Genomic DNA, 56,892 nt, shown 5'->3' with positions numbered 1-56,892 from the left:
CGCAACAGGAAAAAGCCCGGCATCGCCGGGCTTTTTCTTCATGCGCCTGCGGCGGATGCCACGGGGCCCTGCTTGAGCGTCTTCATGAAGTCGCGGAAATGCGGGGCGAAATCGGCGAACAGCGGATGGCCGCGGTGCTCGAGCATGACTTCGCTGAAGAGCTTCAGCCCGACGGCCAGGGCGGTGGCGGCGTCGGGCGCCAGGTCGTTGCGCGCGCGCATGCGTTCGACGATGGCGAACACGTCGTCGTGGTTGCCCGCCTCGAAGCGCAGCGGCGCGTCGTACGCGGACGGTTCGCCCTTCGCATCGGCCAGGTGATCGAGGGTGACGCGGTAGCGATGCTGCTTCATGGCGCGGCCTCCGACGCCGCCTGCACGCGGCTGCCCGTGTCGCGTCCGATCTCCACCGCGGCGCGGTCGATGGCGGCGGCGATGCGGTGCAGCGCCTCGGTATCCGGCGTGCCGTCGGTGAAGCGCAGGCGCAGGGCGGTCTTCAGGTTTTCCATGGCCCGCTCGATCTCGGGCGCACGTCGCGCGAGCGCGTGCCGACGCCCTTCGCGCAGGCGCAGCAGCAACGCATCGAGGTGCTCGCGCCGCGATTGCAGCTGCACGCGCCCTTCCGAGGTGATGCGGTACTGCCGGCGCCCGCCGTCTTCCGCAAGGGCCTCGGCCAGGCCCATGTCTTCGAGCCAGGTGAGGGTCGGGTACACCGTGCCAGGGCTGGGGCTGTAGTCGCCGCCAGCCAGGTCGGCGATCGCGCGGATGACCTCGTAACCGTGGCTCGGTTGTGCGTCGAGCACGTGCAGGACCAGCAGCTTCAGCTGCCCCTGGTCGAACATGCGGCCCCGGCGCCCGCGGCCGGAACCGTCGCCTTCCGCGCCGGGATGACCATGGCCATGGCCGCGGCGTCCGCCGCGATCGTGGGAGGAAGTGAAAGGGGACAGGGGGATTCCTTCGATATCTTCAGACACACTCAAGATATATCTTGATAGTGTCTTTTCCAAGATCACCCCAGGGCTTCATTCAACCGGCAGCCAGCTCCGGCCCGTCGAACAGCCCTGGCTGGGTCGCCCCCTCGTCCCGGTCACGGAAGCCCGCCAGCCCCACGCCCACCAGCCGGTAGCGGGTCGAGCCCGGCAGGTCCACGCGCTCGCGCAGCGCCAGGGCGATATCGATGAACTCCCGGGCCGAGGCCGGCGGCGCTTCCGGCGTGAAGCTGCGGGTGAGCAGGCGGAACTGGGCGGTCTTCAGCTTCAGCACCACGGTGCGGCCCACGCGCTCGGTCTTGCGGCTGGCCTGCCAGGCCTTTTCCGCGATGCGGACGATGTGCGGCTCCAGTTCGGACAACAGCAGGTCGGTGGCGAAGGTGTCTTCGGACGAGATCGACTGCACCGGCTGGTCGGGTTCGACCGGCCGCTCGTCGATGCCGCGCGCGCGGCGGTACAGGCTGCCGCCGAAACTGCCGTAGCGCGCTTCCAGTTCGTGCTGCGCGTGCAGGCGCAGGTCGCCGACGGTGCGGATGCCGTCCGCGTTCAGGCGCCCCTGCATCACCTTGCCGACGCCCGGGATGCGCTCCACCGGCAGCGGCGTCAGGAAAGCCTCGACCTGGTGCGGGCGCAGGACGAACTGGCCATCCGGCTTGCGCCAGTCCGAGGCGATCTTGGCGAGGAACTTGTTCGGCGCGACACCCGCGGAGGCGGTGAGCTGCGTCTCCTCGCGGATCTGCGCGCGGATGGTCTCGGCCACCGCCGTGGCCGTCGGCAGGTCGGATTTCGGCACGGTGACATCGAGGTAGGCCTCGTCCAGCGAGAGCGGCTCGACCAGATCGGTGTGGCGCAGGAAGATCTCGCGCACCTGCCGCGACACCGCCTTGTAGCGGGTGAAATCGGGCGGTACGAACACCGCCTGCGGGCACAGGCGCTCCGCGCGCACCGCCGGCATCGCCGAGCGCACGCCGAAGACGCGCGCTTCGTACGAGGCCGCGCACACCACCGAACGCTCGCCGCGCCATGCCACCACCACCGGCCGTCCACGCAGCGAAGGATCGTCGCGCTGCTCCACCGACGCGTAGAACGCGTCCATGTCGATGTGGATGATCTTGCGCATCACACGATGATATCGGCGGCCGTACGCGATCGCATGGATGCGCGCACGCACGATACGCACGCGTGTGGAGTCGAGGGCGAAAAGCGCGAAACCCTTGCCGCAATTGCACTTCCAAGATGGTACGCCGGCGTATGGAAAAACCCGGTTGATTTGCATCAAGACAAGCGTATGCACATGTGTGCATTATTTGCGCCTTCGCAGAACGGACGATGCAATGAACGCCCCCGCTTCCTTCTCGCGCGAACAGCTGCTGGCCAGCGCGCGCGGTGAACTCTTCGGCCCCGACAGCGGCCGCCTCCCGAACGACCCGATGCTGATGTTCGACCGCATCACCGAGATCCGCCAGGACGGCGGCACGCATGGCAAGGGCATGGTGCGCGCCGAACTCGATATCCACCCGGACCTATGGTTCTTCCAGTGCCACTTCCTCGGCGACCCGGTGATGCCCGGCTGCCTGGGCCTGGATGCGATGTGGCAGCTGACCGGCTTTTTCCTGACGTGGATCGGCGCGCCCGGCCGCGGCCGCGCACTCGGTTCCGGCGAAGTGAAGTTCACCGGCCAGGTGCTGCCGACGGCCAAGCGCGTGAGCTACGAGATCGACATCAGCCGCGTGGTCAACCGCAAGCTGGTGCTGGCGGTGGCCGATGGCCGCATGCTGGTCGACGGCCGCGAGATCTACACCGCGCGCGATCTGCGCGTGGGCCTGTTCACCTCGACGGAGAGCTTCTGACCATGCGCCGTGTCGTCATCACCGGCCTGGGCATCACCTCCTGCCTGGGCAACGACGCGGATACCGTGTCGGCCGCGTTGCGCGCAGGCCGCTCCGGCATCCGCCATATCCCGCAGTACGCCGAACTCGGCTTCCGCAGCCAGGTCGGCGGCGCGCCCGAGATCGACCTCGACGCGCAGATCGACCGCAAGCAGAAGCGCTTCATGGGGGATGCCGCCGCCTATGCGCACATCGCGCTGCGCGATGCGATCGCCGACGCCGGCCTGGACGACACGCTGGTCAGCCAGCCGCGCACGGGCCTGATCGCCGGTTCCGGCGGCGGTTCTGCCGAATGGCAGATCGAAGCCGCCGACCTGCTGCGCGCGCGCGGCATCCGCAAGGTGGGGCCGTACATGGTCCCGCGCACGATGTGCTCGACGGTGTCGGCGACGCTGGCCACCGCGTTCAGGATCAAGGGCGTCAGTTATTCGATCTCCGCGGCCTGCGCGACCTCCGCGCACTGCATCGGCGCGGCGGCGGACCTGATCCGCGCCGGCCGCCAGGACATCGTCTTCGCCGGCGGCGGCGAGGAACTGCACTGGGCGCTGACGATGATGTTCGACGCCATGGGCGCACTGTCGAGCAAGCGCAACGACGACCCGACGCACGCCTCGCGTCCGTACGACGCGGACCGCGACGGCTTCGTCATCGCCGGCGGCGGCGGCATGCTGGTGCTCGAGGACTACGACCACGCGGTCAAGCGCGGCGCGCGCATCCACGCCGAACTGCTCGGCTACGGGGTGACGTCCGATGGCGCCGACATGGTCGCGCCGTCCGGCGAAGGCGCGGTGCGCTGCATGCAGATGGCGCTGGAAGGCGTCACCGCCCCGCTCGATTACCTCAACACGCATGGCACCTCGACGCCGCTCGGCGACGTGATCGAACTCGACGCGATCCGTACCGCGCTGGGCGACAACCTCCCGCCGATCTCTTCGACCAAGGCGTTGTCCGGCCACTCGCTGGGCGCAGCCAGCGTGCACGAGGCGATCTACTGCCTGCTGATGATGCGCGATGGCTTCATCGCGGGCTCGGCCAACATCGAGACGCTGGACGAAGGCGCGACCGGCTTCCCCATCGTCCAGGCCAGCCGCGAGGCGACGCTGGATACGGTGATGTCCAACAGCTTCGGCTTCGGCGGCACCAACGCGAGCCTGGTGTTCGGGCGCGTCTGACCGGTTCTCCGGGCCGGCCCGCGGTCGCCTCCGTGGCGACCGCGGCGCTCAAGCTCAAAGCGTAGTGGCCGATACAGTCTGACGGACGCCCGTCCCCGGCGTCGGCCCCTGCCTCATGTCCGGAACCTACAACGAGGTCCTCGTCCTCTTCTCGCTGCTGGTCGCCATCCTGGCGTCCTACACGGCGCTGGACATGGCCGGCCGCGTCACCACCACCCGCGGCACCGTCGCGGCACGCTGGTGGCTGGCCGGTGGCGCACTGGCGATGGGCTTGGGCATCTGGTCGATGCACTTCGTCGGCATGCTCGCCTTCGACCTGCCGATCCCCCTCGGCTACGACCTCGCCATCACGCTCTATTCGATGCTCGCGGCGCTGGGCGTCTCCGCCTTCGCCCTGTGGCTGGTGTCGCGACCGGACCTGCCCATGCGCCTGCTCTGCCTCGGCGCCGTACTGATGGGCGCGGGCATCGCGCTGATGCACTACATCGGCATGGCCGCGCTGCGCATGCAGCCCGGCATCGACTACGACCCGCTGTGGTTCAGCCTGTCCATCGTCATCGCCGTGGTCGCGTCCGGCGCCGCGCTGTGGATCGCCTTCCACCTGCGACGCGGCCACCGCCGGCACGGGATGCGCCTGACCGCTGCCGTGGTGATGGGGTTCGCCATCGTCGGCATGCACTACACCGGCATGGCGGCCGCCCGCTTCCCGGCCGACAGCTGGTGCGGCGCGGCCCGCGATGGCGGCGTGCCCACCCAGTGGCTGGCGGTGCTGGTGGTGGTGGCCACGGTGGCGATCATGGGCATCGCGCTGATCGTGTCCGTGCTGGACCGGCAGATGCACCTGCGCACGCGCCACCTGGCGATCTCGCTGGCGCGCGCCAACGAAGAACTGGTGCAGGCGGCGCTGCACGACCCGCTCACGCGGCTGCCGAACCGCGTGCTGCTGCAGGACCGCATCGAGCAGGCCATCGAGAAAGCCAAGCGCAAGCAGGAATCCCTGGCCGTGATGTTCCTGGACCTCGACGGCTTCAAGAGCGTCAACGACGCTTACGGCCACCAGACCGGCGACGTCCTGCTGGCCGATGTCGCCACGCGCGTGCGCGGCCTGCTGCGCAGCCAGGACACGCTGTCACGGCTCGGCGGCGATGAATTCGTGCTGGTCGCGCCCTCCACGGATCCGGACGATGCCGCGGTGGTCGCGCAGCGCATCCTCGATGCCGTCGCGCTGCCGATCCAGGTGCAGGGGACCGAGGTACAGGTCACGGCCAGCATCGGCATCGCCATGTATCCCTCCGACGGGACCAGCGAGCGCGACCTGATGGCGCACGCGGACGCCGCGATGTACCACACCAAGGACAACGGCCGGAACGGCTACACGTTCTTCGCGCCGTCGATGAACATCAGCGCGCACCAGCAGCTGAAGCTGCTCAACGACCTGCGTCGCGCGGTGGAGCGCAACGAACTGCTGTTGCACTACCAGCCCAAGTTCGCCGCGCCCGACTACCGCATGGCGGGCGTGGAAGCGCTGCTGCGCTGGCAGCACCCCGAGATGGGCCTGCTGGCGCCGGGCGCCTTCATCGCGGCCGCCGAACGCAGCGGACTGATCCTGAGCCTGGGCGAGTGGGTGCTGGACGACGCCTGCCGGCAGCTGCGCGCCTGGGATGACGCCGGCCACGACGTGCCCACTGTCGCGGTGAACCTGTCGCCGCTGCAGTTCTCCTCGCCCTCGCTGGTGGACACGGTGCGCGACACGCTGGCGCGGCACGCGCTGGACCCGACGCGCCTGACGCTGGAGATCACCGAGACCACCGCCATGCGCGATGCGGACGCCAGCGTCGACATCCTCGACGAACTGACCCGCATGGGCGTGCGGATCTCGATCGACGATTTCGGCACCGGCTATTCCAGCCTGCTCTACCTCAAGCGACTGCCGGCCACCGAACTGAAGATCGACCGCGCCTTCGTCCGCGAACTGGAATCCAACGCGGACGATGCGGCGATCGTCGCCTCCATCGTCGCGCTGGGCCGCACGCTGAACCTCAAGGTCGTCGCCGAAGGCGTGGAAACGCCCGGGCAGCAACAGCAGCTGCGGCAGCTGGGCTGCGACTTCTATCAGGGCTACCTGCTCGGGGAACCGGTGGCAGCGGATCAGCTGGTGCGCACGATGGAACCCCCACTGGCCGCCTGCGGCGTCGGCTGACGTCAGCGGCCGTCCACGGCACGGCGGCCCACGGCAGGATCGTCGGTGAAGAAGCCGCCGATGCCGAGCGCCAGATAGGCGCGGATCTCCTCGATCGCACCGTCGTCATGCCGCATGCGCGGATCGTCGCCGCGACGCAGTGCGCGCGGCAGGAATGCGTTCTCGGGCCGGAACGTGTAAGGCCATACCGGCAGGCCCGCCGCGCGCGCATCGCGCATCAGGTCCGTCGGTGTACCCAGCGTGCCGTCCGCTGCGTGCGGAATCAGACTGCGTGTCCACGGCCCCAGCAGGTCCGCATACGCCGCGATCTCCCGCAGTCCCTCCGGCGTCATCAGGTCCGCATAGCGACGCGCGATGCCCGCAGCAAGCGCGTCGCCTGGCGATGCCTCGGCGGGACCCAGCAGTTGCAGCAGACGGATGTTCGGATGGGTCGCGCCCAGGCGCTCCCGCAGCGCGCGCAGATTGGTCTGTTCGAACGACTGGATCACCACAGGCGCCTGGCGCGTATAGGCATGCGCCGCCAACGTCTGCAGCAGACGCTCCTCCATCGGCAGGCCGATGCGCTGGAAATGGCTGGGATGCTTGATCTCGGGAATCAGGCCGATCGTCCGGTCGCGGAGCGCGGCCTGTTCCGACGCCAGCGCGATGACCTCGTCCAGCGTCGCGACCTCGTAGTGGCCATCGTGTGCGGTGCCACGCAGCTCGGGCAGGCGCTCGCGTGCACGCAACGTCTTCAGCTCGGCCAGGGTGAAGTCTTCGGTGAACCAGCCTTCGAAGGTTTCGCCATCGATCACTTGCCGGCGTTTGCGCGCAGCGAACTCGGGGCGTTGCGCGACGTCGGTGGTGCCGCCGATCTCGTTCTCGTGGCGCGCGACCAGCACGCCATCGCGCGTGGCGACCAGGTCCGGCTCGATGTAGTCCGCGCCATCGGCGATGGCACGCGCATACGCGGCCAGCGTGTGCTCCGGCAGGAGCGCGCTGGCGCCCCGATGGCCGATGACGAGGGGCGTGACCGGCGATTCGCTCGCCAGGACGGGGGACACAGGCATCAGGGCCATGAGCAACGGCAGTACGCAGCGGAACGGCATGCAGGGGGCCTCATTGTGCCGGCACGCGGGGTGCGCGGGATCATGAAAGCACAAAGCCCGGCAGGGGCCGGGCTTTGGAGCAACGCGGGAGGAGAGAGGATCCTCGTTGCGGGACCCATTCTGTGCGTCGCCTGTTACAGCCCGGCGACAGTCGTCAACCGCCGGTCATCGCACCCGCCTTGCAGGCACATCCTGCACCACGCGCCAACCAGCGCTCGGTGATCGACATCGGGACAGTGCGCACCGTCAATGACACGTTGATCCGCACGGCCGAGGAAGTCCGCGGGATCCATCGCGAAGGCGTGGCCAAGCGAAAGCCAGGGCCTGTCGACGGGAATGCGCCACGCCACATAACGTTACCGCCGATCTCCTCGACCCAGGCGCTGTCCGGCCATTCGCTCCGGGCGGCCAGCGTGCTCCCGCCCGGTTAGACTGGTCCGCCGCGCGGATGACCGTGTCGGGATAACAGCGGATCGAAGAGAAGATGAGCGACGACGCCAATGTCACCGCCGGCCAGTCCAGGGGACTGAAGGACTGGGCATGCCGCCCTGACAAGCGGCTTCTGGCGGGAAGCATGGACGGGACGGTCGCCAGCTGATGACGACCACGCTGATCCGCAACGCGGATGTGTACGCACCCGAACCGCTGGGACGCTGCGACCTGCTGCTCGGCGGCGGCAAGGTGCTGTGGATCGGGACCGATGCGCCCGATCTGCCTGCCGCCTTCGGCGCCCAGGTGCTGAACCTGGGCGGCCGCCGGCTGCTGCCGGGCCTGGTCGACGGCCACGTCCACGTCACCGGTGGCGGCGGCGAGGCCGGCTTCGCCAGCCGGGTACCGGCGCCGATGCTGTCGCGCTACACCCGCAGCGGCGTGACCTCGGTGGTCGGCCTGCTGGGCACCGATGATGTCGCCCGCGGCACGCGCGAACTGGTGGCCCAGGTCAACGCGCTGCGCGAGGAAGGGCTGTCGGCCTGGGGATACGCCGGCGGCTACCACCTGCCGCCGGCCACCCTGACCGGCAGCGTCCGCGCGGACCTGGTCTTCATCGACTGTCTGATCGGGGTGGGCGAGCTGGCGATCAGCGACCACCGCTCCAGCCAGCCGACCCTGGACGAATTGCTGCGGATCGCTTCCGAAGCGCACGTGGCCGGGCTGATGACCGGCAAGGCCGGCATCGTCCATCTGCATCTGGGCGACGGCCCGCGCGGCCTGGACCTGGTGCGGCGCGCGCTCGATCAAAGTGAGCTGCCGCCGCGGGTGTTCAACCCGACCCACGTCAACCGGCGCAAGGCGCTGTTCGACGAAGCCATCGAGCTGGCCCGGCGCGGCTGCAGCATCGACATCACCGCCTTCCCGGTGGACGAGGGCGAGGATGCGTGGAGCGCGGCCGATGCGCTGGTCCGCTACCTCGACAGCGGCGCCCCGCGCGACCGGGTCACCATCAGTTCCGACGCCGGTGGCTGCCTGCCCTGTTTCGATGCGCAGGGCCGCGTGTGCAGCATGGATGTCGGCCACTCCGGCGCCCTGCTCGACACCCTGCGCGAGTTGCTGGCCCGCGGTATCGCCCTGCAGGACGCGCTGCCGGCCTTTACGTCCAACGTCGCCGGGCTGCTGCGCCTGCCTGGCAAGGGCCGCATCGCGGTTGGCGCCGACGCCGACCTGGTGGCGCTGGACGCCACCGGCGCGATTAGCGACGTGTTCGCTGGCGGCCGCCCGCACCTGCGCGACGGCGCGGTGCTGCGGCGTGGTACGTTCGAATCGCAAGACATCTGAAATACCGGAGCACTCGATGCCAAGCAAGCCCGTCAACGGGGAGCAACGCGGCTGGATCATCCCGATCGGCGGCGCAGAAGACAAGGAAACCAACCCGCGCATCCTGGCCCGTTTCGTCGAACTGAGCGGTGGCGGCGACGCCGACATCGTGATCATCCCGACCGCGAGTCGGCTGAAGGAATCCGGCGCCCGCTACGAGGCGCTGTTCCGTGGCATGGGTGCGCCGCGGGTCGAGGTGCTGGACTTCGACACCCGCCGCGATTGCCAGGAGGAAGGCCGGCTGGCACGACTGGCGGAGGCCAGCGGCATCTTCTTCACCGGCGGCAACCAGTTGCGCCTGTCCACCATCCTCGGCGGCACCCACGTGGCACGCAGCATCCGCCAGCGCAACGCCCAAGGGGTAACCGTGGCCGGCACCAGCGCCGGTGCCGGGTTCCTGAGCGAGCACATGATCGCGTTCGGTGCCGAGGGCTCGTCGCCGCGCGCCAGCAGCGTGCGCCTGGCGCCCGGGCTGGGCCTGACCAACCGCTTCGTGATCGACCAGCATTTCCGCCAGCGCGACCGCCTCGGCCGCCTGACCGCGGCGCTGGCCTACAACCCGTTCGCGATCGGCATCGGCCTGGACGAGGACACCGCCGCCTTCATCTCGCCCGACGATACGCTCGAAGTCGAGGGCAGCGGCGCGGTCACCGTGGTCGATGCCCACGACCTGCAGTTCTCCTCGATGGCCCAGGCCGACGAGGACGACCCGGTGTGCATCCTGGGGCTGGGCGTTCATGTATTGATCGCAGGCGCCACCTTCAACCTGCATACGCGGCGGGCCTCGGCCGGCCGCCTGGCGACCCGCAAGACCTGATCCGACAAGGGGACATCCTCCATGCGCATCCTCGAACGCTCTGTCTACGTTGGCCCATCGCAGCATGCGCACTTCCCGGTGATCCGGCTCTTGCTGGACCTGGGCGAACTGGAACAGTGGTCCACCGCGCGCCTGGGGCCCGGCTTCGTCGACGGCCTGATGGCCGCCGTGCCAAGCCTGGCCGAGCACGGCTGTTCCTACCGCGAGCCTGGCGGCTTCCTGCGCCGCATGCGCGAGGGCGAAGGCACCTGGCTGGGCCATGTGCTCGAACACGTGGCGATCGAACTCCAGAACATCGCCGGCGAGGACGTCACCTTCGGCAAGACCCGCAGCGTCGATGGCCGCCCGGGCGTCTACACGGTGGTGTACGAGTACGCCCAGCGCGAGGAAGGCATCGCCGCGGGCGAGCTGGCGCTGCGCCTGCTGTGCTCGCTGCTGCCCGAAGGCATCCGCCCCGACGGCAGCGTGCCGGGGGACTGGGACTGGGAACAGGCGCGCGACGACTTCATCCGCTACGCCCAGCGGCGCGCGCTGGGGCCGTCCACCGCCTCACTGGTGCGCGCGGCCGAGGAGCGCGGGATCCCCTGGCTGCGGCTCAACAATCAGTCGCTGGTGCAGTTTGGCCACGGCAAGTACCAGCAGCGCATCCAGGCCACCATCACCGGCAAGACCCCCCACATCTCGGTCGAACTGGCCAGCGACAAGGAGGAGACCAACAAGATCCTCGCCTCGCTCGGCCTGCCCGTGCCCCGCCAGCACCTGGTCACCAGCCAGACCGAAGCGATCAAGGCCGCGCAGCGGCTCGGCGGGCCGGTCGTGCTCAAGCCCTACAACGGCAACCACGGCCGCGGCATCACCATCAACATCAGCGGCGACGACGACATCCGCGCCGCGTTCGATGCCGCGCGCGAGCACTCTCGCTCGGTGATCGTCGAAACCTTCCAGGAGGGCGCCGACCACCGCCTGCTGGTGGTCAATGGCGAACTGATCGCGGCGACACGGCGCACGCCCGGCCACGTGGTCGGCGACGGCAGCAAGACCATCACCGAACTCGTCGAGATCGTGAACCAGGACCCGCGCCGCGGTGTCGGCCACGAGAAGGTGCTGACGCGCCTGGAACTCGACCGCGAGGCGAACCTGATGATGGAACGCGTCGGCTACAGCGCCGACTCGGTGCCGAAGGAAGGCGAGGTGGTGTTCCTGCGTTCCACCGCCAACCTGTCCACCGGCGGTACCGCGACCGACGTCACCGACGTCATCCATCCCGACAACCGCGACATGGCGGTGCGCGCGGTGCGCGCGATCGGCCTCGACGTGGGCGGCGTGGATTTCATCAGCCCCAGCATCGCCGAGAGCTACAAGAACATCGGCGGCGCGATCTGCGAGATCAACGCCGCGCCCGGCTTCCGCATGCATGTCGCGCCCAGCGAAGGCACGCCGCGCGACGCCGCCGGCCCGGTGATCGACATGCTGTTCCCGCCGGGCACGCCTTCGCGGGTGCCGATCGCGGCGATCACCGGCACCAACGGCAAGACCACCACCGCGCGCATGCTCGCCCACATCACCAAGATGGCCGGCTACACGCCGGGCCTGACCACCACCGACGGCGTGTACATCGACGGCCAGCGCACGGTGGAAGGCGACATGACCGGCCCGGTGTCGGCGCGGATGGTGCTGTCCGATCCGCACGTTGACCTGGCGGTACTGGAAACCGCGCGCGGCGGCCTGTTGCGTGCCGGCATGGGCGTACCGGAAGTGGATGTAGGCGCGGTGATCAACATCGCCGCCGACCACCTGGGCCTCAAGGGCATCGATACGCTGGAACAACTGGCGGAGATCAAGCGCATCGTGGTCGAAGTGGCCAAGGACTGCGCGGTGCTCAACGCCGACGACGTCAACGTCCTGAAGATGTCGGGCTACACCGACGCGAAGACGATCTGCTACGTCACCATGAACCCGTCGCACGCGCTGGTGCGCGAGCATATCCGCGCCGGCGGCCGCGCCTGCGCGCTGGAGGCCGGCGTCAACGGCCACATGGTCACCCTGTACGACAAGGGCAGCCACATCCCGCTGATGTGGACCCACCTGATCCCGGCCACGCTGGAAGGCCGCGCGCTGCACAACGTGCAGAACGCGATGTTCGCCGCGGCGATGGCGTTCTCGCTGGGGATCAAGCTCGACGCGATCCGCCATGGCCTGCGCACCTTCGACACCACCTTCTTCCAGGCCCCCGGCCGGATGAACGTGTACGACGAGCATCCGTTCAAGGTCGTGATGGACTACGCGCACAACGCGCACGCGGTGGGGATGATGGCCGACCTGGCCCAGCGCCTGGAGGTGACCGGGCGCCGGATCGTGGTGGTCGCCGCACCCGGCGACCGCCGCGACGAGGACATCCAGGACATCGCCCGTGCGGTGGCCGGTCGCTTCGACCACTACGTGGTCAAGCGCGACGACAGCCTGCGCGGCCGCGATGGCGACGAAGTACCGCGGATCATCGCCCGCGCGCTGCAGGCGGCGGGCGTGGCCGAGGCGGCGATCGAACAGATCCCCGACGAGCAGCAAGCCATCGACGCCGCGCTGCGCATGGGCAGGCACGGGGACCTGTTGCTGGTGTTCGCCGATGCCCTGGCCCGCTCGTGGAAGCAGATCACCAAGTTCACGCCCGAAGGCGCCGAGCCGCGCGGCGCCCGCCAGGCAGAGTTGCCGTCGCTGCAAGCGGCGCCCAGCGCCGACGAGGCGGCGGTGGCGGCGATGGAGGGCGTGATCCGCGAGGAACGCGGGCTGGTGTTCGCGCGCCACGACGAAGGCAGCGACTGAGCGGTGGCGCTCCGCACCCGCCGGATCGCGCGCTCCGGGGACGACCTGCCGCATGAGTGAACCCGCACCCCTGCCGTTCGACGACCTGCGCCGCCTGACCGGGCCGAACCTGTATTTCGCCGGACCGGGCGCGGTGCTGGAAACCATGGTCGGAGCACCGGTTCCGCCCGCACTGATCGAGGACTGGAAGCGGCGCATCGCCCGCGCGCGCGCCGCCCTGGGCTGGCCCGATGGCCCGGTGACGGTACGCGAGCACGCCAGCGGCGCCAGCCTCGCCTTCGCCGCACCCGGCGACATGCTGTACGCCGCCGCCGACGTGGACGAATGGGCGTGGCTGTCTGCCCTGGTCGCGGCCGGGAGGGCCGCCGGCGAACCCGCGCTGCAGCCGGGACATCCCTCATTCGTCGACGAAGACGCGGACCTGCGCCTGCTGCGCGCCGTCGCCGCGGCCGAATGCCTGCCGCGACTGCCCGCCCTGCGAGAGGCCGCGCGTGCACACGGCCTGCCGCTGCTGCTCGACGACGAGCACCTGTCCATCGGCATGGGCAGCGGCAGCCGCACCTGGGACAACCCCGCCCTGCCGACGCCCGATGACGTGCCGTGGCAGGACCTGCACACGATCCCGGTGGCCTTGGTCACCGGCTCCAACGGCAAGACCACGACCGTGCGCTTGCTCACCGCCATCGCCATCGCACACGGCTGGCACACCGCCAACAGCTGCACCGACGGCATCTACCTGGACGGCGGCCTGATCGAGGGCGGCGACTACTCCGGCCCCGGCGGCGCGCGCAGCCTGCTGCGCGATCGCCGGACCCAGGCCGCGATCCTGGAGACCGCGCGCGGCGGCCTGCTGCGCCGCGGCCTGGCGATCGAACGCGCCGACGTGGCCGTGGTCACCAACGTCAGCCCCGACCACTTCGGCGAATACGGCATCCACGACCTCGACGGCCTGGCCGACGTGAAGCTGACCGTGGCCCGCGCCATCGACGCCGACGGCATGCTCGCGCTCAACGCCGACAACGCACTGCTGCGCCGGCATGCCGCCCGTGTCGATGTGCCGCTGGCCTGGTTCTCCACCGACGACGACCATCCGCTGTTGCGGCAGGCGCGCGCCGAGGGTCGCCGCAGCTGTGGCCTGCGCGACGGCCACCTGCGGCTGTTCGACGGCACACGCACCCACGATCTCGGCGCGGTCGCCGACATGCCGCTGACCCTCGGCGGCCTGGCCGCGCACAACGTGCAGAACTGCGCCGCCGCCGCCCTCGCCGCCAACGGGCTGGGGATCGCCCCGGCGACGATCGCCGCCGTGCTCGCCCGCTTCGGCCGCGACAACCGCGACAATCCCGGCCGACTGCAGCGCTGGGTCCTCGGCGGCGGCGTGCAGGTCTACGTGGACTACGCGCACAACCCCGATGGCCTGGCGCAGTTTCTCGATCTGGTCCGCCAGGCGCACCGCGACGGCGGCCGCCTGCACCTGCTGCTCGGCCAGGCCGGCGACCGCAGCGACGACGCCATCGCCGACCTCGCCGCCACTGCCGCGTCGTTCCGCCCCGACCACGTGGTGCTCAAGGACATGGACGGCTACCTGCGCGGACGCGAAAGCGGCGAAGTGGGCCGCTTGCTGCGTGCAGCGCTGCTGCGCCACGGCGTGGCCGACGGCGCGATCGACGAATGCCTGGACGAACTCGAGGCCGTGCGCTCGATCCTGTCCGCCGCCCGCCCCGGCGACAGCCTCGCCCTGCCGGTGCACGGGAGCGCCGCGCGCGAACGGGTCACCGCCCTGCTCGACCACCTGCAGGCGCACGCATGGTCGGCCGGCGATCCCGTCGCCGGCGACTGACTCACTCCACCGTCACCGATTTGGCCAGGTTGCGCGGCTTGTCCACGTCGGTGCCGCGCGCCAGCGCGGTGTGGTACGCCAGCAACTGCACCGGGATGGTGTGCACGATGGGGCTGAGCACGCCGACATGGCGCGGGGTGCGGATCACGTGCACGCCCTCGGATTCGCTGAAATGGCTGTCCTGGTCGGTGAACACGAACAGCTCACCGCCGCGCGCGCGCACCTCCTGCATGTTGGATTTCACCTTTTCCAGCAGGACGTCGTTCGGTGCGATCACCACCACCGGCATGTCCGCATCCACCAGCGCCAACGGCCCGTGCTTCAACTCGCCCGCCGGGTAGGCCTCGGCGTGGATGTAGGAGATTTCCTTCAGCTTGAGCGCGCCTTCCAGCGCGATCGGGTAGTGCAGGCCACGACCGAGGAACAGCGCATCGGACTTCGGTGCGAAACGCTCTGCCCACGCGGCGATCTGCGGCTCCAGGTTCAACGCGTGCTGCACGCTGCCCGGCAGGTGGCGCAGCTGTTCCAGGTAGTCGGCTTCCTGCTCCGGCGTGACCTTGCCGCGCAACTTGCCCAGCACGACGGTCAGCTGGAACAGCGCCGCCAGCTGGGTGGTGAAGGCCTTGGTCGACGCCACGCCGATCTCGGCACCGGCGCGGGTGTAGCAGACCAGCTCGCTGGCGCGCGGGATGGCGCTCTCGGGCACGTTGCAGATCGACAGCGTGTGCTGGTGGCCCAACGACTTGGCGTACTTCAGCGCCTCCATCGTGTCCAGGGTTTCGCCGGACTGCGAAATGGTGACGATCAGGTGCTTGGGGTTCGCGTACGCGGCGCGATAGCGGTATTCGCTGGCGATCTCGACGTTGCACGGCACGCCGGCGATGGCTTCCAGCCAATAGCGCGCGGTCATGCCGGCGTAGTAGCTGGTGCCGCAGGCGAGGATCTGCACGCCCTCGATGTCCTTCAACGCCGCTTCGGCATTGGCGCCGAACAGCGCGGGTGAGAAGCCGCCATCGATGACCGCCTCGATGGTGTCGGCGATCGCGCGCGGCTGCTCGTGGATTTCCTTCTGCATGAAGTGGCGGTACGGGCCCAGCTCCAGCGATGCCAGCGACACGTCGGAGACGTGCACGTCGCGCTCGATGGGTTGGTCGTTCCCGTCGAACACGCGCACCGACTGGCGCGTGACCTCGGCGGTATCGCCTTCTTCGAGGAAGATGACGCGGCGCGTGGCCTGGATGATCGCGGACACGTCCGAGGCGATGAAGTTTTCGCCTTCGCCCAGGCCGATGAGCAGCGGGCAGCCCATGCGCGCGCAGACCATGCGCTCGGGTTCCTTGCGGCTCACCACGGCCAACGCGTAGGCGCCGGTCAGCTCCTTCACCGTGCGCTGCAGCGCGGCCAGCAGGTCGTCGCCACCCTTGAGGTGGTGATGCATGAGGTGCGCGATGACTTCGGTATCGGTCTGCGACTCGAACACGTAGCCCAGGGCGCGCAAGCGCTCGCGCTGCTCCTCGTGGTTCTCGATGATGCCGTTGTGCACCAGCGCCACGCCGTGGCTGATGTGCGGATGCGCATTGGCCTCGGTGACGCCGCCATGCGTGGCCCAGCGCGTATGGCCGATGCCCAGGCTCGCGTTGAAGCCTTCGGCGGCGGCGGCGCCCTCCATCTCGGCGACCCGTCCCGTGCGGCGCACGCGGCGGACATCCTGCTGGTCGACCACCGCGATGCCCGCGGAATCGTAGCCCCGGTATTCCAGCCGCTTCAGTCCTTCGATCAGTACCGGCACTACGTCGCGATCGGCGATCGCGCCCACAATTCCGCACATAGGCCTGCGCCTTCCTTCTGGATGAGTCGTGTGGACATTCTACGTGTCCGCCACTGGACAGGCCCTGTCCGGCGGGTGTCCGCGGACACCCGGACAGCCTGTTGCGCCGGACAACCCCCTTTTGAATCAACCACTTGCGTTTGGCACGCATCCTGCTGATACGAGCAGGTCATTCCAAAGAACGCATGCCACCGATGATTCGGGACACTTCCGCGCAAGACCGCGTACTCAGTTCCACCCAGGCCCGTCCGGCCTGGCGCCGTTGGGTATGGCCTGCGGCAGGCGGCGCCCTGCTGCTGGCCGGCATCGTGTTCGCCGCCCGCGGCTGGCTTTCCGGTACCGCCTCGGTGGATGGCGCCCGCCTGCGCTTCGCCGAAGTCACCCGCGGCGACCTGGTCCGCGACATCGCCGCCGATGGTCGCGTCATCGCCGCCAACAGCCCCACCCTGTACGCGGTGGCCGGTGGCGTGGTGACGTTGAAAGTCGTGGCCGGCGACAAGGTCGCCAAGGGCCAGCCGCTGGCCGAGATCGACAGCCCGGAACTGCGCAGCAAGCTGGCGCAGGAACAGACCACGCTGGCCGGCCTGGAAGCCGAATCCAGCCGCGCCACGCTGGACGCCAGCGTCACCCGCGCCAACGCGCAGAAGGCACTGGACCAGGCGGAGATCGAACGCCAGGCCGCCGAACGCACCCTGCAGCGCTACCAGCGCGGCTTCGAAGGCGGCGCCGTGCCGCAGGTCGATGTGCTGGAAGCCCAGGACAACCTGCGCAAGGCCGAGATCTCCCTCTCCCACGCACGCAAGGACGCCGGCCTGCAGGGCCAGGGCGCGGGCCTGGACGCACGCAACAAGCAGCTGCTGGCCGAGCGCCAGCGCGCGGTGGTGGCCGAAGTGCAGCGCCAGGTCGATGCACTGACCCTGCGCGCGCCGTTCGACGGCCAGGTTGGCCAGGTGCAGGCCGTGCAGCGCTCCAACGTGGCGATCAACGCGCCGGTGCTGAGCGTGGTGGACCTGTCCGTCTTCGAAGTCGAGATCAAGGTGCCGGAGAGCTTCGCGCGCGATCTCGCCATCGGCATGCCGGCCACGCTGACCAGCGCCGGCCAGCCGTACCCGGGCGAGATTTCCGCGGTGTCGCCGGAAGTGGTGAATGGTGAAGTCGTCACCCGCCTGCGCTTCTCCGACAAGCAGCCGCCCGGCCTGCGCCAGAACCAGCGCCTGTCCGCGCGCATCCTGATGGACACCCGCCGCAACGTGCTGATGGTCGAGCGTGGCCCGTTCGTCGAACAGAGTGGCGGCCGCTACGCCTACGTCATGGACGGCAGTTCCGCGGTGCGTCGCCCGGTGCAACTGGGCGTCAGCAGCCTGAGCAACGTCGAAGTGCTCGGCGGCCTGCAGCCCGGCGACAAGGTCGTCGTCTCCGGCAGCGACCTGTTCGGCGATGCCGAGCGCGTCTCGGTCAACTGATCCGCATCACCCGCCTTCCCCACGCGTCCTCCCCCACGTCATCCCCTCCGCACCCGAACCCGAAGAAGGAACCCGCCATGCTTGAGATGCGCCAAGTCGCCAAGGTCTACCGCACCGAACAGGTGGAAACGCATGCGCTGCGTTCGCTCGACCTGCATGTCCGCGAGGGCGAGTTCGTCGCGGTCACCGGCCCGTCGGGTTCCGGCAAGACCACCTTCCTCAACATCGCCGGCCTGCTGGAGACCTTCACCGGCGGGCAGTTCCTGCTCGACGGCCAGGACGTGAGCCACCTGGGCGACGACGCGCGTTCGCGGCTGCGCAACCAGAAGATCGGTTTCATCTTCCAGGGCTTCAACCTGATCCCCGACCTCAACCTGTTCGACAACGTCGACGTGCCGCTGCGCTACCGCGGCATGCCCGCCGCCGAGCGCAAGCAGCGCATCGAAGACGCGCTCGCCCGCGTGGGCCTGGGCTCGCGCATGAAGCACTACCCCGCCGAACTGTCGGGCGGCCAGCAGCAGCGCACGGCGATCGCGCGCGCCCTGGCCGGCAGCCCGCGCCTGCTGCTGGCGGACGAACCCACCGGCAACCTGGACTCGCAGATGGCGCGTGGCGTGATGGAACTGATGGAGGAGATCAACCGCCAGGGCACCACCATCATCATGGTCACGCACGACCCCGAACTCGCCGCGCGCGCGCAGCGCAACGTGCACATCGTGGACGGCATGGCCACCGACCTGTCGGTGGAGCCTGCGCTGATCCGTGCGGCGCACGCCGCTGAAGCCAACGCCTCCGCCTGAGGAGACCTGCCATGTTCGGCTACTACTTCACCCTCGCGCTGCGCAGCTTCAAGCGCAACAAGGCGCTGACCTTCCTGATGGTGCTGGCCATCGCACTCGGCATCGGCGCCAGCATGACCACGCTGACCGTGTTCTACGTGCTGTCGGGCGACCCGATCCCGCAGAAGAGCGACAAGCTGTTCTACCCCCGCATCGACCCGCGTTCGGCGAACGGCTTCACGCCCGGCGAAGAACCGGAGGACCAGTTCACCCGCTACGACGCCGAGCGCCTGCTGCGCGACAAGAAGGGCGACCGACAGGCCTTGATGACGGGCGGCGCTTCGTCGATCGAATCGGAAGACGGCAAGATCGAACCGTTCCGCATCGATGCGCGTTACACCACCGCCGACTTCTTCCCGATGTTCGAGGTGCCGTTCCGCTACGGCAACGGCTGGTCGGCCGCCGACGATGAGGCGCGCGCGCGCGTGGTCGTCATTTCGAAGGCGTTGAACGAGAAGCTGTTCGGCGGCGCGAACAGCGTGGGCCGCGACATCAAGGCCTCCGGCGCCACGTTCCGCGTGATCGGCGTGCTGGACGAATGGCGCCCCGCACCCAAGTTCTACGACATGACGCAGGACCGCTTCACCGAAGTGGAGCAACTGTTCGTGCCGTTCTGGACCTCGCGCACGCTGAAGATGGGCACCCAGGGCAACATGAACTGCTGGGGCGATTCCAGCGCGGAAGAGGAAGGCTCCCAAGGCCCCAACGCCCCGTGTTCCTGGCTGCAGTACTGGGTGGAGCTGGGCACGCCTGCGAAGGTCGAGGCGTACAAGCAATACCTGAAGAACTACTCCGACCAGCAGCGCGCGGCCGGCCGGTTCGAGCGGGCCGCCAACGTGGACCTGCACAACGTGATGCAGTGGCTGGACAAGCAGGGCGCCGTGCCCGGCGACGTTCGCCTGCAGGTGTGGCTGGCGTTCGGTTTCCTGGCGGTCTGCCTGCTCAACACGGTGGGCCTGCTGCTGGCGAAGTTCCTGGGCCGCGCTTCGCAGATCGGCGTGCGGCGCGCACTGGGGGCGACGCGCAAGGCCATCTTCGCGCAGTGCCTGGTGGAAGCGGGCACGGTCGGGCTGGTCGGTGGCGTGCTGGGCCTCGTGCTCGCCTGGTTGGGCCTGCTGGCCGTTCGCCAGCAGCCCGCCGGCTATGCCGACCTCGCGCACATGGACCTGAAGATGCTGCTGGCCACCTTCGCGCTGGCGATCGTCGCCAGCCTGCTCGCCGGCATGCTGCCTGCGTGGCGCGCCATGCAGGTGACGCCCGCCATCCAGCTCAAGAGCCAGTGACCCATCCATTCAAGAGGCACGTCATGGACATCCGCCCCATCCTCTCCACCCTGTCCCGCCACAAGACGGCCGCCGCACTGATCGTGCTGGAAGTGGCGCTGTCGTGCGCCATCATCTGCAACGCCGTCTTCCTCATCACCCAGCGACTGGAGCGCATCGACCGGCCCACCGGCATCGCGAACGAAGAGGTCGTGCGCATCAGCATGGGCAACCTCGGCGAGAACCCCGAAGCCGATGCGCTGGTGAAGCAGGATGTCGCCAGCCTGCGTGCGCTGCCGGGCGTCAAAGCCGCCGGCAGCATCAACCACGTGCCGTTCGACAATTCTTCGTGGAACACCTCGATCCAGTTGACGGCGGATCAGGAGCGCCCGACCGCCCAAGCCAACGTCTATCTGGGCGATGCCGTCATCGACACGCTGGGCCTGCGACTGGCGGAAGGTCGCGACTTCACGGCAGATGAGTACGTCAACTGGACCGAGATCAACAAGCAGAACGCGAAGGTCATGATGCCTGCGGTGATCCTCAGCCGGGAATTGGCGAACAAGCTTTTCCCGGGCGAGAGCGCGATCGGCAAGAACATCATTTCGTGGAATGCCGACAACGTGCCGCACCGTGTGGTCGGCGTGGTCGACCGGCTGATCCGCACCAACGACAACGGCGGGCCCGCGGAAGCCGGCTACACCATGATCCTGCCGGCGAAGGACCTCACCATGGGCACGTTCGTGCTGCGGACCACGCCGGAGCGGCGCACGGAAGTGCTGAAGGCCGCGCTCGCGACGCTGGAGAAGAACAGCGCGCGCCGGCTGGTGCTGCGCGACGGCACCTTCAGCGATATCAAGCGCGACTACTATCGCGGTGACCGCTCGATGGCCTGGCTGCTGATCACCGTGATCATCTCGTTGCTGGTCGTCACCGCCCTGGGCATCGTCGGCCTGGCCAGCTTCTGGGTGCAGCAACGCACCAAGCAGATCGGCATCCGCCGGGCGCTGGGCGCGACCAAGGGCCAGATCCTGCGCTACTTCCAGACGGAGAACTTCCTGCTGGCCACGCTGGGCATCGTCATCGGCATGATCCTGGCCTACGGCATCAACCAACTGCTGATGGGCAAGTACGAACTGCCCCGCCTGCCGCTGCTGTACCTGCCGGTCGGCGCCGTGCTGCTGTGGCTGCTGGGCCAGGTGGCGGTGTACGGTCCTGCGCGCAAGGCGGCATCGGTGCCGCCTGCGGTCGCCACGCGTACCGCCTGATCCATCGATCGACGCCCTGCCGCGCACGCCCCTCCGGCGTGCGCGGCCCGACGGGGTTCCCATGTCTTCTCCCTTCCTGCTGCTGGGACGTCACCACGCGGGCACCTGGTTGATCGCCCTGCAACTGGCGATCGGCGTGGTGCTGTGCCTGCAGGCCTGGCAGGCGGCCACCGGGCTGCAGGCCGCACGCAACGCGCCCGATGGCATCGACGATGCGGGCCTGTTGCTGGTGCCGTGGATACAGGTGGCGCCGGCTGCGGATCCCGGCGTGGGCGACGTGCTGCATCGCTTGCGCGGCGTGCCGGGCGTGCTGTCCGCCACGGCGGCCAACCAGGTGCCCTATGGAAGCAACGCCTGGAGCGTGCATGCCTGGACGCCGGACCGCCCCGCCGAGCAGAACGTGGTGTCGGTGTTCCTCACCGATGAGCAGTTCAGCGCGACGCTCGGTATCGCCATGACCCGCGGACGCGATTTCATGCCTCGCGAATTCCACGACTGGGCCGGCGACCAGGCCGACCTGCATGCGAACCTGGACCCGGCCATCATTTCTTCCGCGCTGGCCACCCGTCTGTACGGCGACGCCAATCCACTCGGCCGTACTTTGCTGACGGCACCAGGCGCGCAGCTGCGGGTGGTCGGCGTGGTCGACCGCGTACCGCCGCCGACGAGCGCGCCCGCCACGCGCGACCTGGCGATGATGCTGCCCGTGCGGATGGTGCATGCAGGCGGCGCGCAGTTCCTGGTGCGCCACACGGGCACGTCCGACGACATGGCGGCGCGCATCCGGACGGCATTGTCGACCGCCTATCCCGCCATCGTCGTCGCCGATCCCGTCGACATGGCGGCGTTGCGTGACGCATCGCTGCATGCGCCGCGCCTGCGCGCACGCTGGTCGGTGGGTGCCTGCATCGCGTGGTGGGTCTCCTCGCTCGGTCTGCTGATGCTCGGCGGCCAACGCTGGGTGCAGGACCACGCGCAGGAATTCAGCCTGCGCCGCGCCGCAGGCGCCACCGGCCGCCAACTCGCGCGCCGGTTGCGGCTCGAGTACCTCGGCCTGGCGTGCGTCGCGGCGCTGTTGGGGCTCGCATGCGGCGGGTGGATCCTGCCACGCATCGCGCCCGGCTGGCGGGTGGCCGCGCCGTCGGCGTGGGCCATGCTCGCCGCCGTCGCGTGGGCGACCCTGGCCGTGCAGCTGGCCGCCGCGTGGCCTGTCCGGCTTGCCCGGCGCATCCCGCCGCACCTCGTCAGTCGCAGCCCTTCGGTTAGGCTATAGCGCATGCCTACCATCCTCGTGATCGACGACAACCTGGCCGTCAGTACGGCGCTGGAAGTCCTGTTTTCCCTGCACGACATCGATACCCTGCACGCCGAATCGCCGGCGGCGGGCCTGACGACGCTGCGCGAGCAGCCGGTGGACCTGGTCATCCAGGACATGAACTTCAGCGAGGACACCACCTCCGGCGCGGAAGGCGAACAGCTGTTCATCGACCTGCGCGCCGAATGGCCCGACATGCCGGTGATCCTGCTCACCGCATGGACGCACCTGGAGGCCGCGGTGAACCTGGTGAAGGCCGGTGCCGCCGACTACGTGGCCAAGCCCTGGGACGACCGCAAGCTGCTGGCCACCGTCAATACGCTGCTCGAACTGACCGAAACGCGTCGCGAACTCGACCGCCGGCGCAGCCGCGAACGACGCAGCCGTCATCAGCTGGAGCAGAAGTACGACCTGCGCAACCTCGTGTTCGAAGACCCCGCCAGCGAACGCGTGATCGCGCTCGCCTGCCAGGTGGCGCGCTCCGACCTGCCGGTGCTGATCACCGGGCCGAACGGTGCCGGCAAGGAGAAGATCGCCGAGATCATCCAGGCGAACTCCAGCGTGAAGCAGGGCCCATTCGTGACCCTCAACTGCGGCGCGTTGCCGTCGGAACTGATCGAGGCCGAACTGTTCGGCGCGGACGCGGGCGCTTACACGGGGGCCAACAAGGCGCGCGAGGGCAAGTTCGAAGCCGCCGACGGCGGCACGCTGTTCCTCGACGAGATCGGCAACCTGCCGCTGACCGGACAGATGAAGTTGCTGCGCGTGCTGGAAACCGGCCGCTTCGAACGCCTGGGCTCCAACCGCGAGCGCAAGGTCACCGTGCGCGTGATCAGCGCCACCAACGCGGACCTGCCCGCGATGATCCGTGACGGCAGCTTCCGCGAAGATCTCTTCTACCGGCTCAACGCCATCGAACTTGCACTGCCGCCGCTGGCAGAACGGCCCGGCGACATCCTGCCGTTGGCCGAGCGCTTCCGTCCCGACGACAAGCCGCTGGGCGAGAGCGCGCGCGCGGCGCTGCTGCGACATGCATGGCCGGGCAACGTGCGCGAGTTGCGCAACGTCATCCAGCGCGCCGGCCTGCTGGCGATGGGTGAGCGCATCGAAGCCGCCGACCTCAACCTCCCACGGGCAGCGCCCGTGCGCACGGCGATCGTCGCCGAGCCGGAGCGCGCCGACATCGAGGCCGCGATCGCGCGTGCCGGCGGCGTGATCGCGCAGGCCGCCACCGACCTCGGCATGAGCCGGCAGGCGCTGTACCGGCGCATGGAACGCTTCGGCATCAAGGCCACATGATCCGCCGCTCACTCGCCGGCCGCGTCTTGTCCTGGCTGCTGCCATTGCTGGTGGTGGCGCTGGTGCTGCCGGTCGCGCTGTCGCACTGGCTGCAGGACGATCTGCTGGCGGTACTGCTGTCCGCGCTCGTCGTGCTGCCGTTGGCGGCGTGGGCGATCCATCGTGGCCTGCGCAGCACGCGGTCGCTGTTCCGCGCATTGTCCGGCAGCGTCAACAGCTACCGCGATGGGGAATACAACTTCGGCATCCACTGGCAGGGCAGCGACGAGCTCGCCGAACTCGTGCGCTCGCACGCCGCGCTGGGCGAGGTCCTGCGCGAGCAGCGGCAGACGCTGGTGCAACGCGAACTGCTGCTCGACACGATGGTGCAGAACACGCCGGTGGCGATGCTGCTGGTCGCCCCCGGCGGCGATGGCGTGCGCCGCGTGGTCTTCGCCAACGTCGCCGCGCGCAAGCTGCTGCACGGCGGATGGAAGCTGGAAGGCCAGGACTACGACACGTTGGTGGCCGCGTCGCCGGTGGAAATGCGTGAAGCGCTCGCGCGCAGCGGCGACAGCCTGTTCGCCATCGGCAGCGAAGAGGACGACGAGGAAGAACAGGTCTACCACCTCGCGCGCCGCAACTTCCGCCTCAACGGGCGTCCGCATGAACTGCTGCTGCTACGCCTGCTGACGAACGAGCTGCGCCGGCAGGAAGTGATGACCTGGAAGAAGGTCATCCGCGTGATCAGCCACGAGCTCAACAATTCGCTGGCGCCGGTCGCCTCGCTGGCGCACTCGGGCGCGGAGCTGGTCCGCCGCGGCAAGCATGAGCGCCTGGAAGAAGTGTTCGGCACCATCGAGGACCGCGCGCGCCACCTGGAAGGTTTCATCCGCGGTTATGCGCGCTTCGCCAAGCTGCCCCAACCGCAGTTGCATACCGTGCACTGGCGCGCCTTCATGGAAGGCCTGCGCCGCCAGATCGGCTTTGAGCTCTCGATGCAGGAAACCGACATCGATGGCCGCATCGACCTGGCGCAGATCGAGCAGGCGCTGCTGAACCTGCTGAAGAACGCGCACGAATCGGGCACCACGGCCGACGGCGTCTCCGTGCGCGTCACCCGCCTGCCGGGCTGGGTGCGCATCGAGGTGATGGATCGCGGCAGCGGCATGAACGACGCCGTCCTGCAGAACGCGCTGGTGCCGTTCTACTCCACCAAGCGCAACGGCACCGGCCTGGGCCTGGCACTGACGCGTGAGATCGTCGAAGCGCACGGCGGCCGCCTGTCGCTGCACAACCGCGATGGCGGCGGGCTGTGCGTGGCGATCCAGTTGCCCGAAAGCTGATCTTTCCGAAAGCAGAGCGGCGGCATCACCGCGTTGCACACGAAGCCGAACCCGCATGGCACCGACTCCCCCTCTCCCTCCGGGAGAGGGCACGGGGTGAGGGCGGGAGGCCGCGATCCCGCTTAAGTCGCCTTTCGCACATGGCGGGATTGAACCCGCCCTACGTCACTTCGGCTGCTTCACCGGCCGCTGCCAACCCTCGACCGTCATCTGCCGCGCGCGCGCCACCGTCAGCTTGTCGGCCGGCGCATTCTTCGAGATCACCGAGCCGGCGCCGATGGTTGCGCCATCCGCCAGCGTCACCGGCGCGACCAGCGAGGAGTTCGAGCCGACGAAGACGCGATCGCCGATCGTCGTGGTGGACTTGTTCACGCCGTCGTAGTTGCAGGTGATGGTGCCGGCGCCGATGTTGGTGCCGGTGCCGATGACGGTGTCGCCCAGGTAGGTCAGGTGGTTGGCCTTGCTGCCCACGCCGATGCGTGCGTTCTTGGTCTCGACGAAGTTGCCGACATGCACGCCATCGGCGAGCACCGTGCCCGGGCGCAGGCGCGCATAGGGGCCGATCAGCGCGGCGCCTTCGCTGGCGACGCCTTCCAGGTCGCAGTGGGCGCGCACCTGCGTGCCGGCCGCGAGCGACACATCCTTCAGCCGCGTGAACGGACCGATGACGACGCCATCGCCCAGTTCGACCTTGCCTTCCAGCACCACGTCCACATCGATCTGCACATCGCGCCCCACCGTCACCGTGCCGCGCTGGTCGAAGCGCGACGGATCGACCAGGCGCGCGCCCTGCACGCACAGCGCGCGCGCGGCGCGCAGCTGGTAGGCGCGCTCGAGCTGCGACAGCTGCCAGGGATCGTTCGCGCCTTCGGCCTCGATGGGCTCGCCGACGAGCACCATTTCGGCCGGGGTGAATTCATCCGCCGCCATCGCGAAGACGTCGGTCAGGTAGTACTCGCCCTGCGCGTTGTCGTTCGACAGGCGTGCGAGCCAGCCCTTCAGCGCGCTGCCGTCGGCGGCGATGATGCCGGTATTGATGATGCGGATGCGGCGTTGCTCTTCGTCCGCGTCCTTGTGCTCGACGATGGCGGCCACGCGGCCCGCTTCATCGCGGACGATGCGGCCATAACCGGTGGGATCGACCGGCTCGGCGACCAGTACCGCCAGCCGACCGGGCGCATCGAGCAGGCGCTGCAGCGTCTCGCTGCGGGTCAACGGCACGTCGCCGTACAGCACCAGCACGCGCGCGCCATCCGGCACCTCCGGGATCGCCTGCGCGACCGCATGGCCGGTGCCCAACTGCTGCGCCTGGTGCGCCCAGTGCAGGTCGGTCTGGTCCGCGAAGGCCGCCTGCACCTGCTCACCGCCATGGCCGTAGACCACGTGCACGCCGGACGGCGACAGCGCGCGCGCCGCCTCGATCACATGCGCCAGCATCGGGCGCCCGGCGATGGGCTGCAGCACCTTGGGCAGCGCGGACTTCATGCGCTTGCCTTCGCCGGCGGCGAGGATGACGACGTGTAGTGGCTTCATGTGGTTTCCCATTACGATGATGTCGGCCTTCGACCCTGTTGCGATGGTACCAACTCCGCCCTTCACGAGGACCCGCCCTTGACGCACAGTGCTCGCGCTTCCGTCCCTCACCATTGGAGGGCCTCCGTCGTCACCGCATTGGTGCTTGTGCTGCTGGCACTCGGTCTCCAAGGGCAGGACTCCAACTGGGACCTGCGCAACTACCATCTCTATACGCCGTCCGCGTTGCTGGACGGCCGCTTCGACGGCGACATTGCGGCGGCCCAACTCCAGACCTGGCACAACCCCACGCTCGATTTCCCTTTCGCCTTGATGGTGAGGGCCGGATTGCCGGGATGGGTTGTCGCGCTCTGGCTGGCACTGCCCGCGTTCATCGCCGTCCTGTTCGCGCTCCGCCTGCTCGACCTTCTCTGGCCGGAGCGACGCAGCGTCACGCGCACGGCACTGGCGGGCCTGACGGCGGTGGCGGGCGCTTCCGTGATGCCCAGCATCGGCACCACCTTCAACGATGCCTTCGTGGCGGCGGGCGTGATGGCGGCGCTCTGGTGGATCGTGGATTCGCAGGGGCGACGCGGCGCATGGGCGACCTGGGTGCCGGCCGGTCTCCTGGCAGGGCTTTGCGCGGGTTTGAAGCTCACGGGCGCGCTCTATTGCGTCGGCTTCATCGGCGCCGCACTGGCATGTGGACCGATGCGCGGCGCTCCCTCACGGATCCTCGCCCTGGCGTTGGGAGGCGTGGCAGGCGCCGCCTTGACGGCGGGACCATGGGCGCTCCATCTCTGGCAGGAGCATGGCAATCCGTTGTTCCCCTACTTCAACGAGTGGTTCCTGTCCCCGGACGCCATGCCCCAAGGGCACAAGGACGAACGCTTCATTCCCCGGGGGCTTGATGCCCTGCTGGTCCCCTTCCATCTCCTGACCGACAGCAGCCGCTTCTCGGAGGGAAAACTCTCGGACCCCAGGCTGCTGCTCGGCCTCGCATCGCTGGTCGTATGGTGGGTGGCCGCCTGGCGCAACCGGAGGCAGGACGCGAACTTTGCGCGCGTCGCCAATGCGCTGCTCGTGTTCGCGCTCCTCAGCCTTGCCGTCTGGGTGAAGCTCTATGGCATCTACCGCTACCTGTTTGCATTGGAAGCCCTGTGCTCCATCGCGATCATCGGCGTCCTGTCGACGTACCTGCCCGTGCGCTGGGGCCGGGCCGCGATGACGGTCGTCGCCGTGCTTCTGGTGGTGGGCGTCAATCGTCCGGGCTGGGGTCGCGACCGCTTCAGCACGCCCATGATCTCGGTGCACATGCCGCCCGTGCCCAGCAACAGCCTGGTGATGCTGGCTGACGACAACCCGATGGCCTATGCCGTTGCATATCTGCCGAAGACCGTCGCCGCGATCTCGATACAGAACAACTTCATGACACCATCGCGCTGCACCGGACTGCAGGCCGCCGCGGAACAGCGCGTGCGGCAGCAGAAGGGACCGATCTACGTGCTCAGGAAGGCGTCGAAGGACCCGGTGCCGGAAGCCCTTCGCGCATACGGCTTGGTCGGCGCCGGCGCGTGCCTGCCAGCGCGGACGAGCCTGGATGAGCTGGAACTGTGCCCGCTTGGGCGCGAGCCTACGGCGCCGATCTGCGTTGCGGCAGCACCTGGTCCGTGATCAGCCGCTGGATCTCGTTCGTACGACGATTGACGGTATCCAGGATGAGGCCCGTGGCCGCGGACACCACGCCCACCAGCGCCAGCGCCACCGCCAGCACCGCCGTCGACGCATGGGTCACCAGGCCCGTGCGGGCGAACTCATGGATGACGATGGCGCCGAACCCGAGGCTCAGCAGGATGCAGAGCGCCGCCAGCGTGCCGAAGAACAACAGGGGGCGCATGTCCTTGAAGAGGAAAAGAATCGTCTTCAACACGCGTACGCCATCGCGATACGTATTGAGCTTGGACTCGCTACCCATCGGGCGCGTGCCGTAGTCGATGGTCCGCTCCGCCAGGACGAAGCCGTTGGCCAACGCGAACACCGTCATCTCCGTCTCGATCTCGAAGCCGCGCGACAGCACCGGCATGGACTTGACGAAACGGCGGGAGAAAACCCGGTAACCCGACAGCACGTCGCGGACCGGATGGCCGAACAACGCGCTGATGCAGCTGCGCACCAGCCGGTTCCCCAGTCCATGGAAGCGCCGGAACGAGGCGTGCCCGTGCGACTCCAGGCGCGTCCCCACGACCATGTCGGCCCGTCCCTGCGCAACGTCCTCGATGAGCGTCCGGACGGCGGACGCGGGGTACGTGTCGTCGCCATCCACCATGACATAGATGTCGGCATCGACGTCACGGAACATCGCCCGCACCACGTTGCCCTTGCCCTTGGCCAGCACGTGCCGCACGTGCGCGCCGCCCTGTGCCGCCAAGCGCGCCGTATCGTCGACGCTTGCGTTGTCGAAGACCCAGACCTCGGCCTCCGGCAGTGCCTGACCGAAATCAGCGACGACCTTCTGCACGGTCAGCGCTTCGTTATGGCAGGGAATCAGGACGGCGATGCGCAAGGGGGATTACCGTGGGCGTGCGGGCGATGCGAATATTACACGGCGCGCCTCCTGCCCCCAGATGCATTGCCCCATGGACCCAGATCGTCGCCAGCGCCTCAAGGACTTCCTGCGCGAAGGCAGCAGCTTCCTCATCGTGGGGCTGGCGCAGCTGCTGCTGGACTGGCTGGTCTTCGTCGGCCTGACCGCGTTCGGCGTGCCGGCCGCACCGGGCAACCTGGCCGGTCGCGTCAGCGGCGCGCTGCTCGGCTTCTGGTTGAACGGGCGCGTGACCTTCGCGCGCGACGGCGCCGCACGCCTGGGCTGGTGGCGGTTCGCCAAGTTCCTGCTGGTGTGGGTACCGCTGACGGTGGTGAGCACGCTGGCGATGGCCTGGGTAGCCACGTCATTGGGCCTGGCGCATGCCTGTCTGGCCAAGCCGCTGGTGGAAGGCGTATTGGCCATCGTGGCCTTCTTCCTCTGGCGGCATGTGGTCTACCGCTAGCGCGAATGAAAACGCCGGCGCGAGGCCGGCGTTTCCGATGAAGCGTTCGCGCGGGGGCCTCAGTGCTTGAGGTTCTTGCGCAGGCGCTCCAGCGCGCTGAGCTGGGCGATGCTCATGGCCAGCTGGGCCTGGGCTTCTTCCACGCTCATCTTCGGATCCTTGTGGGACAGCACGCGCTCGGCTTCTTCCTTCGCCTTGCGGACCTGCGCTTCGTCGATGTCGGTCGCGCGCACGGCGGTGTCCGCCAGCACGGTGACGACCTGTGGCTGCACCTCGAGGATGCCGCCGGAGATGGCGAAGTCCAGCTGCTCGCCACTGACCAGCGTCACCACCACCTTGCCCGGCTTCAGGCGGGTGATCAGCGGCGCGTGCTTCGGCGCGATGCCGAGTTCGCCCAGCTCGCCGGTGGCGACGACCAGGGTGGCTTCACCGTGGAAGATTTCCTGCTCGGCGCTGACGATGTCGCAACGGATGGTGCTCATGGAACTCTCTTTGCCGTGTAGGGCGGACCCGGGTCCGCCACGGATTGCCGCGAAGGCGGGCCGAAGCCCGCCTCAGGTGCTTACGCCTTCTCGGCGAGCTTCTTGGCCTTCTCGACGGCTTCGTCGATGCCGCCGACCATGTAGAACGCCTGCTCCGGCAGGTGGTCGTACTCGCCGTCGCAGATCGCCTTGAAGCCGCGGATCGTGTCCTTCAGCGAGACGTACTTGCCCGGCGAGCCGGTGAACACTTCGGCCACGTGGAACGGCTGGCTGAAGAAACGCTCGATCTTGCGGGCGCGCGACACGGCCTGCTTGTCTTCTTCGGACAGCTCGTCCATGCCGAGGATGGCGATGATGTCCTTCAGTTCCTTGTACTTCTGCAGCGTCGACTGCACGCGGCGCGCGGTGTCGTAGTGCTCGTGGCCGATGACGTTCGGGTCCAGCTGGCGGCTGGTCGAGTCCAGCGGATCCACGGCCGGGTAGATACCCAGCGAGGCGATGTTGCGGCTCAGCACGACGGTCGCGTCCAAGTGGGCGAACGTGGTGGCCGGCGACGGGTCGGTCAGGTCGTCCGCGGGCACGTACACGGCCTGGATCGAGGTGATCGAACCGGTCTTGGTCGAGGTGATGCGCTCCTGCAGCACGCCCATTTCCTCGGCCAGCGTCGGCTGGTAACCCACGGCCGACGGCATGCGGCCGAGCAGCGCCGACACTTCGGTACCGGCCAGCGTGTAGCGGTAGATGTTGTCGACGAACAGCAGCACGTCCTTGCCCTTGCCGGACGCGTCCTTCTCGTCGCGGAAGTACTCGGCCATGGTCAGGCCGGTCAGCGCGACGCGCAGGCGGTTGCCCGGCGGCTCGTTCATCTGGCCGTACACCATCGCCACCTTGTCGAGGACGTTGGAGTCCTTCATCTCGTGGTAGAAGTCGTTGCCCTCGCGGGTACGCTCGCCCACGCCGGCGAACACGGACAGACCCGAGTGCGCCTTGGCGATGTTGTTGATCAGTTCCATCATGTTGACGGTCTTGCCGACGCCGGCGCCGCCGAACAGGCCGACCTTGCCGCCCTTGGCGAACGGGCACATCAGGTCGATGACCTTGATGCCGGTTTCCAGCAGGTCGTTGGCCGAGGACTGGTCCTCGTACGACGGGGCCGAACGGTGGATTTCCCAATGGTCCGACGCCTGCACCGGGCCGGCTTCGTCGATCGGGTTGCCCAGCACGTCCATGATGCGGCCCAGCGTGCCCGCGCCGACCGGCACCGAGATGGCCTTGTCGGTGTTCACGGCGATCAGGTTGCGCTTCAGCCCGTCGGTGGAACCGAGGGCGATGGTGCGCACGACGCCGTCGCCGAGCTGCTGCTGCACTTCGAGCGTGATGGCGGTGTTTTCCACCTTCAGCGCGTCGTACACCTTCGGCACTTCGTTGCGCGCGAATTCGACGTCAACCACCGCGCCGATGATCTGAACGATCTTGCCCTGACTCATTGCTGCATTCCTCTAGATGAATTCTTGTGACTACGCGCGTCAGACTGCCGCCGCGCCGCCGACGATTTCGGAGATTTCCTGGGTGATCGCCGCCTGGCGAGCCTTGTTGTAGACCAGCTGCAGGGTACCGATGAGCTTGTTGGCGTTGTCGCTGGCGGCCTTCATGGCCACCATGCGCGCCGCATGCTCGGACGCGATGTTCTCCAGCACGGCCTGGTACACCAGCGACTCGATGTAGCGCGTGATCACGTGGTCGAGCACGGTCGCGGCATCGGGTTCGTAGATGTAGTCCCAGTCGTGGTGCGCGACCTGCGTTTCCGCCGCAGGCAGCGGCAGCAGCTGGTCGAACGCGGCGCGCTGGGTCATCGTGTTGACGAAGTCGTTGTAGACGACGAACACGCGGTCCAGCGAGCCTTCGGTGTAGGCGTCCAGCATCACCTTGATCACGCCGATCAGCTGGTCCAGCTTGGGCGAATCGCCCAGGTGGGACACGCTGGCCAGCATGTTGACCTTGACCCGGCGGAAGTACACCGAGGCCTTCTGGCCGATGGTGACCACGTCGACCTCGACGCCCTTCTCGTTCCACTGGCGGATCTCGCCGAGCATCTTGCGGAACAGGTTGTTGTTCAGGCCGCCGGCCAGGCCGCGGTCGGACGAAACGATGATGAAGCCGACGCGCTTGACGTCCTTGCGCTCCACCATGAAGGGGTGCTGGTAGTCGGTGTTGGCCTGGGCCAGGTGGCCGATCACCTGCTTCATCGCGCGCGCGTACGGGCGCGAGGTCTTCATGCGGTCCTGCGCCTTGCGGATCTTGGAGGCCGAGACCATCTCGAGCGCGCGCGTCACCTTGCGGGTGTTCTGCACGCTCTTGATCTTGGTTTTGATTTCTCTTCCGCCTGCCATGTCTCGCTCGCTTTGCTCGCTTTAGGGAACGGGGATCGGGGATCGGGGAATGAGGGTGTGCAGCGAACTGCCATTCCCCGGTCCCCGTTCCCGGGCTCCCGCTCTTACCAGGTGCCGGTCTGCTTGAACTCGGAGATGCCCTTCTTGAAGGCGCCTTCGATCTCGTCGTTCCAGTTGCCGGTGCTGTTGACCGTGTCGACCAGCGCACCCTGGGTGTTGGTGAAGTGCGCGTGCAGCGCGTCTTCGAACGCCAGGATCTTGTTGACCGGCACGTCGTCCAGGTAGCCCTCGTTGACGGCGTAGATGGACAGCGCCTGCAGGGCGATGGACATCGGCGCGTACTGCTTCTGCTTCATCAGCTCGGTGACGCGCTGGCCGCGCTCGAGCTGCTTGCGGGTGGCTTCGTCCAGGTCCGAGGCGAACTGCGCGAACGCGGCCAGCTCACGGTACTGGGCGAGCGAGATGCGGATGCCGCCCGACAGCTTCTTGATGATCTTGGTCTGGGCGGCGCCACCGACGCGCGACACCGAGATACCGGCGTTCACGGCCGGGCGGATGCCGGCGTTGAACAGGTCGGTTTCCAGGAAGATCTGGCCGTCGGTGATCGAGATCACGTTGGTCGGCACGAACGCGGACACGTCGCCGGCCTGCGTTTCGATGATCGGCAGCGCGGTCAGCGAACCGGTCTTGCCGGTGACCTTGCCTTCGGTGAACTTCTCGACGTACTCCTCGGACACGCGGGCGGCGCGCTCGAGCAGGCGGGAGTGCAGGTAGAACACGTCGCCCGGGTAGGCTTCGCGGCCCGGCGGACGCTTCAGCAGCAGCGAGATCTGGCGGTAGGCCACGGCCTGCTTGGACAGGTCGTCGTACACGATCAGGGCGTCCTGGCCGCGGTCCATGAAGTACTCGCCCATGGTGCAGCCGGAGTAGGCGCTGATGTACTGCATCGCGGCCGACTCGGAGGCGGTGGCGGCGACGACCACGGTGTGGGCGAGCGCGCCGTTCTCTTCCAGCTTGCGCACGATGTTGGCCACGGTCGAGGCCTTCTGGCCGATCGCGACGTACACGCACTTGATGCCGGTGCCCTTCTGGTTGATCACGGCGTCGATGGCCATCGCGGTCTTGCCGGTCTGGCGGTCGCCGATGATCAGCTCGCGCTGGCCGCGGCCGATCGGGATCATCGCGTCGACCGACTTGTAACCGGTCTGCACCGGCTGGTCGACCGACTTGCGCCAGATCACGCCCGGGGCCACGCGCTCCACCGGCGCGGTCAGCGAGGTGCCCAGCGGGCCCTTGCCGTCGATCGGCTCGCCCAGCGCGTTCACGACGCGGCCGAGCATTTCCGGACCGACCGGCACTTCCAGGATGCGGCCGGTGGTTTTGGCCACGTCGCCTTCGCGCAGGTGCTCATAGTCGCCCAGGACCACGGCGCCGACCGAATCGCGCTCGAGGTTCAGCGCCAGCGCGTAGGTGTCGTTCGGCAGCTCGATCATCTCGCCCTGCATGACGTCGGCCAGGCCGAAGATGCGCACGATGCCGTCGGACACGCTGGTGACGGTGCCTTCGTTGCGCGACTCCGCGGCCAGCTTGACCTTCTCGATACGGGTCTTGATCAGGTCGCTGATTTCAGAGGGGTTGAGCGTGGTAGCCATGGGTAAGTCCTGTGTGCCGGCTTGCGCGCGGCGGTTCAATGGGAATTCAGTGCGTCAGCGCCGACTGCAGGCGCGCCAGCTTGCCTTTCAGCGAGCCGTCGATCACCACGCTGCCGGCATCGATCACGGCGCCGCCGATCAGCGACGCGTCGACCGCCGTCTCCACCTCGACCTCGCGGCCGAAGCGCTTCTTCAGCGCGGCCTTGATCACGTCGAGTTCGCCGGCGGGCAGGGCCGTGGCGGAGGTGACCTTCGCCTTCACGACATGCTCGGCCTCGGCGCGCAGCTCTTCGAACAGGCCGGCGATTTCCGGCAGCTGCGGCAGGCGGCGCGCATCGGCGAGGACGCCCAGGAAGCGGGTGAACGCCTCGCTGGCGCCATCGGGCGCCAACAGCGACACCGCCACCTCGGGCAGCAGCTGCGGATTCGGCAGCAGCGCGGCCACGCGCGGGTCCGCCGCGGCATGCGCAGCGAAACCCAGCGCCTGCGACCAGGCGGCGAAGTTGCCTTCGTCGCGCGCCGTCGCGAAGGCGGCGCGGGCGTAGGGGCGGGCGACAGTCAGGGCCTGGCTCATCGATCAGATCGTCCGGATCAGATTTCGGCGGCGAGTTCGTCGAGCAGCGCCTTGTGGGCGTTGGCGTCGATTTCGCGCTTCAACAGCTTCTCGGCACCGCTGACGGCCAGCGCGGACACCTGCTTGCGCAGATCTTCGCGGGCACGCGTGGCGGCGGCATCGATCTCGGCCTGCGCCAGTTCTTTCTGGCGGTTGGCTTCGGCGATCGCTTCGTTCTTGGCCGCATCGACGATCTGGTTCGCACGCGCGTGGGCCTGATCGATGATCTCGTTGGCCTTGACGCGGGCTTCCTTCAACGCCTCGTTGACCTGGTCCCCGGCCTGCTCCAGGTCGCGCTTGGCGCGGTCTGCAGCGGCGAGGCCGTCAGCGATCTTCTGCTGGCGCTCTTCGATGGCGGCCAGCAGCGGCGGCCAGATTTTGGTCGCAATGATCCAGATCAGGCCAGCGAAGGCCAGCGCCTGGGCGAACAGAGTGAGATTGATATTCATCGTAAACCTGCCGGTGAGGAAGGGCCCGCGCACAACGCGCGCGCCCAGCGACGCCTGATGGCCGACCGCGGGGGCGAACCGCCGCGGTCAGGCTTCACGCGGCTTCTCAGCCGCCAGCCAGCTTGGCCAGCTGCTCGGTGAAGATCGTGATGAACGGGCTGGCGAAGGCGAACAGCAGGCCCACGGCGACCGAGATGATGAACGCGGCGTCGATCAGGCCGGCGGTGATGAACATGCGGACCTGCAGGACCGGGATCAGCTCCGGCTGGCGGGCAGCCGATTCCAGGAACTTGCCGGCCATGATGGCCAGACCCAGACCGGCGCCCAGCGCGGCCAGGCCGATCATGATGCCGATGGCGAGGGCGGTCGAAGCCTGGACCTGGGCGAGGTTGGTGAGGATGCTTTCCATGGTGATCTCCGGAACTTAAGTGCTTGAAAGGTGGATGGTAAAAGGCGAAACGGTGAAGCGGAAACGTTAGTGGCTGTCTTCCGACAAGCTGAGGTAGACGATCGACAGCATCATGAAGATGAACGCCTGCAGCGGGATGACGAGCAGGTGGAACAGCATCCAGCCCAGGCCGAATACCGCGCCGCCGAACATGCCGACGATGCCCGCGCCGCCCAGCACCCAGATCAGCAGGAACACGATCTCGCCGCCGAACATGTTGCCGAACAGTCGCATCGCCAGGGAGATGGGCTTGCTGACCCATTCGACGATGTTGAGGATCAGGTTGAACGGCATCATCCACTTGCCGAACGGTGCCGTCAGGAACTCCTTGGCGAAGCCGCCGAAGCCCTTCGAGCGGAAGGCGAAGACGATCATCAGGAAGAACACGCTGATCGACATGCCCAGGGTGGCATTGACGTCGGCGGTGGGGACCGGCTTCCAGTAGCCCACGCCCAGCAGTTCGAGCGGCTTGGCGATGAAGTCTGCCGGGATCATCTTCAGCAGGTTCATCATCAGGATCCAGAAGAAGATGGTGATCGCGATGGGCGTCACCAGCTTGCTGGTCCCGTGGTAGGTGTCGCGGGCCTGCTTGTCGACGAACTCGAGCATGATCTCGACGAAGGCCTGCCACTTGCCCGGCACGCCGGCGGTCGCCTTGCGGGTAGCCAGCCAGAACGCGAACACGATCAGCAGCCCCATCAGCACGGCCGTCACGAACGTGTCGACGTTGATCGTCCAGAAGGGACCATCACCGCCCACCTGGGCCGTGAGGTTCTTCAGGTGGTGCTGGATGTAGGTGGTGGGAGTTAGAGCCTCGCCCGCCATGTGTCGGAAACCTTTCGTCTAGATTGGGTTTATCGCTGCTTGCCAACCGCAGCCAGCATCTGTGCCACCAGTCCGGCGACCACGCCTGCCATCAGGGGCAGCGGGGGCAGCTTGTACAGCCCCGCGCCCATCACCAGCACGCCGATCACCACGACCCACTTCACCACCATCCCCGCGACCAGCCTCAGCACCGCCGAAACGGCGCCGAGTACGCCACCGCCGAAGGCCATCCAGGCCGCCAGCAGTGCGCCAGCCACGATCGCCAACCCTCCGACGGCCGCCGCGACTGCGTGGGGCACGCCCCAGAGCAGGAACAGCAGCGCGACCAGCAGTACCGCGACCGTCTGCCAGACGGCGGCGCGCAACACTAGCCGCCGGCCCGCAGCGACGGAATTCAGCACACGAAAGCCCTACGGAATTGGCGGGGTACAAGGCGGTAAAGCGCCTCGCCGAGCCGCAAAAGTATAGCAGCGGGACAATTTCCGGGACAACCGCCAAAGGTCGAAAGCGCTGGCGACGGCGCGTTTGCCCGCCAGCCCTTGGCCTGTCTGGATGTAACCGTTTCCCCTATTCAGAATTTTCCTGCGGATTCTCCGGAACTTTGGCGAAAACCGCGTGTCAGTCCCTCCAAGGCCTGCTGCTCAACTTCCTCGTCCGATGCTCCGTCGCAGGCCTCCCGAAGCCCCGGCTGCCCCCGGGGCTTCGCCTTTTCGGGGGAAAAGGCACCGATAGCCAGACGCTATCAATCCAACTCGATCAATCCATTGGACTTGCCAATGGGCAGCCCCACAATGAGATCAATTCTCATCTTCGAGCGTCTGGTGCGGCCATGAACAAGACCCTGAGCTTCGCGATCCTGCATTTCTCGGTGGCCTTCACCCTGGGCTACCTGTTCACCGGCCGCCTGCTGGTGGGCGGCATGCTGGCGCTGATCGAGCCGGCGACCAATACGGTGGTGTTCCACTTCCACGAGAAGGTATGGAAGCGGATCGAGGCGCGGCGTGCCGCGAGGGCGATGCCCCTGCCCGCCTGACGCATTCGCCGAAAAGAGAAAGGCCGCGCATTAGCGCGGCCTTTTTCGTTGCTGCGATGCCTGGGGACGGCTTACTTCTTCTTCGGGATATACAGGTCGGTGATGGTGCCTTCGTAGACCTCGGCGGCCATCGCCACAGATTCGCTGAGCGTCGGGTGCGGATGGATGGTTGCGCCGATGTCGCCGGCTTCCGCGCCCATCTCGATCGCCAGCGCCAGTTCGCTGATCAGATCGCCCGCATGCACGCCGACGATGCCGGCACCGATGATGCGGTGGGTGTGCTCGTCGAAGATGAGCTTGGTCGAGCCTTCACCACGACCGATGCCGACGGCGCGCGCCGACGCCACCCACGGGAACTTGCCCACGCCGATCTTCAGGCCCTTGGCCTTGGCTTCGGTCTCGGTCACGCCGACCCAGGCGATTTCCGGATCGGTGTAGGCCACCGACGGGATCACCCGCGCCACCCACTCCTTCTTCTCGCCGGCGGCCACTTCCGCCGCCAGCTTGCCCTCGTGCGTCGCCTTGTGCGCCAGCATCGGCTGGCCGACCAGGTCGCCGATGGCGAAGATGTGCGGCACGTTGGTACGCATCTGCGCATCGACCGGGATGAAACCGCGGTCGGTGACCGTCACGCCGGCCTTGCCGGCATCCAGCTTGCCGCCGTTGGGCGAGCGGCCGACAGCCACCAGCACGCGGTCCCACGTGCCCGTTTCCAGGTCCGGCTTCTGGCCTTCGGTGGCGCTTTCGAAGTGCACGGTGATGCCCTTCTTCGACGCCTCGACCTTGGCGGCCTTGGTCTTCAGGTGCACGACCGCGCCCTGCTTCTTCAGGCGATCGGCCAGCGGCTTCACCAGGTCCTTGTCGGCGCCCGGCATCAGCTGGTCCATGAACTCGACCACGGTCACCTCCGCGCCCAGCGCGCGGTACACCGTCGCCATTTCCAGGCCGATGATGCCGCCACCGACCACGAGCAGCTTCTTCGGCACGTCGGCCAGCTGCAGCGCATCGGTGGAATCCATCACGCGAGGATCGTCCCACGGGAAGTTCGGCAGCTTCACCGCCTGCGAGCCGGCGGCGATGATGCATTGCTCGAAGCGCAGCAGCTGCGTCTTGCCATCGCTGCCGACGATCTCGAGCTCGTTCGGCGAGACGAACTTCGCCACGCCGGTGACGGTGCGCACCTTGCGCTGCTTGGCCATGCCGGCCAGGCCCTTGGTGAACTGGCCGACCACCTTGTCCTGCTTGAAGCCGCGCAGCTTGTCGATATCGATCTTCGGCTTGCCGAAGCTGATGCCGATGTCTTCGGAGTGCGAGGCTTCTTCGATCAGCGCCGCCGCATGCAGCAAGGCCTTCGACGGGATGCAGCCCACGTTGAGGCAGACGCCGCCGAGGGTTTCGTAACGCTCGATCAGCACGGTGTCGAGGCCGAGGTCCGCGGCGCGGAACGCGGCGGTGTAACCACCCGGGCCCGACCCGATCACGACGATGCGGCATTCGATGTCGGCGGTCTTGCCGGTGCCCAGGGCCGGCTTCGGCGCCGAGGTCGCCGGTGCAGCGGGCGCTGCCGGGGACGGCGCCACCGGGGCGGCCTTGGCGGGCGCCGCCGTGGCGCCCTCGCCTTCCAGGATCGCGACCAGGCTGCCTTCGGCCAGCGAATCGCCCAGCTTGACCTTGATTTCCTTGATGACGCCGGCAGCGGGCGACGGCACTTCCATCGTCGCCTTGTCCGACTCCAGCGTGACCAGGCCCTGGTCCTTCTTCACCGTGTCGCCGACGGCGACCAGGATCTCGATGACCGGTACGCCGTCGTAGTCGCCGATATCAGGCACCTTCGCTTCGATCAGCCCACCACCACCGGGCGCGGCGGGCGATGCGGCCGGGACAACGGGCGCAGGGGCGGCAGCCGGCGTCGGGGCCGGCGTTGCAGGTGCCGGAGGTGCGGCCGGCGCGGGCGCGGAGACGGCGGCGCCTTCGGCTTCCAGCACCGCCACGACGCTGCCTTCGGACAGCGCGTCGCCGAGCTTGACCTTGATTTCCTTCACCACGCCGGCGGCCGAGGACGGCACTTCCAGCGTGGCCTTGTCCGATTCCAGCGTGACCAGGCCCTGGTCCTTCTTCACCGCGTCGCCGACGGCAACCAGGATTTCGATGACCGGCACATCGCTGTAATCGCCGATGTCGGGGACTTTGACTTCGATCGTGTTCGCCATGGTCTCGGTCTCCTTACAGCAGCACGCGGCGCATGTCGCCCAGCAACTGGGCGAGGTAGGCGGTGAAGCGCGCCGCGGCGGCGCCGTCGATCACGCGGTGGTCGTAGCTCAGCGACAGCGGCAGCATCAGGCGCGGCTGGAACTGCTTGCCGTCCCACACCGGCTGGATCGACGACTTGGACACGCCGAGGATCGCGACTTCCGGCGCATTGACGATCGGAGTGAACGCCACGCCGCCGATGCCGCCCAGCGAGGAGATCGAGAAGCAGCCGCCGGACATCTCGGCCGGGCCGAGCTTGCCGTCGCGCGCCTTCTTGGCCAGCTCGCCGCTTTCCTGCGCGATCTCGTTGACGCCCTTCTTGTCGACGTCGCGGATCACCGGCACGACCAGGCCGTTCGGCGTGTCGGCGGCGAAACCGACGTGGAAATACTTCTTCAGCGTGAGGTTCTCGCCGCTGGCATCGAGCGAGGCGTTGAAGTCGGGGAACTTCTTCAGCGCCGAGACGCTGGCCTTCATCAGGAAGGCGAGCATGGTCAGCTTGATGCCCGCCTTCTCGTTTTCCTTGTTCAGCGCCACGCGCAGCGCTTCCAGGTCGGTGATGTCGGCGTGGTCGTGCTGGGTGACGTGCGGGATCATCGCCCAGTTGCGCGCCAGGTTGGCGCCGGAAATCTTCTTGATGCGCGACAGCGCGACGACTTCGGTCTCGCCGAACTTGCTGAAGTCGACCTTCGGCCACGGCAGCAGGTTCAGCCCGCCACCGGCCGCGGCCGGTGCGCCTGCTGCGGCGGGTGCGGACACGCCGCCGGCCAGCGCGCCCTTGACGTACTTCTGCACGTCTTCCTTGCTGATGCGGCCACCGCGCTCGCTGCCGCTGACCTGATTGAGGTCCACGCCGAGCTCGCGCGCGAACAGGCGCACGGCGGGGCTGGCGTAGGCCACCTTCTCGGGGAGCACGCGGTCGGCATTGAACTCGACCGGCGGGGTACGCGGCGGCGAGGCTTCCGGATCGATGCCCGGCTTGTCGTCCAGCACGCGCGAGGCGGCGGGCGCCACGGCGGGTGCGGCGCGCTCCTGCGCGATCTCGCGCTGGGCGATCTTGTCCGGCGTCGGCGAAACGGCGACGGGTTCGACCTTGGTACCGGTCTCGGCGGCGGGCGTGGGGGCCGGCGCGGCGGCCGGCTTGGCCTCGGCGGCGCCTTCGCTGGTTTCGATCAGCGCGACGACGGCGCCTTCGGCGATCTCGTCGCCCAGCTTGACCTTGATCTCCTTCACCACGCCGGCGAACGGCGACGGCACTTCCATCGTCGCCTTGTCCGATTCCAGCGTGACCAGGCCCTGGTCCTTCTTCACCGTGTCGCCCACGGCGACCAGGATCTCGATCACCGGTACGCCGTCGTAGTCACCGATATCGGGGACTTTGGCTTCCTTGATGTCGGACATGGCGTTACTCCGGTGCGGGCGTGAAGAGGGGAACCCCTATTGTGTCCGCAGTGGCGCGATGCGCCAACCATCCCTTGGTGTTAATTGCTGTCCCCGCCGGGACAATGCATGCCGTGATGGCCTTGCCAACGCGCACGCGACGCCATTGGTATCGCTTTGGTTCGCCGCGATGCACGCGCACGATACGCCGCCGCATTGTCAGGCAGGACGCCGCAGAAACGGGGTGATCGCGCCCCAGGCCTCCAACAAAGCGGGCAATCCCATCGCCGCGTGCGCGGGACTGGTCGAGGGCAATGCGAGCAGGGCCGGCAGTGGATCGGCCAGCGTCGGCCGGACATGCCGGCGGAACGCGTCAGCCGCCTTGCCGCCATTGAGCGCGATCGCGACGACCTCGGGATGCGCCCCAAGCCAGTCGCCGATGGCATTGGGGACTTCGCTGCCGCGCACGATGGCCGCGTCCAGGCTGCCCGGGCGCTCGCAGCGACCGATGACATCCCACACGCCGACACCGGCACGCCTCAATGCGTCGAAGCGCGCTTCGTAAGGCGCCTCCGGATCGAATCCGCACAGCGCGCCCATCACCGGCCAGAACCGATTGCGCGGATGCGCGTAGTACTGCGCGCCGCGCAATGATGCGTCGCCCGGCATGGAGCCAAGCACCAGCACGCGGCAACGCGCATCCGCGCGCGGCGGCAGGCCGACCAGCACCTCGCCCATCGCTCAGCCGCCCGTGGCCTGCCAGGGTCGGACCACCAGGGTCGCGCCGGCCACCACCAGCAGCAGGCCCACCACGCGCAGCGTGTCCACCGGCTGGCGCGCGTGCAGCACGCCGAAGTGGTCGAGCAGCACCGACCCGACCAGCTGGCCCGCGACGACCAGGCAGATCAGCGACGCCGCTCCCAGCCGCGGCACCAGCAGCGTGGCGGATGCGACGAAGACCGCACCGATCACGCCGCCGGTCCAGGCCCACCACGGCACCTTGGCCAGTGCGGCAGGCACGAACACCGGCCGCGTCAGCAACCACCACACCAGCAATACACCGGTGCCGACCATGAAAGAGGCCAGCGAGGCGAACACCGGGCCGAACGACTGCCGGCCCAGCGACGCGTTGATCAGCGCCTGGAGCGGCAGCAGCATGCCGATGAAGAGGGCCAAGGCCACGCCGGTCGCGTTCATGTCGGGTCCCGTACGAAAGGTGGCGACACGATACGCCAAGCCCCGCGGTGCGCGGGTGCGAGCGCCCTCAGGCGGGCGCCGTCGCCCGGTCGCGACGCGACACGGCGCGGTGCAGCAGCGCCATCGACACCAGCAGCATCGCCATCGGCGCCAGCAGCAGATAGAACGCGCGCGACCCGTCGAAATGCGCGAACAACTGCCCGGTGATGTACGACCCGGTGGTGCCGCCGAGTGCCGAGAACACCACGATCAAACCCGTCATCGCCGCATGCCGCGCCTTCGGCAGCGCACTCAGCACCACCGAATTGATGGCCGGGTAGATCGGCGCCATCAACAGGCCGATCAACGGGAACACGTACGCGGCCAGCGGCGCGTTCCACCACGTCATGCCCTCGCGCGGCTGCACGTTGGCGGCCAGCGGCAGCGCCACCAGCACCAGCGCCGCCATCGCGACCACGCAACCGCTCAGCAGCCAGAACCAGGGCACGCGCCGCAGCAGCACGCCGCCGCCCAGCCGGCCCAGCGCCAGCGAACCGGCGAAGATGCCGGCCGCCTGCACGCTGAGCGTGGTGGGCAGGTGCAGGATTTCGCGATTGAAGGTCGGCAGCCAGGTGTTGATCGCCTGCTCCATCAGCACGTAGAGGAAGGCCGACACCAGGAACACCGCCACCAGTGGCAGCGCCAGCAGGCGGAACATATCGACGAAGGACTCGCCCGCCGCATGGCCATCCTGCGCGGCGCGCTCATCCAGCGTGCAGGTCGCCAGCAGGACGACCACCGCCACGCACAACGCGGCGAGTACCCAGTAGACGTCCAGCCAGACCGGATCGCCCGGCACCTCGGCATTGATGAAGGCGGCGAACAGCCACGCGCTGCCCAGGATGCCGACCATGAACCAGCCCTCGACCGTGCTGGTCAATGCGGCATGCCCTTTCGCATCCTCGGTCAGCAGGCCGATGCTGGAATACACCGACACCTTCACCAGCGCGAACGACACGCCGACCGCGGTGAACAGCAGCTTCGTCGCCCAGAACGCATGCAGCAGCGGCATCGCGGCGCAGGCGAGCGCGACCAGCGACAAGCCGAGCATCATCGCGCGACGGTAGCCCAGCCTCGGCAGGAACGAGGCCACCAGGAACGACGTGACCGCGATCGGCAGGTCCTTGAACGCCTCCAGCAGGCTCGCATCGGCCTTGCTGATGCCGAAGCCCTGGATGGACTGCAGGATCACCGTGCCCACGGAGTTCAACAGCATGGCGAAGATCATGTAGGTCAGGATCATCGCCAGGATCATGCGGGTGCGCGTCATGGGCGGTACCGGTCGGTTCGGACGCATCCTAGCCGCATCGGCTGGCGTGCGCGGGAACGGCCACGCCTCGCGGCGCAGCGCGTGAGAGAGAGAACCACCGCCGCGCCGGGGAGAGACGGCACGGCGGCGGAAGACGGCCCGCGGGAACGCGGGCCGCGCTACGTCACCAGCGGTAGGCGACGGAGGCCTGGTACGACGTGCCTTCCAGCGGACGGCCCATGAACACGCCACCGCTGGTCGCATTGCCCAGCACGCGGGCGTTGCCTTCGGTCAGCGCGATCTCGTCGGTCACGTTGCGGCCCGAGAAGGTGAACTCCCAGTGGTCGCCCAGGTGCGCGCTGGCGCCGACATCCCAGGTGTCGTACTTCGGCAGCACCTGGCCATTGGCGGGATCCGAATAGCGATCGCCCACGTGGGTGTAGGTGGTGAACACCTTCAGGTCGCCCCACGGCAGCGACCAGTAGTAGCTCGGCGTCAGCCGCGCGCGGAACTTCGGCTGGCGCACCACCTGGTTGCCGTCGTAGGTGGCGAAGTCGCCGTACTTGGCGCGCAGCCAGGTCGCGTTCCAGGCCAGCTCGAACCCACCGACCGGCCGCCACGCACCCTCGAATTCCAGGCCACGCGCCTTCGAGTCGCCGATGATCACGACGTTGTTGCCGTTGTTGTCGAACGCCTGGTACCGCAGGCCGGTGAAGTCGTTGTAGAACGCGGTGAGGTACATCTCGTACGTCTCGCCGCCGGCCTTCAGGCCCAACTCGTACTGATCGATCTCGGTCTTGTTGTTGGCGCCGTCGCGCAGGTTGTCGAACTGCGGGAAGGTGAAGCCGGAGTTGACGCGGCCGAACAGGCTGACGCTGTCGTTGAGCGTGTAGTTCAGGCCCGCCGTCCAGGACACGTCGCTGTCGTTCTGGTCGATGCTGCGCGGCGTGGTCGAGACCGAGGTGTTGTTGTCGTACAGCGTGTTCGGGTTGCCATCCAGGTCGACCGTGACCGGATCCCACACCGTACCGTTGACCTCCTGCCGCTCGTAGCGCACGCCGGCATCCAGGCGGATGCGGTCGTTGACGGTCCATTCGTCGGCGATGAAGAAGGCGGTGTTCTGGCCGTCGTAGTCGCCGCGGATGTTGTAGAACGCGGTGCCCACGAAGCCATCGCGCGTGGCGACCTGCCCGTTGGACAGCGCCAGGTTCACGCGGCGCGCGTTGTCCTGCGCGGTGAGCAGCATGTTGTTGCCCAGCCACCAGCGGTCCTTGGACGAGTAGTCCGCGTAGTACACACCGAAGGTCAGCGCATTCCGCTCGGTCAGGTCGATGCTGAAGCGCAGGTCGTTCGTGAACGAGCTGATCTCCTTCTCCACCACCCAGAAGCCCGCCGTCAGCACCTGCTGGTTCGGGTCCACCGTGCCGCCGCCGTTGACGAAGGTGCCGGTGCCGGTCACGCCCGCGCCATAGGTATCGGTGATGTACGACGACAGCGTCTGCGGATTCGCGCCGGTGAACAACGCGTAGGTCGGCGCATCGCCTTTCAGGTAGTTGAACTTGTCGCTGATCGTCCAGTTGCCGACATACCAGTCCAGCGAACCGCCGAACACATCGATGTCCACGCCACGGCCATCGGCCAGGTCGCGCGTCATCGTCTGGTTGCCGACGCCGGTCGGCAGCGTCACCCGGCGGAAGTCGTCGCCGACCAGCGTGCCCGTGGTGGGATCCAGCCCCGGGAAGCCGGAGATGTCCTCGCCGTTGTTGCGCGAGACCAGCGGCACCGCAGTGTAGAAGGTGTTCTTGTCGTCGGTGTGGCGCGCGTAGAGGTTGAACTCGCCCTCGGCCCAGCGCTTGGTCAGCGTGGCGCTCAACTGGCCACCCTTCTCCACCGGGAAGCCGGTCTGGCGCACGCCGTCGGTCTCGCGGTAGAAGCCGCCCACGCTGTAGTACCAGCCGGTGTTCTCGCCCAGCGGGCCACCGCTGTAGAAGTCGAGGCGACGCAGGTCGTCGGTGCCCACGGTCAACCGCACCAGGCCCTCGGGGATGTCTTCGCCCTTCTTCTGGATGAAGTTGACGGTGACGCCGGGCTGGCCGTTCGAGTAGATGGGGCTAGGGCCGCCGCGCAGGCCTTCGACGCGCGCGATGGTGTCGTCGATGCGGAACAGCGTGGTGTTCTCGAGGAACGACAACGTCGGCGGCGGGAAGATCGGCGAGCCGTCCAGCTGCAGGGTGAAGAACGGTGCATCGCCTTCGGACGGCATGCCGCGCACGAAGACATTGGCGCCGGTACCGCCGCCGCTGGCCTCGGCCCAGACGCCCGGCACGATCTTCAGCAGGTCGGCGGTGCTGGTGGGCGCGGTTTCCTGGATCTGCTCGGGCGTGGCGGTGCTGATCGAGAAGCTGGCGTCGCGCTTGCGCAGGCCCTTGAACTTGGCCGTGCCGCTGACGACCACCGCGTCCAGCGTCTTGGCCTCCTGTTCGGCCGGCGCCGCGGGTGCGGCTTCCTGCGCGCTCGCCAGCGCCGGCGATAGCGCCAGCGCGATGGCGGCCGACAGGGCGTAGCGCATCGGGTGCTTGGTGTGTTGCATGGTCCCTCCCTCCACTTGCATTGTTGTCGTGTTGTTGGCTGGCTGCCCACCGCGGCTTCTCTGGCCACGTGCGGTCAAGGCGATACGAACGTCCTCAGGTCAAACGCGTTGATGTGCGGGATGACGGCGTCGGCATGGCGCAACGCACGCGCATCGCCGATGCCGATCGCGGCCATGCCCGCCGCATGGATGGCCTCGATACCGGCGGCGGCGTCTTCCACGCCGATGCAGCGGTGCGCCGGCACGCCGAGCGCGGCGGCGACGTCGAGGAAGATGGCCGGGTCGGGCTTGGCGCGGACGATGCGGCCGGCATCGGCGACGTAGTCGAAGCGGTCGGCGATGCCCAGCTTCTGCAGCAGCGCCGGCGCATTCCGGCTGGCCGAGGCGAGGCCCAGCTTCAGGCCCGCGGCGCGCGCGGCAGCGAGTACGTCGTGCACGCCGTCGAACAGGTCCTGCGGCCCGACACTGGCGATCTCCTGCACGTAGTAACCGTTCTTGGTGTCGGCCAGCGCGCGCTTCTCGTCGGCCGAGTAGGTACGTGTGGCGCGCTCGAGGATGATCTCCAGCGACGCCATCCGGTCCACACCCTTCAGGCGCTCGTTGACCTGCAGGTCGAACGGCACGCCGATTTCGTCGGCCAATCGCTTCCACGCCCGGTAGTGCGTGTGCGCGGTGTCGGTCAGCACGCCGTCGAGATCGAAGATCAGCGCATCGCAGGCGCGGGGCAGCGGCATCTTCGGTGGCGACGGCACGGCGAGCGGCAGCACGACTTCGCGACCTGCCTTCAGCACCACGTCGCTGCCGGCGTGACCGAAGGCCAGCGCGTCGCCCTCGTCGAGGCGATAGCGGGCGCCGCGCGCGTCCACGTCCACGCGCAGGGCGCAGCCGCGCCAGCGGAGGTTGAAGCCGTATCCCTTCCAGGCGTGCGGCAATGTGGGAGCGAACTGCAGGCGACCCGCGACGATGCGCAGTCCGCCGAAGCCCTGCACCAGCCCCAGCCAGCTGCCGGCCATCGCCGCCATGTGCACGCCGTGGTCGGTGTTGCCGTGCAGGTCGTCCAGGTCCACGCGCAGGCTGGCGTCGAAATAGTCCCAGGCCTTGTCGTCCTGGCCGACCTCGCTGGCCAGGATGCCGTACACGGGCGCCGACAGCGTGGAGTCGTGGGTGGTGACGGCGTCGTAGTAATCGAAGTCGCGGCGCTTGGTGCCCTGGTCGATGCCATCGCCGGCCAGCACCATCGCCATCACCACGTCGGCCTGCTTGCAGACCTGGTGCCGGTACAGGGTGAGCGGGTGGTAATCGAGCAACAGGGGGCGATGCGGCCCTTCGCGCTTCGGGAACGGCCAGCGCGGCTTGGCGAGGAAGTCGTCGTCCTGCGGGTGGATGCCGAGCGCGTCATCGATCGGCAGGTGCATCGCGTCGGCGGCACGCTGCCACAGCGCGACTTCGCCGACCCCGAGCCCGATGCGCGTCGCGAGGGCGCGCAGCGCGTCGGGACGATCGGCGGACAGGCGCTTCCAGGCTTCGACCGCGCGCTGCAGGTGCCGCTGCGCCATCCGGTTGGTGTACCAGTTGTTGTTGACCAGCGTGGTGTATTCGTCCGGCCCCGTGACCTCGTGGATGCAGAACGCCCCGTCGAGCCGCGGATTGAAATGGCCGGCCTGCGGCCAGATGCGCGCGGTCTCGAAAAGAATCTCGGCGCCAGCCTCGCTGAGGAAGTCGAGATCATCGCTGGCGTCGAGATAAAGCCCGATCCCGTAGGCGATGGCGGCATTGATGTGGTACGCCGCCGAGCCGCTGGGATAGTGCGCGGAACATTCGCGGCCGGCGATGGTGCGCCAGGGATACAGCGCACCGCTGGGATGGTTCATCGCACGCGCAGTGTCGCGTGCGCCGTCCAGCGTGCGGAAGCGGTACATCAGCATCGCGCGCGCCACGTCCGGCGCGGTGAACGCCATCACCGGCAGCACGAAGGCTTCGGTATCCCAGAAGCAGTGGCCTTCGTAGCCCTCGCCCGTGATGCCCTTGGCCGCCGTGCCGTTGATACCGTCGCGACCGGCCGATTGCAGCAGGTGGAACAGGTTGAAGCGCAGCGCCAGCTCCGCCGCCGGGTCGCCGTCCACCGACAGGCCGGCGCGCTGCCAGAACGCGCGCATCGCGTCGGCCTGCGTGGTGGCGATGCCGTCGAAACCCTCGCGCTGCGCGCGCGCCAGCACGGCCTCCACGCCGTCCCGCGCGTCGCCATTGCCATCGTCGTAGGCCACGTACTTTTCGACCACCACGGACGCGCCCGGCGACAGCACGGCATCGAAGCGCTGCTCCACCCGTCCTTCGTTCGCCTGCGCGCCGGCGAACACCAGGCCCGGCGACAGCCGGTGCCGTTGCGCGCACACCAGGGCGACGCCGCTGTGATGGGTCCGCTGGGTAAGTTGCGCGCCCTCGGCATCGGCGTGCTCGTCGGCGACCTGCAGGCCCTTGCCGCCATGCACGCCGATGCGCGGGTCATCGCCCTGCTCCACGGCCTGGCGTCCGGTCTCGATCGACGAGCACAGCGTCAATGGGCCCGCGTAATCGACGGACGCGACTTCGAACCGGATGGCGAGCAGCGCGCGCTCGGCCAGCGGCACCACGCGACGCGCGCGGATCTCGAGGGTATGGCCTTGCGCGGTCTTCAGGCGCAGGCGGCGGTCCAGCGCACCGGCGGCGAGATCCAGCGTGCGCTCGAAGTCCAGCCACTCGGCCTCCTGCAGGCGCAGCGGCGTGTCGCCGAGCTGCAGCCGGAGGTGCTTGCCCTCGGCCACCGGCACCCGCGTGTCGGTGCTGCGGGTGAAGCCGGGGAAGCGCTCGTGGTAGTGGATGGGGTTCTGTTCGAACACGCTCGACAGGAACGTGCCGTCGCTGGGGCTGTCGTCTTCCTCCAGCGCACCGCGTACGCCCAGCGTGCCGTTGGCGAGGGCGAACAGGGTTTCATCGCGCGCCGCGCGCTCGGCGTCGAACGCCCGCTGGGTGAGTCGCCAGGGGTCGGACCGGCCTTCGCCCGGTGCCGTGTCCCCACCCGATGTGTGCGCCTGCTTCTGTTCCACCGACATCCTCGTGCTCACCTGTTACCGGCCGTGGCGGGACCACGGGCGGGGGCACGCTAGAAGTCGTTGTTATCGATGTCAAGTTATCGATGTCAAAGAAGCCTCGCATGCGCCGAAGCACCTCGGCCGCCACGGCTTCGGCGTGGATCAAGGCCTTTCAATTCAATGAATTAGCCGGATTCCGGCGCAGGTGAGCACGACCGGATGTCCACCGGGTGGACGCTGCGATGCAGCAGCGCGCTGCGCTCAGGTCGTGCGGACGACCAGATGGGTCGGCAGGGTCTCGGAACCCGCCTGGTCGCCTTCGATCAGGGCACGCACCTTGCGGGCCAGCAGCACACCGGCATCGATGAAGTTCTGGTGCACCGAGGTCAGTGGCGGCACGTAGGTCGCGCCCAGCGGGGAGTCGTCGTAGCCGATCACCGAGACGTCCTCGGGCACCCGCCGGCCACGCTCGATCAGCGCGCGGATCGCCCCGATGGCCAACAGATCGCTGGCAGCGAACAGGGCGTCCACCTGCGGGTGCGCCTGCAGCAGCGCATGCACCGCATCCGCGCCCGCCCCAACGGTGAAGCTGGTGACGGTCGGCGCGATCGGCGTGATGCCATGCCGCGCCAGCGCGGCACCGAAGCCTTCCAGGCGCTCGGCGAACTCGCCGTGGGCAGGATCGCCGAGGAAGGCGGGACGGCTGCGGCCCAGCGCGATGAAGCGCTCGGCGGCCAAAGCACCGCCGCGGCGATTGTCGCTGCCGACCACCACCTGCGATTCGTGCCGGCTGACCGCGCCCCACACCACCATCGGCCGGCCCCAGCGCTGCACCTCGTGCATCGCATCCTCATGCGCGCCCTGGCCGAGCAGGATCACGCCGTCGGCGGCCTGCACGTTCGGCAGCGAGCCCCCCTGCAGCGAGGTCAGCAGCACGCTGTAGCCGCTGGAGGTCAGTTCCTGGGTGATGCCGCCCAGCAAGTCGAGCGGGTACGGCCCGGACATCTGCCGTTCGACGGTGGGCTTCATTTCCACCACCACCGCCACCGTCATGCTGCGGCGGAGCTTGAGGTTGCGTGCGCTGACGTTGAACGCATAGCCGTACTGCTGCGCCACCTCGCGCACGCGGGCCCGCGTCTCGGCGTTCACCAGCGGGCTGTCGCGCAACGCCCGCGACACGGTGATCGCCGATACCCCGGCCACCTTCGCCAGGTCCGCCATCGTCAGGTGGTCGCCAGGCGACGGCAGCGCCGTCGTGGCGGTGCCGGTGCGGCGCTTGCGTTTTGCAGGGGGCATGCGGGTCACGTCCGTGCGCGGCTGGCTTCGTATTGTGCAATAAGCGTGTCCACCGGCGTCGAGGCGATCACGCCGCCGATCACCCCGGGCAGCAGATCGGCCGGCTTCTTGAAGCGCAGGCAGCTCTTGCCCATGTCCAGCTTCATGCCGGCGTCCGCATAGGCGTTGCGCAGCACCACGTCCTGCGCGGAGTTCGCGTAGCACACGGTCAGGTAAAGCGCGTAGTACTGCTTCTGCGCCGCGAGCGCGACATACGGCAGCGGCTGCTTGTTGTAGGTGGTCGGATAGCGCGACAACGGCACCTCCCACGCGATCATGCCCCAGTTCATCGCCTCGACGTAGCCATCGGGGATGTGCCGATTGACCAGGTCGCGGACCGATGCGATCACCGTGCGGTGATCCTCGGGCAGTTCCGCGAGGTATTGCTCCACCGTCTTCGCCTTGCTGCTGACCATGCGCGCCTCCTCTTCGGCGCGACATTAGCGCAGCCGTGTCGCCGCGTCATGCGGTATCCGCATACGCGCAGACACCTCGCGGATGTGCCGCCATGTCGAGACACGGTGAAAAACCGATGAACCTGCGCTGCATATCGCCGATGTTGCATTCGGTTCACGTCGGAGGGCGGACGACGTTCATGCGCGGCTGGTTACGGTGCCCACGCCTTCGATGCCGCACGTGCTCCGCGTCGCGTCATCGGAGGCGATAAGAACACTACAGGAGATCCCCGCATGACTTCGATCCGCACTCTCACGATCGCCCTTGCTTCGCTGATGGCCGTTCCGGCCGCCTTCGCCCAGGACACGTCCGCCGATACCGCATCGTCCGCTTCGACCAGCGGCAAGCGCTTCGCCGTGGTCGGCGGCGCCGCCATCCTGAAGCCCGACAATGACCCGGCCCCGGGCCTGAAGGTCGACGGCGATGTCGCGCCGGTCATCAGCGCCAGCTGGTACGCCACCGACAACATCGCGGTGGAGTTGTGGGGCGCGGCCGACAAGTTCAACCATCGCGTGAAGGCCGACGGCGCCGGCAAGCTCGGCACCGTCGACCAGCAGCCGATCGCGCTGAGCGGCCAGTACCACTTCGGCACGCCGGACAAGGTGATGCGCCCGTTCGTGGGCCTGGGCTATTACGAGTCCAACTTCAGCAACGAGAGCATCGGCACCGAGGATGCGCACGTCGGCCTGGAGACCGCCAAGGGCGCCATCGCGACCGCTGGCGTGGACTTCAACATCAACCAGACCTGGTTCGCGCGTGCGGATGCGCGTTACCTGAAGGGCGACGCCGGTGTACGCGTCGCCGGCCAGGGCACCGGCGAAGAACTGACGATCGACCCGTGGGTCGTGGGTGTGGGTATCGGCGCGCGCTTCTGATCCATCGCTCCATCGCGTCGATACGGCGGCGGGCTTCCGGGCCCGCCGTCTTCTTGTTTCAGCGGCCGCCACGCCCCTGCAGGCGACGCAGGCGCGCCACGCGCCCTTTCACGCCCCACGCGTAGACCAGATAGTGGCCCAGCAGCACGCCGGCCACTGCGAGCAGGCTGCCATGGCCGCTCAACAACGCATGCGTGGGCGCCACGGCACCGGCCTGCCAGTACTGCCACATCTGCACGACACCCAGCACGATGCGACCGGCCACGATGGCCACCAGCAGCAGGGACAGCCATGCATTGGGCTGATAGAACACGCCCTGCGGTGCGACTTCCCAGCGCGTGAGCCACAGGCCGACCAGGCCGAGCAGTGCGCCCACCGCGAGCCCGACGCCCGCGCCGACCAGACTGTCCGGCCACCAGAACAGCCCCAGCGCACTCACCGCGACGAAGATCGCCACCGACACCAGCAGGCTCCACGCATTGAGCGCGAGCAACCAGTCGCGCGCCATCCGGCGCGCACGGCCGTAGCGATAGCGCTGCCACAGGGTCAGCGGCAAGGCCACCACCCACAGCGCCAGCAGCAGGAACAGGACGAGCAGGGCGAGCACGATCGGCATGGCCGCATCATGCCCGAAAAGCGCACGGCGTCAGGGATGCTCGGCTTCCACGTGCACCTTCTCGCGACGCAACAGATACAGCCCGCTGGCCACGATGATGCCCGCACCGATCCAGGTCACGCCGTCCGGCAGCACCGACCACAACGTGACATCGAGGATCACGCCCCAGACCAGCGCCGTGTATTCGAGCGGCGCGATCAACGAGGCTTCACCGCGGCGGAAGGCCTCGGTCAGCGCGACCTGTGCGAGTGAGCCCGAGACACCCACGCCGACGATGATCCAGGCATGCGCGGGCTGAAGCGGCTTCCACGCGGGCCAGGCGAGCAACGAGGCGCCGAGCGACAGCAACACGACGAACCAGAACACCAGCGCCTGCGTGCTGTCCCGTTGCGCGAGCATGCGCACGGTCACCGCGCCCAGTGCATAGCAGATCGCCGCCACCAGGATGGCCAGTCCGCCGGCGGTCAGCATGCCTTCGCCGGTCGGCCGCAGGATCACCAGCACGCCGACCAGGCCGATGACGATCGCGGTCCAGCGCCCCGCCCCCACCCGCTCCTTCAACAACGGCCCTGCCATTGCGGTGATCAGCAGCGGCGCCACGAACGTGATGGCATACGCCGTCGACAGCGGCATGGTGCGCAGGCCGTACACGAACCCGGCCATCATCGCGATGCCCAGCGCACCGCGCAGCAAGTGCAGCGGCCAGTGCACCCGCAACAGCGAGGCGGCCGGCACCGTCGCCAACACCCAGATCGCAACCAGTGGCAATGACGACAGCCCGCGCAGCGCAGCGACCTGCAGCGGCGGGTAATGCGCGGACAGCAGCTTCAGCCCCGCATCCATCAGCGCGAACAACAGCACCGCAGCCAGCATCAGCAGGATGGCGGAGGTGAGCGAGGGACGTGGGTTGACCATGCCTCATTATCGCCTTCCCTGGTCGTGTCCCGTAGCCCGTGCGCTACCCTGCGCGCACCCACCCGCGCAGGCAGGCCGATGACAGGGATCACGCCACACCGCAGCGCCCCGCCCCGCTCGCGGCGCGCCCTTCGCCTGGCCTGGGCCGGCCTGTGGTTGCTGCTCGGGATCGCCAGCATCGAGTTCCTGCTTGCCGCCTACGGCAAATACCGGCATCTCGATTCGGCCGCCTATGGCATGTTCATGACGCGGCGGGGCTGGCTGTGGATGCACTTGGCCGGCGGCCTCACCACCGTGCTGCTCGGGCCCGTGCAATTCCTGACCCAGTGGCGCCGCCGTCATCCGCGCCTGCATCGCGTCACTGGCCGCATCCACCTGTCCGGCATGCTGGTCGCCGCGACCGGCGCCATCGGCCTGATCGCCACGTCGCCCGCACCGTTCGCCATCCGTCTCGCGTTCTCCGCGACCGCCCTGGCCTGGCTGACCACCGGACTGACCGGCCTGATCGCCATCCGTCACGGCCTCGTGGACCGGCACCGCCGCTGGATGGTCCGCAACTACGCGGTGACGCTGGCGCCGATCGTCTTCCGCCTGTCGCTGCCCGTCGCGATCGCGGGCGGACTCATGCCCTCGCCGGGCCTGATCGCGACCCTGCTCTGGTGCAGCTGGACCGTTCCCCTGCTGCTATGCGAAACGGCCCGCCGTCTTGCGGGGCTGTGGCGTCCCGCAGGCGCGCCGCCACCGACGGACGCGATCCCGCTTCCCGGCGCACGGTAGAATTCCGCGCCCGGTAACAGGATTCCCCCATGCCTTCCTTCGACGTCGTCTCCGAAGTCAACGTCCACGAGCTCACCAACGCCGTGGACCAGGCCAACCGCGAACTGTCCACCCGCTTCGATTTCAAGGGCGTGGACGCCAAGTTCGTGCTGGAAGAGAAACTGATCACCCAGTCCGCGCCCAGCGATTTCCAACTCAAGCAGATGACCGACATCCTGCGTGCGCGCCTGATCGCCCGCCAGATCGACGCCCGCTGCCTGGACTTCGGCGACGTGGAAACCAACCTCGCCGGCGCGCGCCAGAAGATCACGGTCCAGCAGGGCATCGAACAGAAGCTGGCGAAGAAGATCGTCTCCACCATCAAGGACGCCAAGCTGAAGGTGGAAGCGCAGATCAACGGCGACAAGCTGCGCGTCACCGGCAAGAAGCGCGACGACCTGCAGGATGTCATCGCGCTGCTGAAGAAGACGGAGTTCGAGCTGCCGTTGCAGTTCGACAACTTCCGTGACTGAGTCGCCTGCCATTCCCGACGACGCAACCGACCCCATCGACGCCACGCGTCGCTGGGTGGAGCGCGCGGTGATCGGGCTGAACCTGTGCCCGTTCGCCAAGGCGGTGTACGTGAAACAGCAGGTGCGCTTCGTGCTGAGCGACGCCAGCACGCCGGAAGCCCTGCTGGAGGAACTGGCGGAAGAACTGGTGCTGTTGCGCGACACCGATCCCGAGCAGGTCGACACCACGCTGATCGTGCACCCGGACGTGCTGACGGACTTCCTGGACTACAACGACTTCCTCGAGAACGCCGATGCGGCCGTCGAAGCGCTCGACCTGCAGGGCGTCATCCAGGTCGCCAGCTTCCATCCGGATTACCAGTTCGCCGGCACGATGCCGGACGACATCAGCAACTACACCAACCGTTCGCCCTACCCCACCCTGCACCTGCTGCGCGAAGCCAGCATCGACCGCGCCGTGGAAGCCTTCCCGGACCCGGACGTCATCGTCGAGCGCAACGTGAAGACACTGGATGCGCTGGGGCATGCGGGATGGGCGAAGCTGTTTGGGGAGTGATCGGGCGGCGCCGGCCGGCATGGCGTGATGGTGTGGGAGCGACGTAAGTCGCGAAAGCTCTTAGTCACAGCCAGACGGCATCCCACCATGGATAGCCCCCGACACTTCGCGCCAGCCCCGCACGCAGCGGATTTGCGACGATGTATCGCGCTGTCGCCAGCATGGTGGAACCGTTGCGGAGTGCGTGATCGTGGAATCCCCTCTCCCAGACGCGCGCTGTCTCGGGATGCCGCGAGCGGACGACCCTGGCGCTGTTGGTCTTCAAGCGCTGCACCATGGCTGAAAGGCCATCCAACTCGCCCAGTTCGATCACGCCGTGCCAGTGGTCCGGCATCAGCACCCAGCACAACAACCTGGACCGATACCACAACCGCGACGAGGTCATGGCCTGGCAGGCGTCCATGGCACGCTCAGGATGTGCAAAAAGAGGGCGGCGATCTGCAGTCGTGAATGTCACCAGATAGGTTCGACCCGGCTGGGAGAAGCGTCCTTTCCTCAGATCCGAGTATCCCGACATGCGAGTGCTCCTGACAAAGAAGCGAGCATGGGCGGGTGTTGCGGGGAGCGCCGTAGGTGGAGCACCTGGCGGTACCTAGGGGTTTCGCTGAACAGCTTCGCGACTTACGTCGCTCCCACATCAGACATCCGGCTGCGTCGCCAGCTTCTGCTCCAGCAATCGACGCGCATCATCCAGCGACGGCAGGATGGTGTGGCCGAGCGAGCGCACGGCGTCGTCGGGTTCCAGCAGGTCGGGGATCTGGATGGGGTGCATGCCCGCGGCCAGCGCGGCGCGCACGCCGGTTGGCGAATCCTCCAGCACCAGGCAGTGCGCGGGATCCACGCCCAGCGAGCGCGCCGCGAGCAGGTAGACATCGGGCGCGGGCTTGGGATGTTCGACATCGCTGCTGGTGCAGACGGCGTCGAAGCGCGACAGCAGGCCGGCCGCTTCCAGCTTGCGTAGCGCCAGGGGGCGCCGGGTGGAGGTGGCGACGGCATGCGGGATGCCACGGGCGTCGAGGAAATCCAGCATCGCCAGGATCCCGGGACGGTGCGGCACGCCGGCGGCGACGACCGCGTCGTACAGCACGTGCGAGCGCTGCAGGATCCGATCGCGCTCCGCTTCGCCGACCGCTTCGTCCAGCAGGTGACGGCAGACCGACTCACTGTGGCCCACCATCGACAGCCATAGCAGCTCGGGCAGGTGATGGCCGCGCTCGCGTGCCGCCTCGGCCAGGCACCCGATGATGGCGCGCTCGCTGTCCAGCATCAGCCCGTCCATGTCGAAGATCACCGCAGCCGGCACGAAGGGCAGCGAAGGATCGCTCACGCGCCGGCCTCGAAGAGATGGCGCAGATCATCTTCGTCGAGCACGCGCCACTGTCCGGGCGCAAGATCGTCCAGCGT

General features: G+C 68.1%; 52 protein-coding genes (1 of these 52 only partly in view). 22 read left to right on the top strand and 30 right to left on the bottom strand.

Annotated features, from left to right (window positions below):
* Positions 1–38: 38 nt before the first annotated feature.
* The 3 genes from ASD72_RS15280 to dinB all read right to left on the bottom strand — a co-directional run bounded on the left by ASD72_RS15280 (position 39) and on the right by dinB (position 2,105).
* Positions 39–350 (bottom strand): DUF3861 domain-containing protein, encoded by a 312-nt coding sequence (locus ASD72_RS15280; RefSeq protein WP_056880818.1) that lies wholly within the window; start codon positions 348–350, stop codon positions 39–41.
* On the bottom strand, positions 347–838 hold the full coding sequence (locus ASD72_RS15275; protein ID WP_056880817.1) for a PadR family transcriptional regulator: 492 nt from the start codon (positions 836–838) through the stop codon (positions 347–349). The genes ASD72_RS15280 and ASD72_RS15275 overlap by 4 nt, the downstream gene beginning before the upstream one ends.
* A gap of 184 nt (positions 839–1,022) precedes the next feature.
* Complete coding sequence (gene dinB / locus ASD72_RS15270; RefSeq protein ID WP_056881066.1) at positions 1,023–2,105, bottom strand: DNA polymerase IV; 1,083 nt, start codon at positions 2,103–2,105, stop codon at positions 1,023–1,025.
* A 214-nt stretch (positions 2,106–2,319) separates the two neighbouring features.
* On the opposite strand from dinB, the gene fabA reads away from it, so the two are divergent.
* The 3 genes from fabA (at position 2,320) to ASD72_RS15255 (ending at position 6,246) form a co-directional block, all read left to right on the top strand.
* Complete coding sequence (fabA, locus tag ASD72_RS15265) at positions 2,320–2,835, top strand: 3-hydroxyacyl-[acyl-carrier-protein] dehydratase FabA (RefSeq protein WP_056880816.1); 516 nt, start codon at positions 2,320–2,322, stop codon at positions 2,833–2,835.
* A gap of 2 nt (positions 2,836–2,837) precedes the next feature.
* Positions 2,838–4,046 carry a beta-ketoacyl-ACP synthase I gene (gene fabB / locus ASD72_RS15260; RefSeq protein WP_056880815.1) on the top strand — a complete coding sequence of 403 codons (1,209 nt, stop codon included), beginning with the start codon at positions 2,838–2,840 and terminating at the stop codon, positions 4,044–4,046.
* Positions 4,047–4,161: 115 nt separating this feature from the next.
* A complete protein-coding gene (locus ASD72_RS15255) occupies positions 4,162–6,246 on the top strand; it encodes a bifunctional diguanylate cyclase/phosphodiesterase (RefSeq protein WP_056880814.1) in 2,085 nt (694 codons plus the stop codon).
* A 2-nt stretch (positions 6,247–6,248) separates the two neighbouring features.
* Here ASD72_RS15255 and ASD72_RS15250 read toward each other — a convergent pair whose 3' ends face one another.
* A complete protein-coding gene (locus ASD72_RS15250) occupies positions 6,249–7,295 on the bottom strand; it encodes a glycerophosphodiester phosphodiesterase (protein ID WP_056881065.1) in 1,047 nt (348 codons plus the stop codon).
* 161 nt (positions 7,296–7,456) lie between these two features.
* Here ASD72_RS15250 and ASD72_RS21010 point away from each other — a divergent pair, with 161 nt between their 5' ends.
* The 5 genes from ASD72_RS21010 (at position 7,457) to ASD72_RS15230 (ending at position 14,623) form a co-directional block, all read left to right on the top strand.
* Positions 7,457–7,765 (top strand): hypothetical protein, encoded by a 309-nt coding sequence (locus tag ASD72_RS21010; RefSeq protein ID WP_155944677.1) that lies wholly within the window; start codon positions 7,457–7,459, stop codon positions 7,763–7,765.
* Positions 7,766–7,931: 166 nt separating this feature from the next.
* Positions 7,932–9,107: a beta-aspartyl-peptidase gene (gene iadA / locus ASD72_RS15245; RefSeq protein ID WP_056880813.1), complete on the top strand. Its 1,176-nt coding sequence runs from the start codon at positions 7,932–7,934 to the stop codon at positions 9,105–9,107.
* A 16-nt stretch (positions 9,108–9,123) separates the two neighbouring features.
* On the top strand, positions 9,124–9,963 hold the full coding sequence (locus ASD72_RS15240) for a cyanophycinase (RefSeq protein ID WP_056880812.1): 840 nt from the start codon (positions 9,124–9,126) through the stop codon (positions 9,961–9,963).
* A gap of 21 nt (positions 9,964–9,984) precedes the next feature.
* Entirely contained in the window at positions 9,985–12,783 is a 2,799-nt protein-coding gene (cphA, locus tag ASD72_RS15235) for a cyanophycin synthetase (protein ID WP_056880811.1), read from the top strand.
* A gap of 52 nt (positions 12,784–12,835) precedes the next feature.
* Complete coding sequence (locus ASD72_RS15230; RefSeq protein WP_056880810.1) at positions 12,836–14,623, top strand: Mur ligase family protein; 1,788 nt, start codon at positions 12,836–12,838, stop codon at positions 14,621–14,623.
* 1 nt (position 14,624) lies between these two features.
* On the opposite strand, the gene glmS is transcribed toward ASD72_RS15230, so the two are convergent.
* Complete coding sequence (gene glmS, locus ASD72_RS15225) at positions 14,625–16,451, bottom strand: glutamine--fructose-6-phosphate transaminase (isomerizing) (RefSeq protein ID WP_056880809.1); 1,827 nt, start codon at positions 16,449–16,451, stop codon at positions 14,625–14,627.
* A 194-nt stretch (positions 16,452–16,645) separates the two neighbouring features.
* Here glmS and ASD72_RS15220 point away from each other — a divergent pair, with 194 nt between their 5' ends.
* The 7 genes from ASD72_RS15220 to ASD72_RS15190 all read left to right on the top strand — a co-directional run bounded on the left by ASD72_RS15220 (position 16,646) and on the right by ASD72_RS15190 (position 25,222).
* Complete coding sequence (locus ASD72_RS15220) at positions 16,646–17,914, top strand: efflux RND transporter periplasmic adaptor subunit (RefSeq protein WP_056880808.1); 1,269 nt, start codon at positions 16,646–16,648, stop codon at positions 17,912–17,914.
* 77 nt (positions 17,915–17,991) lie between these two features.
* Positions 17,992–18,714, top strand: a complete 723-nt coding sequence (locus ASD72_RS15215) for an ABC transporter ATP-binding protein (protein ID WP_056880807.1) — start codon at positions 17,992–17,994, stop codon at positions 18,712–18,714.
* Positions 18,715–18,725: 11 nt separating this feature from the next.
* Positions 18,726–20,036: an ABC transporter permease gene (locus tag ASD72_RS15210; protein ID WP_056880806.1), complete on the top strand. Its 1,311-nt coding sequence runs from the start codon at positions 18,726–18,728 to the stop codon at positions 20,034–20,036.
* Positions 20,037–20,059: 23 nt separating this feature from the next.
* Positions 20,060–21,283, top strand: a complete 1,224-nt coding sequence (locus tag ASD72_RS15205; RefSeq protein ID WP_056880805.1) for an FtsX-like permease family protein — start codon at positions 20,060–20,062, stop codon at positions 21,281–21,283.
* A 61-nt stretch (positions 21,284–21,344) separates the two neighbouring features.
* Positions 21,345–22,556 carry an ABC transporter permease gene (locus tag ASD72_RS15200; protein WP_056880804.1) on the top strand — a complete coding sequence of 404 codons (1,212 nt, stop codon included), beginning with the start codon at positions 21,345–21,347 and terminating at the stop codon, positions 22,554–22,556.
* A gap of 3 nt (positions 22,557–22,559) precedes the next feature.
* A complete protein-coding gene (locus ASD72_RS15195; protein ID WP_056880803.1) occupies positions 22,560–23,897 on the top strand; it encodes a sigma-54 dependent transcriptional regulator in 1,338 nt (445 codons plus the stop codon).
* Positions 23,894–25,222, top strand: a complete 1,329-nt coding sequence (locus ASD72_RS15190; RefSeq protein ID WP_056880802.1) for a HAMP domain-containing sensor histidine kinase — start codon at positions 23,894–23,896, stop codon at positions 25,220–25,222. Before ASD72_RS15195 ends, ASD72_RS15190 begins: the two co-directional genes overlap by 4 nt.
* Before the next feature lie 165 nt (positions 25,223–25,387).
* On the opposite strand, the gene glmU is transcribed toward ASD72_RS15190, so the two are convergent.
* On the bottom strand, positions 25,388–26,755 hold the full coding sequence (gene glmU, locus ASD72_RS15185) for a bifunctional UDP-N-acetylglucosamine diphosphorylase/glucosamine-1-phosphate N-acetyltransferase GlmU (RefSeq protein WP_056880801.1): 1,368 nt from the start codon (positions 26,753–26,755) through the stop codon (positions 25,388–25,390).
* Between the two features lie 141 nt (positions 26,756–26,896).
* Here glmU and ASD72_RS15180 point away from each other — a divergent pair, with 141 nt between their 5' ends.
* The gene (locus tag ASD72_RS15180) at positions 26,897–28,408 is read left to right on the top strand and encodes a glycosyltransferase family 87 protein (protein ID WP_235578027.1); all 1,512 of its coding nucleotides are present in this window, start codon (positions 26,897–26,899) and stop codon (positions 28,406–28,408) included.
* Here ASD72_RS15180 and ASD72_RS15175 read toward each other — a convergent pair.
* On the bottom strand, positions 28,368–29,297 hold the full coding sequence (locus tag ASD72_RS15175) for a glycosyltransferase family 2 protein (protein WP_056880799.1): 930 nt from the start codon (positions 29,295–29,297) through the stop codon (positions 28,368–28,370). The two genes, ASD72_RS15180 and ASD72_RS15175, sit on opposite strands and share 41 nt — an antisense overlap.
* A gap of 73 nt (positions 29,298–29,370) precedes the next feature.
* Here ASD72_RS15175 and ASD72_RS15170 point away from each other — a divergent pair, with 73 nt between their 5' ends.
* Entirely contained in the window at positions 29,371–29,781 is a 411-nt protein-coding gene (locus ASD72_RS15170) for a GtrA family protein (protein WP_056880798.1), read from the top strand.
* Between the two features lie 59 nt (positions 29,782–29,840).
* On the opposite strand, the gene ASD72_RS15165 is transcribed toward ASD72_RS15170, so the two are convergent.
* From ASD72_RS15165 to ASD72_RS15125, 9 genes are all read right to left on the bottom strand, one after another.
* On the bottom strand, positions 29,841–30,263 hold the full coding sequence (locus ASD72_RS15165) for a F0F1 ATP synthase subunit epsilon (RefSeq protein ID WP_056880797.1): 423 nt from the start codon (positions 30,261–30,263) through the stop codon (positions 29,841–29,843).
* A gap of 80 nt (positions 30,264–30,343) precedes the next feature.
* The gene (atpD, locus tag ASD72_RS15160; RefSeq protein ID WP_056880796.1) at positions 30,344–31,750 is read right to left on the bottom strand and encodes a F0F1 ATP synthase subunit beta; all 1,407 of its coding nucleotides are present in this window, start codon (positions 31,748–31,750) and stop codon (positions 30,344–30,346) included.
* Between the two features lie 39 nt (positions 31,751–31,789).
* On the bottom strand, positions 31,790–32,653 hold the full coding sequence (gene atpG / locus ASD72_RS15155; RefSeq protein WP_056880795.1) for a F0F1 ATP synthase subunit gamma: 864 nt from the start codon (positions 32,651–32,653) through the stop codon (positions 31,790–31,792).
* A 104-nt stretch (positions 32,654–32,757) separates the two neighbouring features.
* Positions 32,758–34,305 carry a F0F1 ATP synthase subunit alpha gene (gene atpA, locus ASD72_RS15150; protein WP_056880794.1) on the bottom strand — a complete coding sequence of 516 codons (1,548 nt, stop codon included), beginning with the start codon at positions 34,303–34,305 and terminating at the stop codon, positions 32,758–32,760.
* Positions 34,306–34,351: 46 nt separating this feature from the next.
* A complete protein-coding gene (locus ASD72_RS15145) occupies positions 34,352–34,879 on the bottom strand; it encodes a F0F1 ATP synthase subunit delta (RefSeq protein ID WP_056880793.1) in 528 nt (175 codons plus the stop codon).
* Between the two features lie 17 nt (positions 34,880–34,896).
* On the bottom strand, positions 34,897–35,367 hold the full coding sequence (locus ASD72_RS15140) for a F0F1 ATP synthase subunit B (RefSeq protein ID WP_056880792.1): 471 nt from the start codon (positions 35,365–35,367) through the stop codon (positions 34,897–34,899).
* A gap of 106 nt (positions 35,368–35,473) precedes the next feature.
* Positions 35,474–35,776: a F0F1 ATP synthase subunit C gene (gene atpE, locus ASD72_RS15135; RefSeq protein WP_056880791.1), complete on the bottom strand. Its 303-nt coding sequence runs from the start codon at positions 35,774–35,776 to the stop codon at positions 35,474–35,476.
* A gap of 66 nt (positions 35,777–35,842) precedes the next feature.
* Positions 35,843–36,640: a F0F1 ATP synthase subunit A gene (gene atpB / locus ASD72_RS15130; RefSeq protein WP_056880790.1), complete on the bottom strand. Its 798-nt coding sequence runs from the start codon at positions 36,638–36,640 to the stop codon at positions 35,843–35,845.
* A gap of 29 nt (positions 36,641–36,669) precedes the next feature.
* The gene (locus ASD72_RS15125) at positions 36,670–37,008 is read right to left on the bottom strand and encodes a hypothetical protein (RefSeq protein ID WP_155944710.1); all 339 of its coding nucleotides are present in this window, start codon (positions 37,006–37,008) and stop codon (positions 36,670–36,672) included.
* 461 nt (positions 37,009–37,469) lie between these two features.
* Between ASD72_RS15125 and ASD72_RS15120 the strand changes: the two genes are divergently transcribed.
* Positions 37,470–37,673 (top strand): DUF2061 domain-containing protein, encoded by a 204-nt coding sequence (locus ASD72_RS15120; RefSeq protein ID WP_056880788.1) that lies wholly within the window; start codon positions 37,470–37,472, stop codon positions 37,671–37,673.
* A gap of 71 nt (positions 37,674–37,744) precedes the next feature.
* On the opposite strand, the gene lpdA is transcribed toward ASD72_RS15120, so the two are convergent.
* The 9 genes from lpdA to ASD72_RS15075 form a co-directional block, all read right to left on the bottom strand.
* Positions 37,745–39,883, bottom strand: coding sequence for a dihydrolipoyl dehydrogenase (gene lpdA / locus ASD72_RS15115; protein ID WP_081420371.1), 2,139 nt, complete (start codon positions 39,881–39,883; stop codon positions 37,745–37,747).
* A gap of 13 nt (positions 39,884–39,896) precedes the next feature.
* The gene (locus tag ASD72_RS15110) at positions 39,897–41,324 is read right to left on the bottom strand and encodes a dihydrolipoyllysine-residue acetyltransferase (RefSeq protein WP_081420370.1); all 1,428 of its coding nucleotides are present in this window, start codon (positions 41,322–41,324) and stop codon (positions 39,897–39,899) included.
* A gap of 198 nt (positions 41,325–41,522) precedes the next feature.
* Positions 41,523–42,041, bottom strand: coding sequence for a DNA-deoxyinosine glycosylase (locus ASD72_RS15105; RefSeq protein WP_056880787.1), 519 nt, complete (start codon positions 42,039–42,041; stop codon positions 41,523–41,525).
* Between the two features lie 3 nt (positions 42,042–42,044).
* Positions 42,045–42,500, bottom strand: a complete 456-nt coding sequence (locus ASD72_RS15100; protein ID WP_056880786.1) for a DMT family transporter — start codon at positions 42,498–42,500, stop codon at positions 42,045–42,047.
* A gap of 67 nt (positions 42,501–42,567) precedes the next feature.
* Positions 42,568–43,809, bottom strand: a complete 1,242-nt coding sequence (locus tag ASD72_RS15095; protein WP_056880785.1) for an MFS transporter — start codon at positions 43,807–43,809, stop codon at positions 42,568–42,570.
* 163 nt (positions 43,810–43,972) lie between these two features.
* Positions 43,973–46,378: a TonB-dependent receptor gene (locus tag ASD72_RS15090; protein ID WP_056880784.1), complete on the bottom strand. Its 2,406-nt coding sequence runs from the start codon at positions 46,376–46,378 to the stop codon at positions 43,973–43,975.
* Positions 46,379–46,452: 74 nt separating this feature from the next.
* On the bottom strand, positions 46,453–49,467 hold the full coding sequence (gene pgmB / locus ASD72_RS15085; protein ID WP_081420369.1) for a beta-phosphoglucomutase: 3,015 nt from the start codon (positions 49,465–49,467) through the stop codon (positions 46,453–46,455).
* Positions 49,468–49,707: 240 nt separating this feature from the next.
* Positions 49,708–50,742, bottom strand: coding sequence for a LacI family DNA-binding transcriptional regulator (locus ASD72_RS15080; protein ID WP_343123686.1), 1,035 nt, complete (start codon positions 50,740–50,742; stop codon positions 49,708–49,710).
* Between the two features lie 5 nt (positions 50,743–50,747).
* Entirely contained in the window at positions 50,748–51,197 is a 450-nt protein-coding gene (locus tag ASD72_RS15075) for a DUF1801 domain-containing protein (protein WP_056880783.1), read from the bottom strand.
* Positions 51,198–51,470: 273 nt separating this feature from the next.
* Here ASD72_RS15075 and ASD72_RS15070 point away from each other — a divergent pair, with 273 nt between their 5' ends.
* Positions 51,471–52,112 (top strand): OmpW family outer membrane protein, encoded by a 642-nt coding sequence (locus ASD72_RS15070; protein ID WP_056880782.1) that lies wholly within the window; start codon positions 51,471–51,473, stop codon positions 52,110–52,112.
* 58 nt (positions 52,113–52,170) lie between these two features.
* Here the strand turns inward: ASD72_RS15070 and ASD72_RS15065 are convergent, their stop codons facing one another.
* Both ASD72_RS15065 and ASD72_RS15060 read right to left on the bottom strand, forming a co-directional pair.
* Complete coding sequence (locus tag ASD72_RS15065; RefSeq protein WP_056880781.1) at positions 52,171–52,728, bottom strand: CcdC protein domain-containing protein; 558 nt, start codon at positions 52,726–52,728, stop codon at positions 52,171–52,173.
* A gap of 30 nt (positions 52,729–52,758) precedes the next feature.
* A complete protein-coding gene (locus ASD72_RS15060; protein ID WP_056880780.1) occupies positions 52,759–53,643 on the bottom strand; it encodes a DMT family transporter in 885 nt (294 codons plus the stop codon).
* A gap of 78 nt (positions 53,644–53,721) precedes the next feature.
* Between ASD72_RS15060 and ASD72_RS15055 the strand changes: the two genes are divergently transcribed.
* Genes ASD72_RS15055 through ASD72_RS15045 form a run of 3 tightly spaced genes read left to right on the top strand, consistent with a single transcriptional unit; the run spans position 53,722 to position 55,488 of the window.
* Positions 53,722–54,420, top strand: a complete 699-nt coding sequence (locus tag ASD72_RS15055) for a DUF2306 domain-containing protein (protein WP_056880779.1) — start codon at positions 53,722–53,724, stop codon at positions 54,418–54,420.
* 29 nt (positions 54,421–54,449) lie between these two features.
* Positions 54,450–54,932 (top strand): YajQ family cyclic di-GMP-binding protein, encoded by a 483-nt coding sequence (locus tag ASD72_RS15050; RefSeq protein ID WP_056880778.1) that lies wholly within the window; start codon positions 54,450–54,452, stop codon positions 54,930–54,932.
* Positions 54,925–55,488, top strand: coding sequence for a DUF1415 domain-containing protein (locus ASD72_RS15045; protein ID WP_056880777.1), 564 nt, complete (start codon positions 54,925–54,927; stop codon positions 55,486–55,488). Before ASD72_RS15050 ends, ASD72_RS15045 begins: the two co-directional genes overlap by 8 nt.
* A gap of 64 nt (positions 55,489–55,552) precedes the next feature.
* Here the strand turns inward: ASD72_RS15045 and ASD72_RS15040 are convergent, their stop codons facing one another.
* The 3 genes from ASD72_RS15040 to ASD72_RS15030 form a co-directional block, all read right to left on the bottom strand.
* The gene (locus tag ASD72_RS15040) at positions 55,553–56,005 is read right to left on the bottom strand and encodes a transposase (protein WP_056880776.1); all 453 of its coding nucleotides are present in this window, start codon (positions 56,003–56,005) and stop codon (positions 55,553–55,555) included.
* A 120-nt stretch (positions 56,006–56,125) separates the two neighbouring features.
* Positions 56,126–56,815, bottom strand: coding sequence for an HAD family phosphatase (locus tag ASD72_RS15035; protein WP_255357659.1), 690 nt, complete (start codon positions 56,813–56,815; stop codon positions 56,126–56,128).
* Positions 56,812–56,892: the end of a pseudouridine synthase gene (locus tag ASD72_RS15030; protein ID WP_056880775.1), read on the bottom strand. The gene runs 627 nt beyond the window's last position; only the last 81 of its 708 coding nucleotides appear in the window; its start codon lies off the right edge, out of view; it ends in the stop codon at positions 56,812–56,814. The genes ASD72_RS15035 and ASD72_RS15030 overlap by 4 nt, the downstream gene beginning before the upstream one ends.

The sequence above is a fragment of the Pseudoxanthomonas sp. Root630 genome (genome assembly GCF_001427585.1).
GTDB lineage: Bacteria > Pseudomonadota > Gammaproteobacteria > Xanthomonadales > Xanthomonadaceae > Pseudoxanthomonas_A.
The sequence above is the reverse complement of the archived record's forward strand: the minus strand, read 5'-3'. Positions and strand labels throughout refer to the sequence as shown.

Bases quoted from the DNA above. Each gene is read 5' to 3' on its own strand.
- ASD72_RS15280 (WP_056880818.1), bottom strand. From the start codon at position 350: ATGAAGCAGCATCGCTACCGCGTCACCCTCGATCACCTGGCCGATGCG.
- ASD72_RS15275 (WP_056880817.1), bottom strand. From the start codon at position 838: ATGTTCGACCAGGGGCAGCTGAAGCTGCTGGTCCTGCACGTGCTCGAC.
- dinB (WP_056881066.1), bottom strand. From the start codon at position 2,105: ATGCGCAAGATCATCCACATCGACATGGACGCGTTCTACGCGTCGGTG.
- fabA (WP_056880816.1), top strand. From the start codon at position 2,320: ATGAACGCCCCCGCTTCCTTCTCGCGCGAACAGCTGCTGGCCAGCGCG.
- fabB (WP_056880815.1), top strand. From the start codon at position 2,838: ATGCGCCGTGTCGTCATCACCGGCCTGGGCATCACCTCCTGCCTGGGC.
- ASD72_RS15255 (WP_056880814.1), top strand. From the start codon at position 4,162: ATGTCCGGAACCTACAACGAGGTCCTCGTCCTCTTCTCGCTGCTGGTC.
- ASD72_RS15250 (WP_056881065.1), bottom strand. From the start codon at position 7,295: ATGCCTGTGTCCCCCGTCCTGGCGAGCGAATCGCCGGTCACGCCCCTC.
- iadA (WP_056880813.1), top strand. From the start codon at position 7,932: ATGACGACCACGCTGATCCGCAACGCGGATGTGTACGCACCCGAACCG.
- ASD72_RS15240 (WP_056880812.1), top strand. From the start codon at position 9,124: ATGCCAAGCAAGCCCGTCAACGGGGAGCAACGCGGCTGGATCATCCCG.
- cphA (WP_056880811.1), top strand. From the start codon at position 9,985: ATGCGCATCCTCGAACGCTCTGTCTACGTTGGCCCATCGCAGCATGCG.
- ASD72_RS15230 (WP_056880810.1), top strand. From the start codon at position 12,836: ATGAGTGAACCCGCACCCCTGCCGTTCGACGACCTGCGCCGCCTGACC.
- glmS (WP_056880809.1), bottom strand. From the start codon at position 16,451: ATGTGCGGAATTGTGGGCGCGATCGCCGATCGCGACGTAGTGCCGGTA.
- ASD72_RS15220 (WP_056880808.1), top strand. From the start codon at position 16,646: ATGATTCGGGACACTTCCGCGCAAGACCGCGTACTCAGTTCCACCCAG.
- ASD72_RS15215 (WP_056880807.1), top strand. From the start codon at position 17,992: ATGCTTGAGATGCGCCAAGTCGCCAAGGTCTACCGCACCGAACAGGTG.
- ASD72_RS15210 (WP_056880806.1), top strand. From the start codon at position 18,726: ATGTTCGGCTACTACTTCACCCTCGCGCTGCGCAGCTTCAAGCGCAAC.
- ASD72_RS15205 (WP_056880805.1), top strand. From the start codon at position 20,060: ATGGACATCCGCCCCATCCTCTCCACCCTGTCCCGCCACAAGACGGCC.
- ASD72_RS15200 (WP_056880804.1), top strand. From the start codon at position 21,345: ATGTCTTCTCCCTTCCTGCTGCTGGGACGTCACCACGCGGGCACCTGG.
- ASD72_RS15195 (WP_056880803.1), top strand. From the start codon at position 22,560: ATGCCTACCATCCTCGTGATCGACGACAACCTGGCCGTCAGTACGGCG.
- ASD72_RS15190 (WP_056880802.1), top strand. From the start codon at position 23,894: ATGATCCGCCGCTCACTCGCCGGCCGCGTCTTGTCCTGGCTGCTGCCA.
- glmU (WP_056880801.1), bottom strand. From the start codon at position 26,755: ATGAAGCCACTACACGTCGTCATCCTCGCCGCCGGCGAAGGCAAGCGC.
- ASD72_RS15170 (WP_056880798.1), top strand. From the start codon at position 29,371: ATGGACCCAGATCGTCGCCAGCGCCTCAAGGACTTCCTGCGCGAAGGC.
- ASD72_RS15165 (WP_056880797.1), bottom strand. From the start codon at position 30,263: ATGAGCACCATCCGTTGCGACATCGTCAGCGCCGAGCAGGAAATCTTC.
- atpD (WP_056880796.1), bottom strand. From the start codon at position 31,750: ATGAGTCAGGGCAAGATCGTTCAGATCATCGGCGCGGTGGTTGACGTC.
- atpG (WP_056880795.1), bottom strand. From the start codon at position 32,653: ATGGCAGGCGGAAGAGAAATCAAAACCAAGATCAAGAGCGTGCAGAAC.
- atpA (WP_056880794.1), bottom strand. From the start codon at position 34,305: ATGGCTACCACGCTCAACCCCTCTGAAATCAGCGACCTGATCAAGACC.
- ASD72_RS15145 (WP_056880793.1), bottom strand. From the start codon at position 34,879: ATGAGCCAGGCCCTGACTGTCGCCCGCCCCTACGCCCGCGCCGCCTTC.
- ASD72_RS15140 (WP_056880792.1), bottom strand. From the start codon at position 35,367: ATGAATATCAATCTCACTCTGTTCGCCCAGGCGCTGGCCTTCGCTGGC.
- atpE (WP_056880791.1), bottom strand. From the start codon at position 35,776: ATGGAAAGCATCCTCACCAACCTCGCCCAGGTCCAGGCTTCGACCGCC.
- atpB (WP_056880790.1), bottom strand. From the start codon at position 36,640: ATGGCGGGCGAGGCTCTAACTCCCACCACCTACATCCAGCACCACCTG.
- ASD72_RS15120 (WP_056880788.1), top strand. From the start codon at position 37,470: ATGAACAAGACCCTGAGCTTCGCGATCCTGCATTTCTCGGTGGCCTTC.
- lpdA (WP_081420371.1), bottom strand. From the start codon at position 39,883: ATGGCGAACACGATCGAAGTCAAAGTCCCCGACATCGGCGATTACAGC.
- ASD72_RS15110 (WP_081420370.1), bottom strand. From the start codon at position 41,324: ATGTCCGACATCAAGGAAGCCAAAGTCCCCGATATCGGTGACTACGAC.
- ASD72_RS15105 (WP_056880787.1), bottom strand. From the start codon at position 42,041: ATGGGCGAGGTGCTGGTCGGCCTGCCGCCGCGCGCGGATGCGCGTTGC.
- ASD72_RS15100 (WP_056880786.1), bottom strand. From the start codon at position 42,500: ATGAACGCGACCGGCGTGGCCTTGGCCCTCTTCATCGGCATGCTGCTG.
- ASD72_RS15095 (WP_056880785.1), bottom strand. From the start codon at position 43,809: ATGACGCGCACCCGCATGATCCTGGCGATGATCCTGACCTACATGATC.
- ASD72_RS15090 (WP_056880784.1), bottom strand. From the start codon at position 46,378: ATGCAACACACCAAGCACCCGATGCGCTACGCCCTGTCGGCCGCCATC.
- pgmB (WP_081420369.1), bottom strand. From the start codon at position 49,467: ATGTCGGTGGAACAGAAGCAGGCGCACACATCGGGTGGGGACACGGCA.
- ASD72_RS15080 (WP_343123686.1), bottom strand. From the start codon at position 50,742: ATGCCCCCTGCAAAACGCAAGCGCCGCACCGGCACCGCCACGACGGCG.
- ASD72_RS15075 (WP_056880783.1), bottom strand. From the start codon at position 51,197: ATGGTCAGCAGCAAGGCGAAGACGGTGGAGCAATACCTCGCGGAACTG.
- ASD72_RS15070 (WP_056880782.1), top strand. From the start codon at position 51,471: ATGACTTCGATCCGCACTCTCACGATCGCCCTTGCTTCGCTGATGGCC.
- ASD72_RS15065 (WP_056880781.1), bottom strand. From the start codon at position 52,728: ATGCCGATCGTGCTCGCCCTGCTCGTCCTGTTCCTGCTGCTGGCGCTG.
- ASD72_RS15060 (WP_056880780.1), bottom strand. From the start codon at position 53,643: ATGGTCAACCCACGTCCCTCGCTCACCTCCGCCATCCTGCTGATGCTG.
- ASD72_RS15055 (WP_056880779.1), top strand. From the start codon at position 53,722: ATGACAGGGATCACGCCACACCGCAGCGCCCCGCCCCGCTCGCGGCGC.
- ASD72_RS15050 (WP_056880778.1), top strand. From the start codon at position 54,450: ATGCCTTCCTTCGACGTCGTCTCCGAAGTCAACGTCCACGAGCTCACC.
- ASD72_RS15040 (WP_056880776.1), bottom strand. From the start codon at position 56,005: ATGTCGGGATACTCGGATCTGAGGAAAGGACGCTTCTCCCAGCCGGGT.